This window comes from Bartonella sp. ML70XJBT (genome assembly GCF_028618425.1).
In the GTDB taxonomy this organism is placed as follows: Bacteria; Pseudomonadota; Alphaproteobacteria; order Rhizobiales; family Rhizobiaceae; genus Bartonella.
This window is the reverse complement of the sequence record NZ_JAQISX010000007.1, coordinates 1-57,671: the sequence shown is the minus strand read 5'-3', so window position 1 is coordinate 57,671 and position 57,671 is coordinate 1. Positions and strand designations below refer to the sequence as shown.

Below are 57,671 nucleotides of genomic sequence, written 5' to 3'. Positions count from 1 at the left end.
CACACAAACCTATACCCATGTTGATACAGATCATTTGTTGAAAATTTACCAAAAAGCCCATCCTCGTTCTTAAATCCTCGTTCTTAAAAAAGTCTCATCAAAAAAATTAAAATGTTTCAACCTCAAGTGCCAAGGCATGGACACAAGTTGCTAACTCTTCTTGTAAAACTTTATAAATCGCTCGATGGATTTCTACGCGCGTCATCTTGGAAAAAGAAGAAGATAAAATTTTCACGCGAAAATGTGTTTCTCCTTTACCATCAAAAGCATGTTCATTATGAGGATGTCCATCATGAAGATGACTCTCATTAATCACTTCAAGTTTCTGCGGATGAAAAGCATCCTGAAGCTTTCTCTTGATTATTGTTTCTATAGACATTTTTCATTCCTTAACAAAATGAAAGTGTAAGAATACACCTTTTCCATAATTAAATAAGTGTGAAAACAAATTTTTTAAAAGTCAATTCTTGTAAAATTAATCAATTTTGCATAAACCAATAATATGGCAATAACATCTAAATTATTCGATTCAATTCGCATAAGCTCAAATAAAAAACAAAAGTCTGAGCCAGAAGCGCAACAGTGTCAGTGGGAAGGGTGTGAAAAGACAGGAACCCATAAAGCACCGGCAGGTCGAAATCACGAAGGACAATATCTACATTTTTGTATTGAGCACGTGCGTGCTTATAATAAAAATTTTAATTACTTCTCGGGTCTTAGCAATCAAGATATCGCAAAATTCCAAAAGGACGCTCTTACAGGGCATCGACCAACATGGCCTACAGATCTTAGCAATGGTACATCGAAAAAAACTGCTGCCAATTATGCAAAGATTCGCTCTGGAACAGCAGCCTATCAAAATCGTATGCGTGATCCCTTCTCGCTTTTTACGGGACGGCATTCAAGCAATAATTTCTCACGAAAATTAAAGCCCTTAGAAGCAAAAGCTTTTGATACATTGGGACTAAAAGCAAACGCTTCAGCAGAAGATATCAAAATGAAATATAAAGAGTTGGTAAAAAAACACCATCCTGATTCCAATGGTGGTAATCGTGCTTCTGAAGAGCGCTTTCGCGATGTTTTGCATGCTTATAATTTGCTCAAAAAATCTGGTTTATGCTAAAAAATATACACTGATATGAACCCATTCTCATTGAGATCATCACTCTTTACATAAAACATTCTTGTCTTCACAAAACATGATAGAATAGATAAAGACGATCTTCTTTCATCTCATCTTCCTTCATCTCTAAGGCTCTCGTTAGAGCATTGCATAAATGCTCTAACTCTTGTATCGTTTTCTCATGAAATAAATAGCGTTCTTTCCTAGCCATAAACATCATGACAAATCTTAACCTTGAAAATACACCCGATATTACACTTTGCGCTCGTGACTTATTTCATATTGAAACAGATATGAATGTTCCTGCTTTTAGTACAAAAAATTCACATGTTCCTGATATTGATCCCGATTATCTTTTTGATCCGCAAACAACTTTAGCGATTCTTGCAGGTTTTACTTTTAACCGTCGTGTCATGGTTTCCGGCTATCATGGTACAGGCAAATCAACGCATATTGAACAAGTTGCTGCTCGTCTTAATTGGCCTTGTCTTCGCATTAATCTGGACAGTCATGTAAGTCGTATCGATCTTGTAGGAAAAGACGCTATTGTTTTAAAAGATGGCTTACAAGTCACTGAATTTAAAGAAGGCATTTTACCATGGGCTTATCAAAATAATATTGCTCTTGTTTTCGACGAATATGATGCGGGACGTCCTGATGTTATGTTTGTTATCCAACGTATTCTTGAAACCTCTGGCAAACTCAGCTTACTTGATCAAAGCCGCGTTATCTCTCCTCACCCAGCATTTCGTCTTTTTGCAACGGCCAATACTATTGGGCTTGGTGATACAACAGGGCTTTATCATGGTACCCAACAAATCAATCAAGCCCAAATGGATCGCTGGTCTATTATTACGATACTTAATTATTTACCCCATGATAAAGAGGTTGATATTGTTTGTTCAAAGGTCAAATCTTTTCAAACGGCTGAGGGGAAAAAGACAATTTCACAAATGGTTCACGTTGCTGATATGGTCCGCCAAGCTTTTATCAATGGGGATCTTTCAACAGTCATGAGCCCGCGGACTGTCATTACTTGGGCAGAAAATACCACAATTTTTCAAGATATTGGCTTTGCCTTCCGATTAACCTTTCTCAATAAATGTGATGAACTCGAACGTGCCAGTGTCGCAGAATTTTATCAACGCGCCTTTGGACAAGAACTTCCCGAATCACTCATGCAAGGTGTCTTGTCTTAAAGGAATATGTCAATTATGGCGATCACCCCTGACGACAACAGCAAAAATCAAATAAACAATCCTCCCCTCAATAGGCTTGATAGTGGAACGTTTAAGAAAGCTCTTTCTACTTGTATGCGTGCCATTGCAGGTACATCCCACCTCGAAGTTTCCTTTAGTCATAACCGTCCATCTTTAAGCGAAAATTGTGCACGTTTACCAGAATTACCACAACGCGCTACAGATAAAGATATCACCATTACCCGCGGCTTAGGTGATTCTATGGCTCTGCGCAAAGCATGGCATAATAACCGCATTCACATGCAGTTTTCTCCACGAGAATCAGAAGCACAAGCTATCTTTGATGCCCTTGAACAAACACGTGTTGAAGCAATCGGTACTTTAGCCATGGAGGGGCTTGCAAAAAACCTTGATGTCATGCTCGCCGATAAATACAAAAGAGCTCATTATGAAAAGATTAATAACCAAAGTGAAGCCCCTATCCAAGAAGCGATTGCCCTTTTATTGCGCGAAAAAATAACAAAGCGTACAGCCCCAAAAGAAGCAGGTCCTGTCTTAGAATTATGGCGCCAAGAACTTGAACAAAAAGCTGCAGCAGAGCTCAATGAACTCACACATCATATTTACAATCAACAAGCTTTTGCACAGATCGTTCGCCAAATGCTTGCTACCCTCCAAATAACAGTGCAACAAGATGAAACTTCAAACAGCGAAAATGATAAAAAATTAAAAAACGAATGTGAACCTCAAGATCAAACAGAAGAAGAAAATAAAAACAAAAAACACGCTCAAAGTGAAGAACAAACCAGCACAGAACAAGAAAGTGATGTACAAGACGAAGGAAAAACACAAGCGACACAAACAAACGACATTGATCAAACTGACGGTGAGCAAAAAAATAGCTCTTGGCAAGAAAAGCCAGACAAATTCAAACGTCTTTTTTCCGATTCAGAGCAAATGGAAAAACTTGGCAATTATAAAATCTTCACCCGTCAATTTGATGAAATTTTGGAAGCAGCCGATTTTTGTTCTGAAAACGAGTTAGATCACTTACGCCGTTGTCTTGATAAGCAAATTAATCATCTTCAAAACATTGTTGGACGTTTAGCCAACCGCCTCCAGCGACGCCTTATGGCACAACAAAATCGCAACTGGAACTTTGACCTTGAAGAAGGATATCTCGATACAGCAAGGCTTCCACGCCTGATTATTGATCCCATGCAGCCCCTTTCTTTTAAAATGGAAAGCAACACCCAATTTCGAGATACGGTTGTTTCACTCCTCATTGATAATTCTGGTTCAATGCGCGGGCGCCCCATTAGCGTTGCCGCAAGTTGTGCTGATATTTTAGCACAAACGCTTGAGCGTTGTGATGTCAAAGTTGAAATTTTAGGTTTTACCACCAAAACTTGGAAAGGGGGGAAATCACGCGAAAAATGGCTCGAGCAAGATAAACCTCATCATCCTGGGCGTCTGAATGATTTGTGTCATATCATCTATAAAAGTGCTGACACCCCATGGCGTCGCGCACGCCGCAATCTAGGTTTGATGATGCAAGAAGGTTTACTCAAAGAAAATATCGACGGGGAAGCTTTAATTTGGGCACATCAACGCCTTTTATCACGCCGTGAACAACGCCGCATTCTCATAGTCATTTCTGATGGTGCCCCTGTTGACGACTCAACACTATCGGTCAACGCCAGCAACTACCTAGAAAAACATTTACGCGCAGTGATTCAAGAAATCCAAACCCATTCCCCTATCGAACTCATTGCCATTGGCATTGGTCATGATGTCACCCGTTATTACCAACGTGCTGTAACAATTATGAATGCCGAAGAGCTTGCAGGGGCCATAACAAAACAACTAGAAGCACTTTTTAGTGATAAAACACCTCAAACTTTATAAGAAATAAACCCGCCTAACTCAGCAACAGTTACATTTAAAAAAAACATTTCTATCATTAAACCATCGGAATTTGATGGCTAACAACCTGAGAAGATAATCCTACAAATTGAATATCAAACTTTAAGGACGCTTCTACTTTACTAGATGCATTATGAATTCTAAAAGAAATACTCCATCCATCTTCAAAAATTATAATAAGTTTGTTTTTACTTTCTGGTTTTATTGAAACTGATAAAATTTTGCTTGGAATTTTCCATTTACGACCATATCCTAGAGTACCATTCAAATTAAAAGACTGAATAATCACCCGTTTTTGTTTAGATCTTGTATCTATCATAATCTTATAAAAATCATAAGAACCTATAACATACTGAAACAATAGCTTAACAAATTTATCTTGATAATCTAAACAAAGCCTTTGAAGTTCTTTAGAGAAAGATTCTAAAATTGGTAGATAAATTCTACTTTCTTTATCACCTATGTCTCTAAAAAACATTTTCTTATCTCTAAGCTCTATTAAATAATCAAAAATAGGCCTAATTTCATTAAAGTAAACGCTGCTACAAGGATAACCTGTCCATTCTTTACCAAAATCTATTTTACTTGAAAGGCGAGGATGTTTGATAGCGCTATGATTATGTTTTGCAGAAATACCAATAGGATTTTCAGGAACTTTTAAAATAATATCACGGACATCTCCTTTGATCCCAACAGAATCTTCTTGAAGAACAATAGTTTTCGTATTTCTAATATTTTTATCATGTAACTGTAAGAAAACAGCTGCTTCAATAGAAGCAAGATTTAAAAGTCTTTTGTCAGTGTCATTAAATAAATTATAAAAAGATTCCGCTACTTGAAAGGATGAATTAAATTCTATAGGAGCCTTTGTTGCTTTTTTAAACCCCATGGCCAAAGCATATTCAAAGGCTTTTCCATTTTCTACCTGATTCATGTGATTTCCTAAAGATCCTTACTCAAAATTACAAGTTCATTTGACTTTTTATTGTTTCCCATGCCGTAAGTCCATTCAGGATTAAGTATTTTATGTCCTTTATAAAGTTCTCTAACTTCCACACAATCATTATAAGATAAAACCCATCCCTGACGCTTTCTTAAAAGTTCAGCAAGAGCTTGATGATCAAAAGAATTATGTTTATCGCCTTTTTGACCGTAAAGTTTTTGATTAATAAGATATGGAGGATCACAATAAAGAAAATCATTAAAGTGTTTAGGAATACTTTCTGTAAAATCTCTGTGTTCCACTGTAAAATTTTCAATCTTAAAATCTTTAAGCCGTTCAATAGAACGATAATTGAATCGAGGATGTCCTGGAGACATACCGCCAGAAAGTGTTGTTCCAGAAAAAGAAGAACGATTAAGAGCAAAAAAAACGGCAGCAATCTCTAATTGATTTCTGATACTGCCAAAAGTTTTTTGGAGATTATAAAACATTGCAGGAGTCATATCTTCGTATTCTCTCACTTTCTCTGCAAGGGCTGAAGCATCTTTCAAAAGCATCTGCCAAAAAATAACAAGCGGCTTAAAAGCATCATAAGCATAAACCTTTGTTCCTATTTTTGCTAAGGTTAATTCAATTGAACCGCCTCCTACAAAAGGAGAACATAAAGTTTTTTGTTTCCTTATGTAGTTATTAATAATCATAGGAACAGCACGACTCTTCCCTCCAGGATAACGAAGAGGTGATCTTACAATAGGTCGCTCAATAGGCTTTTTTTGTTTTTTCAAAGAAGTTAATATAAAATTATCAAATATAGCCTCTCTTTGATTTATTATTTTGTTCATACTATCAGCTCCAAGTATCACATTTTCTAACTCACAATATATCTGAAATAAACACTCGAAGCATTATGCCAAATTTTACAGAGAGCGCATTACAACGACCTGTAAATCACTAGCATATCTGCGCAAACATTTGCTACTAAAAATAATGATAAATACCAGTATAGCCACACTTTAAAACTGCCAAAATTTGTTTCATTGGTATTTAGTTTTCTATTTATACACTACTCAAGTGTGTATCAATTTGCTTTTATCTCTATAAGAATTAGGCTTCTTATCTCTGAAATAACATCTGTGCCTATTTATATCCCTAAAAAGAATGGATTGCTCTTTAATAGCTTCAAATATGGTTGAATATAGATATGCCCCCCTGTTGCAATCCGAAAATATTTTTTACAAATGAGACACATACAAATATATTTATGAAGTAAATCATAATCGGGCTCAAAAGGCTCTCCACCAGAAAGAATAATAAAATCAGATTTTATGTCATTTATTATATATAAAGATTCAGGCAACGCGTCATCTCTCACCACACATTCGGACAATGATTGCAGACCGCACTGCAATTTTCATTACAAATTACAATATTATCGCTCATGAAATTTCCTATTCAAGTTCATATAATCCAATAGTAATTGTTTCATGAAAATATTTTGGTATAGAGAAAGATCAGAAATTTTTTTAGCTACAAACGCTTTTATCATTGGTAAAGCTTCATCCTTTGATAGAGACAGCAAATGAGAAATATAGTCTATCCGTTCTTCTAAATTGAGAGATAATCTTGGACTGGTGAAAAATGTTAAGATATCCAATTCCGGACTGGCTTCTTGACATAAATCCCAATCCACTACCATAAAAGAGTTATCAGAAGTAACAATGATATTATCAGGATGTAAATCTCCATGTGATAAGGTTATATTCCTGCTTAATCGATCTTGAAAGATCTTATTGATTTGATCAATAATCACCTTTTGATGTAGAAAATCCATTCGGCTCAATACAGTACCCCGGATAAACTCCCATTCGACGACTTCATCGCAAAGTGTTATCAAATTTGGTGCAGGATAGAGACTTTGTCGAAAAGAGCCATTCTTAATGTTTTCATTAATGCATGATGCTTCCGGATAAATTTGCCCATAGCAAAACTCTTGATGTTTGCGTTTCAAGAAATGTTGTTTTGACGATTGTGCATTTTCAGGCTGTAACCAAATGATTTCTTGTTTTCTGAGAAAAATAATTAAAGCAGACACCCCAAAAATCACAGCCATAACCACTGCCAACCACAAATTAGCTTGCCAGAATGTTGAAAAAACATGACCGTATAAAAAACTGAATGCAAAGGATACAATAGCTGTAATAATGGCTGTAAATGATAAAACAGTCGCGATAGCTTTGGGATCAATCAGTGAATTTATAAGAAGAGACGACAGATAAGATCGATAAGCAGACTTAAAAACACATAGCAGTAAAAATCCTAATATAAGAGCCGCAATGATTTGAAATGACATGAGAAAAAAAGCAATGGTTACCATACAACCAATCATTAAGACGGGAAAAATAGGATTTTGAAACTTTGAAAAATATTTCTGAAACAATATATTGGAACTTGCTGAAAAAAAATTCCCAATGATAAAAATAATCGAAACCAAAATAGCAGGTTGAAATGGCAAAAAATCAGAAAATGCGATAGAAACAGTTCGATTATTAACCAAAATAGCAAAAGCTGAAACTGCACTTAAAAAAATAAGAGTGAAGCGATAAGGATTTTTGACTTCTTTACGGCTGGCGCACATAACTGTGAAAATATTCGGATGAGCGTTGATATGAAAACTATCTAATCCTTTCGTCAGTTTTGAAAACATAAAAATAGCAAAAATTAATGAAAGGACTTGAAAAATCACAGGCAATGCAGGATGCACATAATAAAGTATTCCCCCTAAAAAAATAAGTACCGTTGTCACACTATAGGTAACAGCAGCCACTTCGGACTTAACGGAAAACAGTGTGCGATGCTTTGGTACTACAGAAAAGAGTAAACTATCTTCCGCACCTGAAAAACAAGCGGCTGCTAATGTGATACACAACAAATAAGTGGCGTAAGAAAAATATGCATAATTCATAAAAAGAGCTAAAAAACCGCAAAGAAAGAAAAACAGCCCAGTATAAATAATGCGTTTACTTCCATAAACATCTGATAATAAACCCAAGGGGACTTCTAAGATCAAAGGAAGCAATAAAAAATAACTACCGATTAAAACAATATCCGCTTGCGACAAATGCAATTTTTCTGACAAAAAAAGTGGTAAAACAGCAACCACTAGAGCAGTAGACTTGCTAACACTATAAATCTTAAATTGCTTAACCTTATCCACAAAATACCTTCCCACGACATCCGCTACATGCGCCAGATTCTTTCAAAGATTTTAAAACGCTTTGAGCAGACCAATCTATTGCCTCATAATTTTGTAGATTCCCAAAAGCTTCTGAATAAAAGCAATTTTTTAAATCTCCATTATAGTCCAATACCAAGGATAAAAATGGAAATAAACACATTAACGGCGACGAAACGTACGTAGAATTTTCGCCTAAGTAATAATTAATACAATTTACAAAATTTTGTGACGTCCATGCGATTTTCCTTTCTTGGAACTTTTTATCTATATAAATCTGGAGGGGGGATTCTTTCCTTGATAGTTCATCTCTCAAATGAAAAAGTGAAGCGTTTGGCGGAAGAGTTTTGTTTCTTAAAGCCTTAGATCGATCTTTTGTATTATTTTTTCTAGAAAAACTAAATGACAACGTATCGAGCGGGCTGAATCCGATATAATCGACATCTTTGCTTATACAAAAATCGATAAAATTAATAATATTTTCTAGAATCTCTTTGGTAACTGTCGCTCTTATTCCTATACTTTGCAGAGGTTGAAGATTCTTTTAACTATTTCAATGTTTTTCCACACGCGATCAAATTTATTCGCCCCCCGTATATCATAATATCCTTGGACACTAATCGAATCCATAAAAATAACAATTTCTTTTATGTCATACTGTGAAATTCATAAATTTTTATGCAATAAGATGCCATTGGTATTTAATTCAAACAGGCAGATCTAGTTCATTCAACCTTAATAAAATATCTTCAAGCTCCAGATGCATTAAAGGTTCTCCCCCAGAAAGCATCACTGAGGCAGCTCCTTTTTCTTTCAACATTCTAAATAAGGATATTAAACTTTCTGGAGTATGGCAATTTTTTCCTTAATCTTCCAGCAATCGCACATCGTAGAAGAGCTATTGCAATTCTGGATAATATGTATAATAGGTGTTACAGGTGCCCATAATTTTTTAAGATCAAAAATCGAATCTGACGCACTAATCAAGTTTTCCTTCTTTAAAAGACGCCATTATAGAATATAATGTACATTGTCTTTCCTTTAGAAAAACAAGAGAACAAAGATTATTATTTGTTACAAGCAAAAGAGGAGTCGTCTTTTGCATGACTTTGATAAAGAGGGAGTTTCACAATGTTAAGAATTGTTCCATAAGGAATCAACATCAATAGGCTCATAATAATTTTTACGGAGAAATCGCCAAAAGCAAGCGAAAGCCAAACGGGCATGCCTATCCCACCCAAAACAGTACTCTCTACTAGTGAACTATCAGCATAGCCTGTCATCTTATCAAGAAGAGCAAAAGAGCTCGAAAAAGCAAGAGAAAAAAACAACAATGTATCCAACGCCGAACCAACCAACGCCGCTGCTAAAGGTGCTTTCCACCATGTTTTTCGTCGCAAAGGCGTAAAAACAACGATATCAAGGAGTTGCCCAAATAAAAATGCTAAACTAGAAGCAAGTGCAAGCCGTGGTGTTGCCAATATCCAAGAAACAAAAACACCAGCAAAAAAACCAGCATAAACTACACGCCGCGCAGCAGATGGACCGTAAAAACGATTGGTCAAATCATTGATGAGAAAAGCAAATGGATAGGTAAAAGCCCCATAAGTCAAAAGTTCATTTAAATCAAACCAATAGACGGGATATTGAACCAAAATATTAGAAGCAGTGACCGCAAGGCACATTGCTAAAATAGAAAAAACAACATATCTTCTCTTTTGCTTTTCTAATAAAAGACCGCTTGAAAACATTTTTTTAACCTGGGGTATGGAACCAATAAAATAATAGAGCGATCAACGAGAGAAAAGCCCCAAAAGCGAATTTCTGGAACAAAGATCGGTGATTAAAAAGTCAATCCACCAAAGATAACGATACGAACAATCACGCTGCCTGTTCAGCCTTTTGCTCACTTTCTTGCTCAGCCTTTTTCTTAACGATTTGGCGCTTTAACAAACGCGCACGTTGTGACAACTCTTTATCGTCTGCCTTGACCAAAAAACCATCAAGACCACCACGATGCTCAACAGAACGCAACGCACTCGCTGAAATACGCAAGCGATAACTTTGCTGCAACACTTCTGAAATTAATGTCACATTGCAAAGATTTGGCAAAAAACGACGCCGAGTCTTATTATTCGCATGGCTAACATTATTACCATACAGAACCGTTTTCCCTGTCAATTCACATGCACGAGACATAAACTTCACCCTTAAACTCTTAAGAAACTTTCAAATCCCTATACCCAAAGAACACAATGAATGCAAAACACGCACAATGCGACCTTGAACGGGCACCATTGGGAAGTTTCTTTCTAATAGGGGGTCGACAACAAAAGGTCAAGTCTTTTATAAATCTTTTATAAAACCTTTTTCATCTCTTGGCTGACTCATCCTTCATCTTTTTCCAAAATCAAGGCGTGCAAATTCCGCTAAAAAGCGTACAAAATGCTTTTTTAAAAAGCATACCGTGTTAGAATAAAAATCTATTGTCCTGAAAGGAAGCATACATCATGAGCAAAAAAGCCCCCTCCATGACAAAGCTTCAAGGAAATTCTTGCTGTTTTTCTTTTATTTTGTTTGGAACTTTATGCGTTTGTTTTTTTCTTCTCTTTAGTGCATTAGGCATATGGCAAGTACAACGGTTAAACTGGAAAAAAAATCTTATCACGAGTGCCAATCAGCGCGTTCACTTAGCCCCCATAAAAGCCCCTAGGAAAGATCAATGGGCAGAGGTTACTTTTGAAAAAGATGAATATCGACCGGTTGTGATCACAGGAAGTTTTTTAAAAAATAAAAATATTTTGGTCACGGCTGCTGCTCAAAACACCACGGGTTACTGGGTTTTGACTCCTTTAAAAACCGCAGACAACACACTGATCTTTATCAACCGTGGCTTTATCCCCATGGACGAACGTAACAATTTTCAACACCCAGAGCCATTGCATACACATGTCTCATCTCAACAAAATTCGACCACAAACACAGAACAAACGACAATTATCGGTTTATTACGCATGAGTGAAAAAAATGGATTTTTTCCACGCAAAAATAATCCTGACAAGAATATATGGTATACGCGTGATCTTCCCGCTATGGCACAAAAACTTGGGTTATCCACTGTTGCCCCTTATTTTATTGATGCCAGAAAAACATCTCCACAAGCAAACCTTCCCGTTGCTGGTCTTACGATGATCCATTTTCGCAACAATCATCTTGTTTACGCAATCACGTGGTTTATTTTAGCTGCTGGTATGTTAAGCGCTTTTCTCTTTTTGCTACGGCAAAAAGATTAAAAAATAGCAAGTAAAATATCCATTCCCAATATAGTTTTCATTAAACTGTCTGGCCTTTTCATAATAAAGAAGATCTTAACATTGTTATATTGAACGTTTACACAACACAAAATTTGTTTTTTAAGAATTAATTATTTGATTTATAACGGTAATCTTATCATTTTCTAACTTTGAAAAAAACCTCAAATATCTGTAAAACGCTCTTTTTCTTCAAATCTTCTGATCAAAACCAGCAAAATCATTCTCGTACTTCCTCCACAAGCAGAGAGAACCGTACAGAAAAAGTTATTGAAAATAAGAAGCTCAATACTTCCTTCCTCTCAAATATCAAATATTGTTAAAGCAAGCGTTATTAAAGTATAAAGAGAATGAGCGTCCCAACCTAGCACCTTTAATTATAGATCATGGGCCTAAAGGATTTTTATACTATTCACGAAGGATTTACACGACACTCTTCACAAGACAACCATAAAATGAAAGGTAATTCATTGAAAAATGATTACTTTAAAATAAACGCGCGTTTCGACTATTACAATTTCATATTTTTGCTGATTATTTCCCATCTCTCAAAAATAAATCAAACGGGCATGTGGAACATTCTTGCCTTTATCTCACAGACAAAAGCAAATACAATAGAAAATATACAAATGCGTTTTGTATTTCAAGCCTGCTATGAAGATGTAAAGATTGAGTTAAATGAGACTTTTTATCCTTATCATAACACCTCCCATGACGGTATTTTACAGTATAAGAAAAAAGAGGAATCATCGTATATTTTAAAAAGGCAGTTTATCCTTTCAGTGTATTTTGCTAAAGGCTTGTGCTATAAATGTATAAACTTTTTTTCTAGAATTTTAACTTTTTCATTGTTTAAGGCTTCTGTTATGGGTGTCGTTGCCAAAAATTTTCCTATACCTGATCTTCATCAGGTTCGTCGTGTTCTTCTTTCTGTGTCTGATAAAACGGGTGTGGTTGCCTTTGCAAAAGCCCTTCATACGACTTACAATATTGAATTGATTTCAACAGGAGGAACAGCCAAAACTCTCATAGCTGCTGGTTTACCTGTAAAAGATGTTGCTGAAGTTACTGGATTTCCTGAAATAATGGATGGGCGTGTAAAAACACTCCATCCTTTGATTCATGGTGCTTTGTTAGGGGTAAGAGAAGATCCTAGCCATAGGGAAGCTATGGAAAAGAACAACATTCATGGTATTGATCTCTTGGTGGTAAATCTTTATCCTTTCGAAGAGACACTCCAATCGGGGGCTGATTCACAAACAATTCTTGAAAATATTGATATCGGTGGACCGGCCATGATTCGCGCTGCGGCAAAAAATTATGCTTATACCGGTGTTGTAACAGCGATAAATGATTATGATTCGATTCTAGAAGAATTAAAACAGCATAACGGATGTTTAAGCTTATCCATGCGCCATCAGTTAGCAATGCGTGCATATGCGCACACCGCTGCTTATGACACGGCAATAGCAGCATGGTTTGCACGGGATTTAAAAATTGAAACACCATCATGGCAGAGTTTTTCTGGTCATCTTGAAAGTGTTATGCGCTATGGAGAAAATCCACATCAACAGGCAGCATTTTATCGCAATAATGAAAAGCGTTTTGGCGTTGCAACAGCAAAACTTTTACAAGGTAAAGCACTCTCTTATAACAATCTGAATGACACAGATGCAGCCTTTGAGCTTGTGGCAGAATTTGATCCGCAAAAAACCGCTGCTGTTGCTCTTATTAAGCATGCCAATCCTTGTGGTGTTGCGGAAGGAAAAAATTTGAAAGAAGCTTATTTAAAAGCTCTTATGTGTGATAATGTATCTGCATTTGGTGGAATTGTTGCTTTAAATCAAACTCTTGATGAGGAATGTGCAGAAGAGATTGTTAAAGTTTTCACGGAAGTGATTATTGCGCCTGATGCAACAATGGCGGCACGTGAAATTATTTCCAAGAAAAAAAATCTTCGTTTGCTCATTACAGGTGGCGTTCCTAATCCCCGTTGTGGAGGACTGCTTGCAAAAACACTTGCAGGAGGCATTTTAGTGCAATCACGTGATAATGTGGTGGTTGATGATCTTAAATTGCAAGTGGTGACAAAACGAGCACCAACTCAAGATGAAATGCGTGATCTTCAATTTGCTTTTCGTGTAGCAAAACACGTTAAATCAAATGCTATTGTATATGCAAAAAATAGTGCAACAGTTGGTATTGGCGCTGGACAAATGAGCCGCATCGATTCAGCAAAAATTGCTGCAAGTAAAGCCGCAGAAAGTGCAAGGAGAGCAGGCTTAACAGAAACTCTCACAAAAGGGTCAGTGGTTGCATCCGATGCATTTTTTCCTTTTGCAGATGGTTTATTAGCAGCAGCTAAAGCAGGTGCAACAGCAGTCATTCAACCAGGAGGCTCCATGCGAGATGAAGAAGTTATCACTGCTGCGGATGCAGAGGGTTTAGCGATGGTTTTTACAGGAATACGACATTTCCGTCATTAATATAACTGAGATGATCTCCTCTTCATATAAGAAAAACGTTATATAAAACAGACATTTCAAGAAATTTTTCATAGATCATATATCGACTGATAACTGTTAAAATAGGAGAAGTTATTCAATTCAATCGAGAGAATTTACGCGTAATAAAGAAGTTATCACTACAGAAAATACATATAATTTAGCCATTGTTTTAGGAGTAAGATATCACCGTTATTAATACATTTCCCTTTTACATGAAACCCGTATTAAAAAGGTTCTGTTCCTGTATGTAGATGCATACCTGTTATGACATTATAGCACAAACTATTTTTAGCAATATGCTCTATCTTAAGCAGAAGAGTATAACAAAGTTTGAGTACAGGATATGAATATTATACGTTCTTATAGTAATTGGCGCCGTTATCGCCGAACCGTTAATGCGTTGAGCCGTCTTTCAACATATGAACTTAATGATCTTGGTATTTGTCGAGGTGATATTGATTCCGTTGCGCGGCGCTATTCGCGTAAATCTTTCTAAGAGTTTTTTCTAAGAGTTGTTTGAAGAATGTTTGAGAGAGTACTTTACGATACAGAAACAAACGTTTTGAAGCTTGTTGTTATGACTTCGTTTTTGGTGTAATAATACTTTCGTATAAGAACACAAAGTAGAAGTTTTTTGCTCCAGTGCCTTACTGTAATGTTGTTTCTGAAACTCTCAATGTTTCTATGACGTACGGCTTTTCATTTACCAAAAATGTTCATTACATTGCGTGTTTGATGAAAGACTTTACTGGAGGGGTATCTTATTCCAAATCTATTTATATTGGATCAACTAGAGCCCTGTCTCTTGTACATGACAAGCAAGGAGAATCTGCGTAGAGTGAAATTGTAAAAAAGACACTAAAAATACTTATAATGAACCGTCTCAAACGCCAAGGAAAGTGTCGCAACATTAAAAGCGGGCCTAGGGTGTGATGGTGTTAGCGTATTACTCTATAAGCAGCCATAATGTGATCAAAATAAAGAATATTAGGTAGTATCCTCCAGAATTTTTTGACGATAAAAAACCATTTACTTTCTCTTAAGACCTTTAAAAGAATGAAGATTCTTAAAACGAGGACCGATCTGTCAATAATGATCTGTCAACACCCCCATTTCCACTAGAGAATCCCCCTCTTAGCACGACCACATGAGATTCTATAGGCAAATTTTTCTTCAAAATATTCATCCCACACTTACAAAAAAATACTTCCGTGTAAAAGTTTACACAGTCCTTAAATAGGATATACCCCCCAATAAACGATGATGTTTTAGGACATGAAAATAAAACGTTATAGACGATAAGAACAATGTTTTGATTTTTTATCAAACGGCTTTACGAATAAAACGCCAGCGAACCTTTTCCTGAAATGCAGGGCGAAAATATAAAACGATCTGCTGTGTCCGTTGTGGACCTGCTAATTCCGCAAAATCAACTGAATCTTCAAGACAAATATCCGCATCAGGGGAAATAAAATACCATACTTGCTCGCCCCTCACGTGCCCATTCTTTACCGCTAAACACACACGCTCACCATCGTAGTTAACATCAACTTGTGGATGAAGATGAAACCGAACAGCAACATGATCTTGTTCACTTTGTGCTCTTTTATGTCTCTTTCCCTCTTTATTGGGCATAAAAAAACGATCAAAACCTTCGATCATATCTCCATTTGTCGCCAAAATAAGACCGCGCTCATGAATAAGATTAAAGGGTCGTATATAACCATTATGGCTCGCAATAAAACCTGTTTTTTCTGAATCCTCTATACGGCGTACTTGAACTTCCTTGGGTCCATCAAACAAAAGAGAAGCGCTATTTTTCTTTTTTTTGTAAAAAACGCCCACCGAACAATCATTAAGCGTCGCTGTTGAATGCGCTGCGGTAACACGTCCTAAATGTCGATAATCTTTCCGTCCATCAGGGTTAACACCGGTATTGATAATAAAACGGTGTCCTTGTGAAGACATTTCAAAAGACAAACATCCCGAACAAGCCTGCTGTGCTACAAAGCGTGGTGGAAATTTTCCCGTATCGGCAATAATTGTTGTTTGATTGGCTTTTAAGCGCTGAAACCCTGAATAACGCGCATAACTAAAAGGATGGCCTCCTGTTTCATCAAGCTCCAAAAGTGTCGATAACCGTTCCGATACGAGAGGACCAACCCCATTAAAATGCGCCAGTGTTTGATCCTCATGGATAAAGAATCGCAAAGCTGGTAACATACGCTCAACAGAATCAATCAAAATACGGGGAGCTGTTTCATTGCTCCGCATAAAAAGGTAACGTAAAGATAATAAATCTGATAATAAATTAAGCAAAATGATAGGGCTACGGGAAATATGCCCACCATCAATCAAAATCTGAAGCGAAAGCTCTTCTATAAGCGTGTTTTGTACCTTTTTTTTCACGGCTGCAGAAACAGGCAAAGCAAGAGATGCGAACGTCAAAGCTGTTGCTGCTTGTAACCGTTGATCATTGTGCTCCATACTGCAAATTATTACGCGCAAATAACGAAATTGCAAACCAAGTGCACGTAAAAAGCGTTTTTCAAACCGCTCGCTTGCCCCTTCTAACAACATTTTTGAGTGACAAATCCACGAGATCAAACGCCGCGCTACAACAGGACCACTCCAAGCAAGCCCTTTTACCTTTTTGCCAGCGTGGTCTAGCCAATCTTCTAAAAGAGAACGTGCATGCGCTGCAGCTAAATCACTTTCTGCTGCTTCCATATGGCGCAACCAATGAAAATCATGTAGAGCCGCTTCCCATTCCAGTGTTGGCGAAACCAATGAAAAGGGTGAAACAGCACCAGAATGAACAGTATGACCCGCAAAAGCAAAACGACCGTGATAAAATTCATGCGCCATCATCGGATCAGCCACATGCAAATCAATGGGATGGGCTAAAATTTTATGAGGACGAAACCCTGAAAACCGCCAACGAAACAATGGACCAACCCATAAACGCCGCACAACATGCTGTAACGCATCAATACAGGCTGCTATTTTTACCTGAGGAGCTCTTACCGCAACCGCCAAAATTCTATCTCCATCTATGCTGAATCAGATACAATTTCAACTATTTTTGTAAATGAAGCGTTAATTAAGCAATTTTTCGTAAGCGCGCAGCAAAAAAACCATCCATTCCTAAAAATGCAGTTTTCTCAGCATCAAAATTTTTATGACAAAAATCCGCCGGCGTCGTGCGCAACATCCCCTCACCAAGCAAATGTGTAAGCTCCCCCATTTCTTCTGGATCAATAGGGTCTAAAACAATATCATTGCGTATTGATAAAATTTTCTCAATAAGATCTTCGCCTTCTTCTCGAGCCAATGAACAATTGGAAAAAACAATCCGTCCCCCCTCCTTTACCAAGGCAATGGCGGCGATAAGCAAATCATATTGCAACGCCGCTAACTTGACGACATCATCCCTCGATTTCGTCCATAAAATATCAGGATGACGACGGATCGTTCCTGTAGAAGAACAAGGAGCATCAAGAAGAACCGCATCAAAAAGCTGTGTGGGATGGAAATTTCTCACATCTCCTTGCCAAATGTGAACGGAAAAATTGAGCCGTTCCATATTTTCTTTTAAACGCTTGACGCGGTTAGCAGAAAGCTCAATGGCGGTCACCTCTGCCCCCTGCAAAGCCAATTGTGCTGTTTTCCCCCCAGGGCTCGCACAAAGGTCAGCAACATCTTTACCCCGAAGCTCTCCTAGTAAACAAGCAGGCAACGCTGCGGCAAAGTCTTGAACCCACCACGCCCCCTCACGATAACCTGGTAAATCAGAAACAGAACACGCCAAACGATTCAATCGAACAGAACCATTGGGCAACACCACACCGCCAAGCCTCTCAGCCCATCCAACACAATCAGACTTTACTGTCAAATCAAGCGGAGGTTCCACACTTTGAATTTCTATAATTTGACGCGCCTTTTTTATTCCATAAGCTGATACTAAAAGCTGTCCAAACCACGCCGGAACACCTTCAATGGTAGGAATTTGTGGGCGTAAAAGCACCGCCTCACGCGCAACATTGCGCAAAAGAGCATTTACCACCCCTGAAAAACGGCGCATACGAGGATCAAATTTTGCTACACGCACAGCTAAATCAATAGCCGCATGATCAGGAATATCAAGATAAAGAATTTGCGCCACACTGATATGCAGAAGATGTTGAAGTGAAAGTGCTTGTGAAGGTAAAGGGCGCTCTAAAAAGCATGAGAGAGACTCCGCAATCGACCCTCGATGACGCAATGACGTTGTCAAAATAGCCCGACACAATAAACGATCTCTTTGTGAAAGTTTTAAATATTGTGGGTGTCCGTGTTCATTATCCGTCAAACCAGAAAGAGGCGTATTCTTATCAACAACCGCCCCTAAAAGACGTACACACACCTGTCGAACAGCCAATCCTGGAACATCTTTTTCAGACACATACCCCACTTTTTTGTGTTTCAAAATAACACCTTTATATCACTACTTCTTCAAGAGATCCGCCTAAAAATCTCCTCAAAAACTCTATGAACGAGAACTTTTTGAATTTTCATAACGAAGCCAAGAAGGACGTTTTGTAACCCGCTGAAAAGTGTCATCTTCTTTCTTACCTGATGCATGAGCCTGACCACTGCGAAAATCTTCATAATTCATCCAGTTGCTTTTTTCATTTATAGCATCTTCTCTATTCCATCCGCCACTTTCAGCAAGAGCCCCTTTCATCTCTTCTGCTTGCCGATAAAGAGCAGCAATACGATTTGCCGTTGCTGGATGTGTTGAAAAAAGACTATCCGCTCCCTCACCGCTCAAAGGATTGATAATAAATAGATGCGCGGTTGCTGGATTATGCTCTGCTTCTTCATTGTAAACCCCATGCCCCCCATCAGCAATTTTACGCAATGCCGAAGCCAACCATAAAGGATTACCACATATTTCAGCACCTCTCCGATCCGCAGCATATTCACGCGTACGGCTAATAGCCATTTGTACGAGCATTGCAGCAAAAGGTGCTATGATGAGTGCAATCAATCCTCCAATTACCCCCGCACCATGAGAATTTTCCGAAGAGCTACGCTGTCCTCCCATAAAGAAAGCAAAATTACCAAGCATTGAAATTGCCCCAGCAATCGTTGCTGTTAGAGTCATGGTTAAGGTATCACGATGCTCAATATGTGCAAGCTCATGCGCCATAACGCCAGCAATTTCTTCTGTACTTAATCGCTCTAACAAGCCGCGGCTCGCAGCCACAGCAGCATTTTGAGGATTACGTCCTGTTGCAAAAGCATTCGGCTGTGCACTATCAAGCACATACACCTTTGGTTGAGGAAGAGAAGCTTTTTTAGCTAAATCGCTCACGATTTTATAATAAACGGGTGCAGAGTGCTGATCAACCTCACGCGCCCCGTACATACGTAAAACGATTTTATCTGAATTCCAATAAGAAAAAAAGTTTAAACCACTCGCCATTAAAAGAGCAATGATCATGCCACTGCCCCCTCCAACAAGATAACCAACCCCCATAAAGAGAGCCGTTAAAAAAGCCAAAAGCATGGCTGTACGCATTATGTTCATTACTCAAAAAACTCCATGATAAAAGTCTACCAATACTATATGATGGTGTTTTCTTTCTGCTTCTTCAATGGAATAGGTGTAAAATGAATAAAAAAGATGAAAAAACAAGCCTAAAAAATTTAACTGTCATTCAACAGCAATCTCTTCCTCCCGCAGCGCAACGCGCCCTTAAAGAAGCTGAAGAACGGCGAAAAGACGAAGCAAAAAAAGAACAACCGTTGGAAAACGGTGGACGCGGCGGCAAAGACCCTTCACGTTATGGAGACTGGGAAATTAAAGGCCGCGCCATCGACTTTTAAAGCCATCGACTTTTAAAATTAAACTTTTAAAAAAACCAACACCGTTTTAAATAAACATCCTTTTAAAGAAGATCCGTTTTTGATTGGCAAAAACGGATAATATTTATTCTTCTAGAAGTTTTTTTAAAAGGCGTTAATTAAGCAATCACGCTTCTTATTCTGACGCAGATTCTGCTTCAGCAGCAGCAGCTGCTGCTGCTTCCTCTGCTGCCTGCTTTGCTGCTGCTATACGTTCTTGTGCTTTTTTACCCGGTTCACCTTTATGTGGGTTATTGCGGGTTGGACGCTTTTTTAAGCCAGCCGCATCTAAGAATCGTAAAACGCGATCTGTTGGTTGAGCCCCTTGCCCAAGCCAATATTGGATACGTTCTTCATTAAGTTTCACCCTCGGTCCATCTTTAGGCAACATTGGATCCCATGCACCAACACGTTCAAGAAATCGCCCATCACGCGGACTACGAACATCCGCAACAACGATATGATAATAAGGACGTTTCTTTGAACCTCCACGGGACAAACGAATTTTCAATGCCATATTTTTCTCCTATTGTCAGCTCTGGCTTTCGTTTAAATTGACTTTTTTTGTTTTTTGCTCTTCAGCAATAACTTCATGATGACGCACAACCTCTTTAATAATAAACTTTAAAAATCTTTCAGCAAAATCAGGATCAAGATGACTTTCCATAGCCAATTGCCGCAAACGCACGATCTGATGTTGCTCACGCAGAGGATCTACTGTAGGCAAGTCATAACGGGCTTTTAAGCGTCCAACAGCCCTTGTACAACGAAAACGCTCTGCTAAAATATGAATCAAAGTTGCATCAAAATTATCAATAGATGCTCGTAAATGTGCCAATTCGTTTAATACTGTTTCCTGCATCATATTCCTTTCCCTCTTTGCATCTTATTTTTTCTTAAAATGCTGAGGAAGTTTTCCCCTATCGGCAATGCCATTGGAAAGACCAGGAAATGTAGGATCACGTCCGGGAAGTCCGGGCAAGACCTTCCCTTCATGCCCATTTTCAATCTGTTTTTGAAGCGTTGAAAGTTGCTTCAGATCCAATCCCGATAAATCAGGCACAGCTGAAGAATCTGCACCTCCCATCCCTCCAAAACCCATTTTGGACCCAAGTCCTCCTAACATTTTTCCCATCAAACCACTTTTTCCTTTACCACCCATGGCTTTCATCATATCAGCCATTTGGCGATACATCTTCAAAAGTTTATTAATATCAGCCGCCGTTGTCCCTGATCCCTTAGCAATTCGTTGTTTGCGGCTATGTTTTAAAAGCTCTGGATTCGCACGCTCTTGCGGTGTCATGGATGAAATAATAGCCAATTGCCGATTAAACAAACGGTCATCAAGGCCCGCCGCCGCAATCTGCTCTTTTACCTTGCCCAATCCTGGCAACATGCCCATAATACCGCCCATTCCACCGAGTTTTTTCATTTTCTGCAACTGTTCTGCAAGATCATTCAGATCAAATTTTCCGGCCTGCATTTTTTTTGCAAAAGCAGCAGCTTTCTCATGATCCATTGTTTCAGCAGCTTTTTCAACCAAAGAAACAATATCCCCCATTCCGAGAATACGATCAGCAATACGACTGGGATGAAACTCTTCCAAAGCCTCTATTTTTTCACCAGTTCCAATTGCTTTAATTGGTTTGCCTGTCACAGCACGCATGGAAAGAGCTGCCCCCCCACGCCCATCACTATCCATTCGTGTTAAAATAATCCCTGTAATCCCTACACGCTCATCAAAAGAGCGCGCAAGATGAACAGCATCTTGCCCCGTCAAACTATCAGCCACCAACATAATCTCGTGAGGAAGAGAACATGTTTTAATTTCAGCTAATTCAAGCATCAGAGCTTCATCGATATGATTACGTCCTGCAGTATCAAGAAGGAGTACATCATAACCACCCAATTTAGCAGCTTGCACAGCACGTGATGCAATATCAACGGGCAATTGTCCTGCAATAATAGGCAAAGTTGCAAGTTTTGCTTGTTCTCCCAATTGGCGCAATTGCTCCTGCGCAGCGGGACGACGTGTATCTAATGACGCCATGAGAACTTTTTTATTGTGCTTATCAGTGAAACGTTTTGCAAGCTTTGCTGTTGTGGTTGTTTTTCCGGAACCTTGCAAACCAATCATCATAATAACAACGGGCGCTGGTGCATTCAAATCACTCAGAACACTTTCACTTCCAAGAATACGAACCAGTTCATCATGAACAATTTTAACCACCATTTGGCCTGGTTTAATTGATTTAACAATCTCAGCCCCAACGGCTTTTTCTCGCACCCTATCGGTAAAAGAACGAACAACATCAAGAGCAACATCAGCTTCCAATAAAGCGCGCCGAATTTCACGCAGCGCCTCTGCAACATCCTGATCCGACAAAGCGCCACGCCCCGTCAAATGAGACAGGATAGAACCAAGTCGTTCTTGCAAGGATTCAAACATTATTTACCTCATCGTTGCTTAACAAAATCATTGCCTAACAAAGTTGCCTAACAAACAAACCAAAAGAGCATCCGAGAACGCATCGCGCCGTCGAATGTTGACCTCTGAGATCTATTTATACCCTTAAACTGGGGTCTCAGTCGGTGGCTCCAAGTTAATTTTGTCACTGAAAGCTTGCTCCTTCAAACAATAAAACCCCAGCTTTGTCAAGTTTTATCATAAAATGCCTTTTTACACGAAGAAATAAAAACAGCAAATATTACACTTCAAAACTTTCAACTTCAACACACATAAAGCAGCCTGTTTCCTGTTCCATATTCCATAATTTCCCGCTAGAGATATCAAACCAAACCCCATGCAATGTTAAAATACCTTGATCTTTTCGGAACTTTATCCACGGAAACGTCTCTAAATTTCTCAACGAATGTCGAATAGAAAGCTGCTCTAAAGCCATTTGTTTTTCTGGCCAAGATAGTGACTTATTATTCAAAACAATTTCTGCGGCTGGCGCTAAAAGACTAATCCATTGACCAATAAAATCATTGGACGATAAAGATTTACACGTCTCCTTAAGAGCTGTAAGAACGCCTCCACAATGGGCATGCCCAAAAACAACAATATGTTTCACCTCAAGCAATTGTACAGCATATTCAAGAGCCGCTGATGTTGCATGATATTGATTATCAGGAGAAAAAGGAGGAACCACATTTGCCACGTTGCGCAGGGTAAAAATTTCCCCTGGTTTAGCATCAAAAATCATTTCTGGGACAGCACGCGAATCACAACAAGCAATAACCAAAACTTCAGGTTTCTGTCCCTCAATCGCCAATTGCTGATAATGTGCTGTTTTATATAAAAAATGATTATTTATAAAGTTTTGGTAACCATTTAAAAGTCTTTCTGGTAAACGGGTCATACTCTCTTTACTTCTAATTCTTTCTTTACTTTCATTTCGTATATTTAGAAAAACAAACTATTAACACACAAAAATACTAAAAAGTCCCTTTTGTTGATGCAAAATATTTCTTTAAAATGCAAATTATTACTAAAAAAGAGCAAAAACAAAGTTATTCTTTTCAAATAAAGAGCTATTTTCTTTAGGGAGAAAGTGTTACAGTATAAAGAATTATAATGGTCTTCTTTTAATGTGAAGACAAGGAAAGACCTCTAAGAAAAAAGGGAGAGTAAATGTGTTACAACAAAAAACAATAGAAACAAAAAACACACCAGACAAAATAGAAAAAATTCTTTTTACTCAAACTGATAAAGAAGATATTGCTTATTACGAAAATAAAGAACTTCAAAAAGCCGCAGCCATCGCCGTAAAAGCTTTTAATCTCCATCAAGCAGGAAAAAATACCATCTGTTTTGAACAAAATTTGACTCGCAATAACAAACCTATAACCGTTATCACTCTTGTCAATGATAATAAACCCTTTCTTCTCGATTCTATTTTAAATCTCGTCAATCAACACAAAAACCATATTTATTTAATTGCACACCCTATTCTTGATACTGCTTCTGGAAGACGCATCAGTCTGATGCAAATTCATATCGAGCCTTTAAACAAACAGCAGATACAAAAACTTGAAAATGAACTCACCTTAGTTCTTAAGCAAGTTAATGCTGCTGTAAAAGACTGGAAACCTATGCTTAAAGAAGTTGAAAAGCATATTCATGCCTATCAAACAAGCCTTCCCTCACGTTACAAACAAGAAGGCGAAAGGGCTATTGAATTTCTTCACTGGCTCACAGATGATAATTTCATCTTCCTTGGCATGCGCACTTACAACTTCGTCAAAGATCAGAAACCTATAAAATCTTTCACAGCAAGTAACGTTGAACTTGGTATACTCGCGGATTCTTCCATTGATATTGTTGACGATGAAAGTATGAAAGAACCACCCCAGGAAGTCTTATCCTTTATGGAAAGTGACAACCTGTTTATTGTGACAAAAGCGAACAGCCGCTCCAAAATTCACCGTTCTGTTTGGCTCGATTATATTAGCCTTAAAATCTTTGATAAAGAAGACCAGCTCTGTGGAGAATTACGCATTGTAGGGCTTTTTACCTCTTCAGCTTATACGCGCTCTATTTTGCAAATTCCTTTCTTAAAAGAAAAAGCCCAAACCATCATTCAACGCCTTGGACATAATCACGCTGATTATTCAGGAAAAGCCCTTATCAGTGTTTTAGAAACCTATCCAAGAGATGAAATGTTTCGTGTTGATGTTGATACACTAACGGAAAATGCCAAACTTATCCTACAACTCGACGAACGTCCACGTTTGCGGGTGCTCGTCCACACTGATTCTTTTGGACGCTTTATTTCTATTCTTGTCTATGTACCACGTGACCATTACAGCAGCAGCCTCCGTGAAAAAGTTGGCGAACATTTTGTTGAACTTTACAAAGGCGACTTTTTTGAATCCTATCCGCTATTTTTGGAAAGCACTCTCATCCGTGTCTATTACATTATTCATCGCAAAGTAAACGAAACTGTTCCACTTCACGAGCGCGCCACACTTGAACAACATGTCCGTTCAATCGCACGAAGTTGGGAAGATAGCATTCAGGCCATCGCTCTTACCCACAAAACAACAGAACCACAAACCCGCCTAGCCAGTAAATTTCCCAACAGCTATCGTGATTTATTCTCAACGGAAGATGCCATTAAAGATGCCGGACATATTCTCAGTCTTCATGATGATAACCCCCTTTTCGTGACCTTTTATCACGCTCAAAACAAAGAAAAACAGAATATTTCTCTTCGTCTTTTTCACCGCCATGAAGCACTTGCTCTTTCCAAACGTGTTCCACTGCTTGAAAATATGGGGTTTCGTGTTATTGCTGAACAAACCCTTGAATTACCAGATGGCAACGGGCAATCTGTATATCTTCATGATATGCAACTAGAGAGTACTTTCCAAATTTGTCTGGATTTTGAAAAAGACGGTCAAAAGCTTGCTGAAACTTTTGAAGCTATTTGGGCACAAAATGCTGATAATGACGCCTTTAATGCGCTCACCCAAACAGCTGAGCTTGATTGGCATGAAATTGTTATTCTGCGCCATTACGGGCGCTATCTCCAACAAGCTGGAATTCCTTACTCGCAAGACCGCGTCGCCCAAACTTTAAATGCTTATCCTGACATTACCAAAGAGCTTTATGCTTTATTTCATTTAAAATTTCATCAAAGCCATACAAAAAAAGAACGGGAAAAAAACCAACAGATTATTCAAAAGCGCATTGAAGAAAAATTACGGAAAGTAACTGGTTTAGATGATGATCTTATCTTGCGCCGGTATTGTAACCTTATCGATGCGAGTTTACGAACAAATGCCTTTACACCTCTTAGCGATGGCAATCCAAGGCGTATTTTAGCCACCAAATTAAATCCGCGCCAAATTGAAGGTTTACCTGAACCACGCCCTTATCGAGAAATTTTTGTTTATGGACCAGAAGTTGAAGGAGTCCATTTGCGTTTTGGACCTATCGCTCGTGGCGGAATTCGGTGGTCTGACCGCGCACTCGATTATCGCACTGAAGTGCTTAGCTTAGTCAAAGCCCAACAAGTTAAAAATGCAGTTATTGTTCCTGCAGGAGCAAAAGGTGGATTCTATCCCCATCGCCTTCCTCAAACAAATGATCGTGCTGTCATCATAGAAGCAGCACGACGAGCTTATACGGACTTTATAACGGCTTTACTCTCCATCACAGACAATCTGGTTAACGGCAAAATAAGTGCGCCCCACAATGTCATCTGTCATGATGACCCTGACCCCTATTTTGTTGTCGCAGCCGACAAAGGAACAGCGACCTTTTCTGACACAGCCAACGCCATCAGCCAAGCAAACCATTTTTGGCTCGATGATGCTTTTGCCTCTGGTGGCTCAGCAGGTTATGATCACAAAGAAATTGGAATTACAGCAAAAGGTGCATGGGAAGCCGTTAAAAGACATTTCCGAGAATCATTTAATCAGGATATTCAAACAACGCCTTTCACCTGTGTCGGTGTTGGCGACATGTCTGGTGATGTCTTTGGCAATGGAATGCTCCTTTCCAAACAAACAAAATTGGTTGCCGCTTTTGATCACCGTGATATCTTTATTGATCCAGATCCGAATATAGAGGAAAGCTATGCAGAGCGTGCACGTCTTTTCAAATTACCTCGCTCAAGCTGGCAGGATTACGACCAAAGCAAGTTATCAAAGGGCGGTGGTATTTTCTCACGAAAAGAAAAAACCATTACGCTCTCCCCTGAAGCAGCAGAGGCCATTGGTTTCGAAAAACAAGCAGGAACTCCCTTTGAAATTATCTCTGCTCTTCTCAAAGCCCCTGTTGATCTTTTATGGTTTGGTGGCATTGGTACTTACATCCGCGCCACAACAGAAAGTGATGCCCAAGTAGGTGATCGTGCAAATGATGCAATACGCATTACCGGAGAACAAGTACGGGCAAAAATTATTGGCGAAGGGGCTAATCTTGGTGTTACGCAGCGTGGACGGATTGAATATATATCAAATGGTGGTCGCTGTAATACGGATGCGATTGACAATTCTGCCGGTGTGAATTGTTCTGATATTGAGGTGAATCTCAAAATTGTTCTTGCATCAGCACTTCGTGCTAAAACACTCACCCGCGAAGAACGCAATAAACTCTTGAAAAAAATGACTCCTCAAGTCGAACAACTCGTCTTACGCAACAATTATCTACAACCCCTTGCTCTTTCTTTAGCAGAAAGCCAAAGCACTGCTGATTTACCCTATCAAATACGCTTTATGCATGATTTGGAACAAAAAAAGCTCTTAGATCGCAGAGTTGAAATGCTTCCTGATGAGCAAATTTTACGGCAAAGAATAACCCAAGGCAAAGGTCTTATCCGTCCAGAACTCGCCATTATTTTTGCCTATGCTAAATTAACGCTCAAAGAAGAAATTGCTCATAGCCCCATTGTTGATGATCGCTATTTCAACGCAGCTTTGCTGAATTATTTTCCAACCCAAATTCAAGAAAATTTTGAAAAGGAAATCATTAACCACCAATTGCGTCGTAATATTATTGCAACGCTGATTGCCAACGATATTGTCAATCGTGGAGGTCCTACTTTTGTTAAGCAACTCCACGATGCAACAGAACAAAAGACTGAAAATATTATTCGCGTTTTCATTGCCATCCGTGATGGTTTTGAAATTCCTCACCTGTCTGATCAAATTGATAAGCTTGATAATAAAATACCCGGTCTTGTCCAAAACAAACTCTACGCAGCAATGACCCCAATGCTCTTTGAAACAACAAATTGGGGGTTACACAACATGGATCTCTCACGTCCATTAGAAGAAATTGTAAAAACAATAAAACAAGCCCGTAATGTTATTGAAAAAGAGCTTATGCATTCTCACGATAATGATATTAAGCAAAAGATTGAAGAAAAAGCACGACACTACGGTGAAGAAGGAGCTCCAAAAACATTAGCAAAACAATTAGCTCTCTTGGAAGCCGCTCCAATCATCTGTGACATTTCTTTAATTGCAAAACAAAATAACAGCGATCTTATTAAAACCGCAGGGATCTATTTCTCACTTGCGCAAATCATTCGTATAAACCGAATTAACGAAGCAAGTCGTATCATTCCTGTAGTAGATTATTATGACAGTATGGCTTTAAGCCAAGCCAAAGAAAGTATTTCCGAAAGCTTACGGCAAATCGTCATTAAAATTCTTAAAAATTATGGAAAAAAAGAAAATCCTTTTACCACTTGGAAAAAAACAGAAGAAGATCATATTCACGATGTCACAAACCGTATTGGTGCCCTTATTGAAAATGATCTCAATATTTCTCGTTTTACTTTTGCAGCAGGGTTGATTTCTCAACTGCAAAATACTGGCTTTCAAACTTAAAATGAATATAAAACGATCCAGTTTAAAACTTCCTTTCCATCCCACCAGAGCAAACCAGTAAAGATGGAGCGGAAGTATTCGTTTTGAGATACAGCACCCAAAATAAAAATCCTGCTCCTTATCATAACAGAATTACTTGTAACAATTTCAAAACGGCAACATAAATAGACTTAAACACTTAATTTCTCAACGTAAAAACATCAACTTTCAGATTTAAAAGCAAGGCAAAACGACTAAGATTTTATCCCTGTTCTATCAATCCATGACCAATATCAATGTAGTTTGACAGTAAATTTTATACCAGGTAAAATTAGATAAGAATACGTAATAACTTATTGTTTTTTTACTATTTTTTACCATTAAATAGGCGTTTCGAAAATATGATAAAAATAGCAAAAGGGTGATGGGCTTTGAAAGCTCTTTCAAGCCCCTTGGAGAACCCCTAAAAAATCATTTAAAAATAAAATGAATTAGTACAAAATTAAGTCAAAATACATAAAGTTTGCTGGCAAGCTATAAGCTATAATCAGCAAGGAGAAACGGAAGCACTCTACCGCATTTTTAAACAAAGCATCCCCTAAAATAACGCTTAAAGATTATTAAGCTTGCGCAAGCAATAAACGCTACCGAATGTCAAAAATCCCTACGGATTGAACCAAAAACAAATTCAAATTCTGCTATTAAATACCCTTCATCATAAAAATATAATGCCTTGATTTACAATCATAACTTTATCATTTTACCTATTCTATTAAAAGAGAAGTGCAGTATCCCAAGTTTCTCTCATTTCAAATCTGTTTATATTAAAAAAATCAAAATCCTCTCCCTCTTGTATGTTGAGCATGGGGGCAAACCATATAGATTACTGATAAAGAAAGGTCTAAAATGCCTCTTATGAACCGTCTCAATGACTCAAGAACTTGTCACAACACACACGAGCTGACAAATAGTAATCGTATGATGATGCTGGCTTATGACACCATAAGTTATAAAGATGCTAGTGCTTAATGCACCTTATCGTTATACCATTTACGGGGTATTTATAAAATAAGAAGCACTAGAAATATCTTTTTTAACAAATGTAGGAATATGTGATCAAATATATTTTACGTAGAAAACATAATTCCATTAAAGAACAGAAAAATAAGAGAGCACGCGTTATCCATTATTTAAAAGACATGGCTGTAAATAGTTTTGGAAAGCGTATAATCAAATTAAAAAATAACCGTAAAAATGAATGTCGATTTTCACCTTCATGATTTCATCTTCTTCTCCAACTAGACTTTTTACTTATTTCAGAGATTACCCAAAAAGATATACGCAATATGCTTTTTCCCTCATAAAAAAAGTCCACTAATACGCGCCCTACCACCTATGTAAAAAAACAATTCACCTTATTTTAAAAGTCTACTTTTTCCTAAGAGAGTGCATACTTTTTCTGCTGCTTGCAAACTGACATTCAATCCTAATGCAGCAGCATGTTTTAAACAAATATTAGAAGATTCAGAGCTTTACGAGCTTTATCAACTTTTATATGCTAAATTGGAGCAGAGAGAGATGCATATCTCTATTTGCGTAATCTCTAAAACAAGGAAACAAGCTAATTTAGGGAAAACATGAAGTTTTAAAATAAATCTGTTCCCATCCTTATCATCATTTTTTAATTCAGCTTTACGGATTTCAAAAATATCTAGAGCAATATTTTTTTAAATAATAGAATTTTTTGATTGCCTCACGCTTTTGTTTATCACATTCTTTAAGAGAATCACGACTTTCACGTAAAACAAAGCGCCCCAAACAAAGGTCCACTGCATAGCAGATTTATAAGCTTGTTTTAAAGAGACATCTTTCAAAGCACGCCCAAGTCCATTTTGCACCAGCGCTCATGAATAATATAATGGTAAATCCACTGAATACAATCATCTTTTATACTTATGAAGAAGTAAGTAAGGCAGCACCATCACACACTTCTCCAGCCCCTAATGTGTGCAATACCTTTAAACTATTGAGACGGTTTATAAGAAGTATTTTAGCCATTTTTTGATCAGTAACCTATATGATTTTCCCATTTGTGATGTGCAAAGGAATGATTTTATTTGATTCAATATAGATAGGATTGAAATGGGAGAGTCTTACGACATTCAAGATGTAAAACATGTGAACACTTTTTATAAAACAATACCTCGCCATACAGATATTCTTACTAATTTCTTCTCAAACCTAAAGTGGAGCAAGACGACCAAGCTTTAAAAATCCTAAGCTTACCCAGCCATGGCTAATCGTTAAGGGAAGAATGGGAGAGCCATCTGCATTTTTAGGGAGTGTACTCAAAATAAAAAGTAACGCTTGAAAATTATCCGCTTCTTCAGGAAACAAATGTTGCAAAACTTCAAGAAACTTCACATGCTGTATACAAACAAGTTCAAATGTTGCTGACAAATATCCTTCATCATCAAAAGAAAAAGGTCCACTAATATGTACCCCACCACCTGTATGAAAAGTCAATTTACCATGCTTTAAAATACCACTTTTCCCATACAGACGCTGTTTCCAATTTTTTCCTTCATTTTCAGACAAAAGGGAGGCATCATTTAAAATCCATTCCAAATTGCCATCAATTTTCGGAATTTCAACAGAAGAGGATATAAAAATTGGAGAAACATCAAAACCATCAAAAGTCGTATTTCCTGAAAAATGATTCTTTTCACGTTTAAGATCAAGACGCAAAAATTCTGTCGTTATTTTTTGAGAGACATCTTTTGGCTCCAATGGCTGTGAAACCCCATCAGGAGTATCTTGCAACAAAGCTGGATCTTCAACATTTTGTTGTGTCACCTTTTTGTCTGTCGCTTTTAATCCCAATGCTTCTTGAAGTTTTTTATCCTCAAGAGAAGAGAATTCAAGCCCTTTAGCAATCAACTTCAATGTCTGACGTTTTTTCGAATAAGGCTCCGTTTCAATCACCAACTTATTCCAATGGGATACTATGGAAGTTTTCTCAGAGAAAATAATTGATGCAGGAGAATCAACATTAAACTCGACCAAATGAGGGGCATAAATTGGTGTACCAGCCGTCAAACGCCCCGTCGATAAAGAAACCCCGTATAAAGGCCAAGAAAATTGAAATTTGTCACAAACAACACCGATACGCAAAGGATAACCATTCTTGCGCACATTCTCACACACCGCGGTCATATTACCGGAAGATGCTTTTGCAGATATATCAGAAACATAATTTTCTATTTTATGTGAAAAAAAAACCAGAAAGCGCTATAAATGAGGATCAGAGCAAGACAAAACAGTCCACATAATAAATAGCGCAAAGAGAAACTTTTTCGTGATGATGGCATTTGAGAGGATGTAGACAACTTTAAAACTTTCTTTATCTTTTGATTTTCACCCCACCCTAAAAAGGATAAAGTTTCTTAAACATTCAACAAGTTTACAAACAACCCAACTTCTTAATCTAGCCAGCTTATATCTGCTGATCATGTTATGGAGGTCATAATTCACCGTCCTAAAGCACAGCACTCCATACACTCAAGAAGCAAAAAATTCTTAAGAAAACCCTTTGCACCTTTTAACAAAAAATACCTTATATGTAAAGCTTTACATGCGCTGTCTATCTTTAGCCTTAAACAACATTACTTTACAGTACAATAAGAATGACAATAGCAAAGTATTGATTTACAATGATAACTCATTGTTTTTCATATTGAATTGAGAGTCCCGAATATCGTAAGATTCTCTTATTTCAAACCTATTCCAGGTTGAATTAATCAGAAATCATTTTCTTACACGCCAAAAGCGGAGCTGACATAGAGGTACAACCGTGTAAGAAAGAACAAAAATGCCTTTTCATGAATTGTCGAGAAAGACCAAGGGTTGTCGTAATATTAGGGGCTGGAAAAGTTTGTGATGGCGCTACCTTACTCCTTCACAAGTATAAAAATGGTTGTGCTCTATAGATTTTATATTATTCCATGGAGGCTTTATCATTATACTATTCATGGTCGACGCCATAAAATGTTCTCGGGTGCGCTTTGAGAGATGTTTCTTTAAAACAAGCCTTTAACTCTGCAACCAAATGACGCTCTATTTTACATGAAGGTCATGAGCCCACTAAAAACCACCTCCTCACACAAGTGCTGGAGATGTACAAAAGATCTGCCGTAATGCACCTTCAAACCATTGGCTTAAAGCTCGATCATAAATCAAACGCCCTTTTAAATGTGCACAAGCAGGTTGGGCACCTTTTTCAGTCAATTTATGCGCTGAACGTGCAACCAAACGCCGCATCATAGCGCGCGTAAATTCAGCATGAAATTGTAAACCCCATGCATTATTCCCATAACGGAAAGCTTGTGTAGGATATGTATGCCCTGTTGCCAAAAGCATCGCCTCTTTTGGTAAATCATAAATACCTTCATCATGAAAATGATAGACCATTTTTGGCCAATTCATCAATTCCTTTCCTTGTGGGGTCACTTCGAGTGGATACCAGCCCGCTTCAACTGTCCCATCACTTCTTGTACCAACGCGTGCCCCTAAATTTCGCGCTAACATTTGTGCTCCAAGACAAATACCCAAAAAAGGCTTATTTTCCTTTAGCGATAACGAAATCCAATCAATTTCCTCACCAATATAGGCCTCACAGTCATTCACACTCATCGGTCCCCCTAAAATAACAACACCGGCATAATACTCTAATGTATCAGGGAGTTTTTGTCCAAAAATAGGACGATAAACATCAAGAACAAAACCATTTTTTTGTAAAATTTTTCCTAAACGACCAGTATAGGGAGACCACCGATGAATAACGACTGCAATCCTTGGTTTGCTATTTTTTTGCTTTTTATCAAGACATCTCTTATTTAAAAACATTTTTTAACCAACCACCTCTCTAAACAAGCAAAACTTCATTTTTTAAGCATACAAGCATAAGAGAATAATTTTATTGGACAAAATTAACGATAAATTTTTTCTTCTACATTCATTGTTTCTTCTGAGAAAACATTCCAATTACCCCTATTGACGCAATTTAAAATAAACGAAGTTTTTTCCTCGATAAAGACGTACTTTCTTCTTCTGTTTTAACCCCTGGATCATCAACATTTAAATGAATTTGGCTGAATGTTTTTGCATCTTGTTCTTTTATATCTTTTTTTTCCACCTGCATATTATGCAAAAAAGAATCGTCTATAGATGTTGATTCTTCAAGCTTCTTATCCTCAATCCCTTCAGTTTTTTTCTCAACATCCTTTTTATCTTGCTTTTTTGGCACAATATTGACCGCCTCTAATGTAAGAGAAGGTACACGGAGAGGTGCGGGAGGTGCTTTCCATTCAAAACACCCCAAACGTCCACTGATTGGAGAAACAGCTGACCAAGAAGAAAAAATGGATCCCTCACACATCCATACTGGATCACGTTCAGCACGAAGAGCTAAGGAAAGCCATTGACGCACAGCACCTTGATTGTTTCCCTGTGCTTCTTCAATATCTGCCAATAATAAATAAACACTTTCCCGTGGATGATACTGCAATGCTTTTTGTGCCTGCTCTCTTGCTAATATCGTTTCACCAGCATCTAAAGCAGCTTTGGCAATAAGGAAAGCCGACTCAAATGTATCTTTATTATAAGAAGCAAGTGTTTTAGCCCTTTTCAATCGCCCAATGGCTCCTTCTTCTCTTTCAAGATAAAGCGTCCCCAAATCAGGATGAGGATCCTTTTGCCAAGCCGCTATAATCATTTTATCCGCTTTACGCGTTTCATTTAATTTATAGAGAATATCAGCAGCTATAATCGTTATTGGAACAAAATCAGGCGCTAATTTATGAGCTTTCAAAATAGCTTCACGTGCTTGTACTGGATGTGTATCAAATAGATGAAGAGCTTTCCCACTTAACAGTAAAACCTGTATATGCTGTCGCTCTGGAGTCGCGCGCGCAGAACGCGGGAGAATTTTTTGTGCTCTTTCAAAAACAGTAAGTGCCCGATCCCATTTACCCTCAGCACCCAACCGATCAAGCACCGCCTGATGTGCCCATACAAGCGCTGGCGATAAAGTCAGCGCCTCTTCTGCATATTGTTGTGCTGCTTCATAAGCTTTACTCTTCATCGCCTCACGAAACAAACCGTAAAGTCCAACCAGTTTTGTTGGATCTTCCTTTCTCATCTCCTCAAAAAGACCGATAGCCCGAACAGAGTTATTTTGTAAAGACAAGGTTTGCGCTTTTAAGAGTTTTACCAAAGGCTCTTGTTTGCCTGCAAGATATTTAGCAACCTGTGTTTCCATTTTTTGCGCAACCATACCATCACCAGCAAAAGTTGCAAGAATTCCCTTTGAGAGAGCTTCATAACCGCGCTTTCGATGGCGTTTATAAAAATAATTGGAAAGAGCACTTGGTATGGAAAAAAAGAAAGAGAATAACCACCACAAAAGCACCAGCATTACAAAAAGCAAAGTCAGCACACTTAACACTGTAAGCAATGAAGCAGAAAATCTGAAATTCAAAAATGTGAGGACAAAAATACCATTGTGATTAGCAACCCACCCAAAAGCTAATCCAAGGACACAAACAACAAAAGTATAAATAAAAACACGTATCATCTGGAGCCTATTTACATCTTTGTTGCCTTTAAAGACCCTTGTTGCACAGACAACAGTAATTGCTGCAGCAACTGTTGAACAGCAATATGTCTCTCAAGCTGCTGAACAAAGTCCTTTGAAACATCTTTTGCATTTTGAGGTAATAATTGCCATTCGCTCAAAGCCTTTTCATAATCACCCGCTTGAATAGCAACTTCCATACGTGCTGTAATAGCCCCTAGCGTCATCCCTTCAACATTTCCAATTGGTCGCGAAACAACAAGCCCTTTTACCCACGCTAAAATTCGGTCAAAAAAACCAGCATCTGACGTAACCATATTTTGCGTACCAACAATTGCATCAGCAACACGTGCAAAATCAACAGAGAGTTGTGCTGAACTTGGAAGACCTATAGTAGCTGTCTTTTGCAACACATCAAGTCCATCAATCGAAGGTGATAATTGCTCTAACAGCTTTAATTCATTATTATAAGATCCACCCCGCTCTACAGCATTTTTTAACGAGCTGATTGCTGTAAAAAGTGCTGTATTTATTTCTTTTTTCTCATTATTTTTAACAAAAATTTCTTTCTGTAATGCCTCCAACTGTTTTTTTAATAAAGCAAGATCATGTGCATTGTTCTGCCCGACAGACAAAGTCGTTTCTATTTCTTTTGACTCTCCAACAAAAGTTTGTACAGCCTCTTCAAGAGCTTTTACTTTTTCCTCTAAAGTCGCAAAAGCTCTTCTGCTTTCCTTTTGCAAGAGTTCATCGTTTCTGATTGTTTGAAATTGTTGTGATGAAAAAGAAGAAAACGCTGTTTTTAACGCATCGATCTCCTGAAATACCTGCTCCAGTTGTTCTTTTGTTTCTTCACTTGTGTCTTTGGCAGCTTCAGCAATCTGTAAAACTTTTCCCCCTCTAACAGAATTTTCCTCAGAAGAAAACGCTGTTTTTAACGCATCAATCTCTTGAAGTACCTGCTCCAATTGTTCTCTTGTTTCTTCACTTTGGCCTTTTGTAGCTTCAACAATCTGTAAAACTTTTTTTCCTTCAGCAGAATTGTTCACAAAAGGAGAAGAAAACAAACCCGACCATTGAAGCCCCACAAAAATTCCCAAAGCAATGAATCCCCCTAAAATCCCTGAAAGAGGCAACAAAAACCAACCTGTACGAGAAATACTTTGATCCTGATTTTGCATATTCTGTTTTTCTTGGACATGAGATTCTACAGAATTTTGTATTTTTTCTTCTGAATCATGGGAAACAGCTTCATGTTCAATAACTGGCTTCCTACGACGCGTACCAGCATAATGTGATTTAACTTTCTGTTTTGAAGAATCGACCATTTTTGTCACTTTTTGTGCACACTTTTTTCTAATGATAAAATAATAAAATGAAAAAAGTTTTAAAAATGAAGCTTTTCTCAAATATTTTTGTTCTCTTTACACACTTCTCATAAAGTTTATAACTTTATAAAAATTTTCTAAATCGCATTTTTCTCAATAATATTTACAATGATAAACTTTAATAGACAAGTTTTTAAAAACATATATTCATTTTATACTCAAAAATACAGCTTCAGTTTTTAATCAACAATGCCATAAAATTCAAAAAAGTGCCAAATAAAATCATTCTCTCATAGAAAAATCAATTCTTAAGAAGAGATAAGTAAGGGATGGAGGAAAAATAACTCTCAATGTAAGCCAAAAAATGTTGCTAAAAGATAAGTATGATTATTTGTATACGAAACATATTAAAATTTTTAAAGAGAGCAAAAGCATATAGCAGAAGTTGCCAAATATATAGTGAGGGTTGAGAGCATTTCTATTGTGTGCTTTTGTATTGGGATATTTTCAGAATAGTTTTTTTGTATTTTGTTATAAGAGTGCTGATAGGGAAAAACTCTATACGCTACCACCCAAATTGCATGTAAGCGTTTTTTCATCTTGTTGTTGTTTTAATGCAAAGGAAGGCTGAAGATAGTAAAATTATTTTTGAAAAAAATCCATATCAAATTAGAGGTTTAAACGATAACCATTTTGATCAGTCATGAGAATTTGTGCATTGGAGGGATCATTTTCGATTTTCTGTCGTAAACGATAGATATGGGTTTCTAAAGTATGTGTGATAACATTTTCATTATAACCCCAAACTTGTTCTAACAATGTTTCACGGCTGACAATTTTATCGTTAGCATAATAGAGACATTTGATAATCGCTGCTTCTTTTTCTGTGAGGTAAATTTTATTGTTGCATTGATCAAGAAGAAGTTTTTGTCTTAGTTTAAAAGTATAGGGGCCAATATGAAAGGTTGCGTCTTCATTTTGTTCATATTGACGCAACTGGGCTCGAATTCGCGCTAATAACACCGCAAAGCGAAAGGGTTTTGCCACATAATCATTGGCACCTGTTTCAAGATCTAAGATACTATCGCAGTCTGTATCATCATTCGTTATCATAATAATGGGAGCACGAAATCCTTGGATACGTAATTGTTTAATGGCTTTTCGACCTTCAAGATCAGGAAGTTCAAGTTCCAAAATGGTGAGATCAATATTTTCTGCTTGGATTATTTTCATTCCTGCTTCAGCTGTTTTTGCTTGGAAAATTTCAAACTCTTGATGCATTTGCAATTGTTCTACCAAAATGGGGCGTAGATCATCATCTTCAACGATTAAAAGAATATGGTGGTTCATATTTTTCCTTATAGGCATGTTGATGCACTTATTGATAAAAAGCATTTTCATGAAAAATGAGATTTCATGCAAGAAAAATTAAAAGAGGAAAGTTAAAAAAGAAAATCTTGAAAAAATAAACTTCTTTTATGATTTCTATGGTTGCTTGCTAAAAAGAAGATATATTTTTCGTGTGTAGAATATTTATACATTGATTGGAAGCGTTGTTTTATACTTTAGGGTGTGTTTTCTCCATGGAAGACCATCATCGTTACGTTCATAGAGCAACAAGCCGGTGCTATTATATTTGAGTTTACTTCCAATATTGCTTATCCTTGGTATTTGAGATTCTTCATAAGAGGTATGTTTTTATCTACGCAGTCTTTTCTGTTTTTAACATATAAAAGACATGATTTTGATTGATTCAACATAGAGTAGGTTTGGAATAAGAAAATCTTACGGTATGAGGAGCTCTCATCCACATGTAAAACAATGAACACCCTTTATAAAGCAATATGGTGCGTTTTTAAATGTGAAGAGAGCTATACAACATTTTAGTAAAGGTGCACTGTTTAGGAGTATTTCACGATCGTTTTTGTTGTTTTTTTGATTCACATTTGTTTTTTCGGCGCATTTTTATGCGAAGTAGTTGGTTTAGTGCTCGTGGTGTTATCCACTATAATTGTTGAGTATTCTGAAAAGATGCATCATGAAGAAAGTGTTTGTCAATTTGGGGAGAGCCTATCTTGAGAAAGGATGCATAATAAAAAAAATTATTGTTTTAAGATAAAAGCATTTCCTTCTTAAGATTGCCCATCAAACACACTTCTTTCCATTCATCTTCTGTAACGGGTTGTACTGATAAGCGGCTGGCATTGACCAGCACCATATTTGCTAATTTTGGATTGGCTTTAATTTGTTTTAGTGAAACAGGTATTGGCATATCACAAAGTGCGCGGATATCCACACATTCCCAGCGTGGATCAGAGGTTGTAGAATCAGGGTGTGCTTCAGCACATATTTCTACAATGCCTACAATTTCTAAACCTTTATTTGAGTGATAAAAAAAACCTTTATCACCATATTTCATGGCACGCATATGATTACGGGCTTGATAATTGCGGACACCATCCCATTGTTCACCATCAACACCTTTTTTCTTCTGCATCTCCCATGACCATTTATGAGGTTCAGATTTAAAAAGCCAATAAGCCATGCATTCACCTTTTTCATAGATTGTTATGTATTTTTATAAGCATTTTGGTAACATCATCAATGACGATTTTTAAAATGGCGTAAAGAATGAGCATTATCTGTTTTTTGTTTCGAAGTAACGTGTCATAGAGAAATACGCTTCATTGATAATAAAATATAAAGGTACTTTGCTCTTTGTTTATCTTTTAGCAGAATAATATAGTGATGTATCAAAGAATAGACTGAAAATTGCTCAGCAATGGAGAGGCTAATCATCTTTTCAGCTATGGTTTGAAACGCGCTCACTATGAGAGCATAGTGTTAGAAAAAATTGGGTAAGAAAACTGATTTTGAAAAATTATAACAATAGCAATGAAACAAATGGAGGGTTCAAAGGTGAAGATGTCAAAGGATGCTTCATATTATGCTTTGGTAGTGTATGGTGTATCTTATTATGTCGTAAAATACTTTCGTTTAAGGTGTGGTGATATAAGGTAGTTTTCTTTGAAATATCAAATGCTTTTAAAATATGTGGTGAATATTTAAGTTTGTGTATCAAGCTTTGGGTTAAGTGAATCGTGTGAAATGAGAGACAGATGGAATCATCGGCGGGTGAGAAATTGATTCAATAACTATCTGGATTGTTTACAGACCGGATTGAGTGAAAAGCTTTGTTCTTTAAAAAGGTGCGGGAAAGCAATTTTCTTATGCTTTTGTTCCACGGCGTCCTGTCCCGATTAAGGGGGAGGCTTTTTCATCTAAGGGCCAACGTGAGCGAGGGGCGATATCGAGTGAGCTTGTTTCTCCACGTGCGAGCTTTTGCGCACCGGCAAAAGCAATCATTGCTGCATTATCCGTACACAAGGAAAGAGGAGGTGCGATAAATTCGAAACCATGTTGATGAGCAAGTTTTTGCAATGTCAAGCGAAGTTCTTTGTTTGCGGCAACCCCGCCCGCAACAACTAGAGCAGGAGGATACTTTTCTTGTTCATGAGAGAGAGGATATTGGTTAGTAAAGTGTTGTAGAGCCAACTGAACGCGATCACGCACCGTATCAGTTACAGCGGCTTGAAAACTTGCTGCAATGTCAGCAACATCATTTTCTGTAAGAGGAGCTATAGCTGTTGCGGCTTGTCGAACAGCCGTTTTAAGGCCTGAAAAAGAAAAATCTAACCGTTTTTCACCTTTTAAAGGTCGTGGAAGAGGGATGCGATTTTTATCGCCCAATAAAGCTGCTTTTTCAAGTGCTGGTCCACCAGGATAAGGAAGACCTAAAAGTTTTGCGGTTTTATCAAAAGCCTCTCCTAATGCATCATCAATGGTGGTTCCCAAACGCTGATAGTTTCCTACTCCATGAACAAGGACTGTTTGTGTATGTCCCCCTGAAACTAAAAGTAATAAATAAGGAAACTTGACATTGTGCGTTAATACAGCTGTTAAAGCATGTCCCTCTAAGTGATTTACGGCAATAAATGGTTTTCCAGTGGCAAGAGAGAGTGCTTTTGCGCTCATAACACCTACCAATAATCCCCCTATCAAACCAGGTCCACTGGTGGCTGCAATGCCATCAATATCTTTTAGTCTTGTGTTTGCTTCTGTGAGGGCTTGCAGAATTAAATGATCAAGAATTTCAACATGGGCACGAGCGGCAATTTCAGGAACAACACCGCCGTAAGGTGCATGATGATCAATTTGACTCCAAACAATATTGGAAAGAATTCGGCTGTTTGATTTATTGTTGTATTCAATGACAGCCGCTGCCGTTTCATCACAACTTGTTTCTATTCCCAACAGACGCATTTTAAACAAAACCTTATTTGAACCTTCTTTCCTGCGTGCGTATCATGAACAGAAAAAGATGCAAAGCATTTCTCTTAAGAGACAGGATAATGAATTATAAAATGCTAAATGTTTATCCTAACGATAAAGAAAACCATTAAACACCACTCTCTTTACACTTAATAAAAGAGCAAGCCAGCACCACCATCACACCCTTGGACCTACTCTAAAATATTGTAACAGCCCTACAGTCCTTGAGGCAAGTCCATATGAAGCATGTCCTTTCTTGTCTAATTTTGATCTACATGACCCACCCGCTTGTGATGTACAAGCAAATGATTTTATTTGATTCAATATGAAAGAAATTTGAAATGAAAAAAGCCTCATATATTTGCAGTTCTTATATCAATGACAAAATGATTAATGATCTTTATAAATTAAAATATTTCTTGTCTGTGGGGATAAAGCAGGAATAAAAACACGTCGTGACTGACGACGTTGTACAAGTAATCCTTGATAGATACGTTTTTGCGCCTGACAGATTAAAAGTCCACCAAAATAAGGAAAAAGATAGCGTGAAAATGGCTCATAAAAAAATGAGAACAATCGCGAAACATAACCTGTAGAAGGCATATAATGGATAATTTCTTGTATTGGCCCAGAGACAAAATTTGTCTTTTCAAACAAACGAATAATCTGTTGTCGAGTATAAGGTTCGCCGTAACCAAAAGGCGTGGTCGTATTACGTGCCCAAAAGCCAGAGCGATTAGGAACAATGACAATCAAATGACCATTGGGGGCTAAAACACGCCATATTTCATTCAACGTTTCAAATGAATTCTCTGTATATTCCAAGGCATGGACCAATAAAATACAATCAACCGATGCATCAGAAAGCGGCAAATCTTCTTCAAAAACAAGCGCTGTAGCAACTTTCTCAACACAAGGCCAAGACGAAGCACCTTGTCTTGCTGGCATAAAAGCAAAACATTGTTGAGTACGTTCACGCAATGCAGAAAGATAAGGAGGTGCATAACCCAACCCCATAACCCGTTTATCCGAAAGATCGGGCCACCATAAATTCAATTGGTCACACAGCGTCTTTTGCACACGCAATCCAAGTGCAGAAGCATAAAAATCTTTCAGTGTAATGATATCCAACTTAACATACCATGTAGAAATAAATTTCAAAATATTACAGCTTTTATCTACTCAACCTATATGGACTTTTACGCTTTCTCCGCAATAGCGAACATTTTAATATTTCACATTTTAAACTTAAATCACCCTAAAAAACGTACAATAGGTGATTATTGTACTACAAGCGCTTTAATTAAGAAAAAAGCCAACAATTTGTTAATTAAAATGCAGCAATCTTTCAAGATAGTTTTTTTCTACTTCTGGAATATGTTCCTTGCCAAGGCGTTTTCGAATTTCATCCAAAATTTGCCGCGTACGCATTTGATCACTTTCTTGTGGAAATGCCTCACCTTCTTGTCCTTTATCTGTTTTTGAAGAAAGTGGACGTCCTAACGGATCTTTGGGACCAGAATCAGCGTTTTGAGCATTTCCTGTTTCTTTGAGTTTTTCACGCATTTTTTTCAAAACACTTTGGGCACCTTGTCGCAAAGATTCCAAAGCATCAGACTGATTTTGTATAGATGCCTGATGATTTTCATGATCAAGAGCATCTTCTGCAGAATTCATTTTTTCTTCTGCTTTTTTCAATGCACCACCTGTTTCAAATCCCTGTTCTGACAATTCTTTTTCTAATGTTGATAATTCAGACTGCAATTCAGCCTGACGTTTTTTTAAAGATTTTTTTTGTTTTTCCAGTACATTTTCCCCGCGTTTTTGTTTCATCTCTAACTGATGTGTTTCATTGAGAATTTCTTGCTGACGACGCATTAAATCACCAAGTTTGTCCATCTTTTCTTTCATTTGCGCAGATTGACTTTTTTCTCCCTCATTTTTATTGCCTTTTTGCACATGCAAATGGTCAAGCGTCTGTTCAATTTCCGCCAAGAGCTGTTCCGCTGCTAAAGAAGAACCCATTTTAGCCATTTCTTCAATGAGATTCAATTTTTCTTGTAATGTATCTTCAGAAAGATTAGGGTGTTTTGAACTTTTAGAATTTTTAGAAACTTGACTATCTGGCTCTTTTTCAGCCAAAGCTTGAATATACGCATCCATAGCTTGACGTAAATCTGCCATGAGCCGTTCAATTTCTGCCGGTGGAGCACCATATCGCAGTGCATCGCGTAGAGCAGCTTGTGCTTGTTTTAAATTTTTTTGCGCAGATTCAAGCTGATTGCCTTCAAGGCCTAAAGCAATCTGCCATAAATAATCCACCACACCACGCAAATCCTCTTCTGTTTGTGCCAAAGAAAGCCTTGTCCACGCACTCTGTAAAACAAGAAAATGTGTTACATTTTGAAGCCCCTTTTCTGGACGCACCAGCAAAGCAGAAAGCATATCCAATACACGTTCTCTCGCAGCAACATCAAGAGCAAGTAAACGACGCAATTCACTAACCGCACGCGCAACAGGATTTGAAAAAACACGCTGCGGTAATATCATAACAAAAGTTTTACTACGCCCTTTCTGCCCCGCACCATCTTCTCCCACCAAAGTAATTTTGACTTGCGAACCCGCCCATGGATGCGCTGAGACATCATGCACTGTCCGCATTTTGCCTTTTCCACCCCGTGGGAGAAGAAGCTTTATTTCTGGTGCTTGATAAAGAGAAGAAGCATTTTTATGCTGAAAAAGAGGCTCTATTTCAACAAAAGCCCTTGTCACACCATAATCATCATCCAACACATACTGCAACTCTAACGACCCCGTTAAAATCCGCCCTGGTTTTTCCAGCCAATCAATTGTTGGTTTCTTATCTTTCATCACCTGCAAATGCCACTGCTGTTTTTTACGACGTGATGAGATAAACAAATCCATTGAATGCTCTAAATGGGTTTCAAAATGAACAATTGGATCATTGAAAGCTGTTTGTTCCGTTTTTTCTGAAAACAAAACTTTCTGCCCATCTTCTACATTTTTTGCTTTAACTGTAACACCAGCCCCATTGACAACACGCACAACCACATCACTTCCTTCAGGAATTTCCAGTTGTGTCTTCTCATCTTTTGTCAAATAAATTGGCGCCACGCCGGTATAAGCAGGTGGTGTTACCCATGCATCAATCCGCATGAATTTTTCATCAATCACAGGACGAAAATCAAAAGCATCAGCCAAACGTCCACCACGTGAACCAAAAGAAAAGCTAAAGGCACACACAAAAAGGAGGACACACAAAGCCCTCAAAGCCAAAGGATCATAAGCTGCACTATTAAGAGAAATAAATCCAGTTTTTAAATGGTATAATTGTTTTGCCATTCGGCGTTGATGCTCACGCCAAATAACAGCACTAAAATCTTCTTCAATTTCAGAACATATGTGATCTGTCTGAATATTCAAAGGCTTGTGTTTAAGATTATTAACACGTTCAAGACGGTGATCCACTTCCCGCATTGTAGGAAACCGAAAACCAATAAGAAAAAATAAACTCGCCCCAGTAAAAACAAGTAAAACCCCAAGTAAGAGCCAATGGGACCAATAGCCTAAAACGCCAAAAAGCCCTAACCAGCTAAACGAACAAAAGAGACTGAGAACAAGGAAAAATGGCAACAACCGTATCCATATCCGTTCAAATGAAAGAATCCCCCACATCAAAATGCGCACACACAAAAGCTTTATTTCAAAGCTCCTGATGTTTTTATTTTTCATAAACAAGCATTTTTCCCCTTTTACCGTGATGTATTAAAATCATAAAATCCATATAAGACAATTTCCAGAAAATAAATTGTTTCATCAAAGTTTAGTAAAAATAAGACCAAAAACATTTAAGAATTTTCGATCCAGCTAGGAATATGATCACATTTCATCAATTGCGCATAATCAAGACGTGGACGAATAACCGCATAACGCGTATCTTGAACGAGAACTTCAGGGATCAAAAGTCGACTATTATAAGTACTTGCCATCACAGCGCCGTAAGCCCCAACCTGCGTAATTGCCAAAAGATCACCGGATGTCAAAATCGGCAAACGGCGATCTAATGCTAAATAATCACCAGTCTCACAAACGGAACCCACAATATCTGCACGAATAAGAGGAGCGTCTTTTACTGCTTGTTTCACAAGGACGACATTCTGCCAAGCATCATAAAGCGTTGGACGCATCAGGTCATTCATCGCCGCATCCACAATAACAAAATTTCGCCCTTGTCCCTTTTTTAAATAGAGAACAGAGGTTACCAACACACCAGCTTGACCCACAATGCTGCGCCCCGGCTCCACAACAATATTAATCCCTAAAGGAGCAATATGCTTCTTTACCAGCGCAGCATAATCAAAAGGAGAGGGTACGCTATGTTGTTCACAACCATAGGCAATACCAAGCCCACCACCAATATCTATATGCGTTATTGCATAACCATCGCTCCACAATTGACGCACACAATCTGCAATAAGAAGGAATGCCTCCTCAAACGGCTTTAAATCACAAATTTGACTGCCAATATGCATATCGATACCGCAAACATGCAATCCAGGTAAAGAGACAGCCTTTTTGTAAGCCTCTCTCGCCAATATCAATGGAATACCAAACTTATTTTCAGATTTCCCTGTTGTAATTTTCTTATGAGTCTTTGCATCAACATCTGGATTAATGCGCAATGAAACACGCGCTGTCTTTGACAAAGCAACAGCACGTTGTGACAACTGTTCAAGTTCTGGTTCTGATTCAACATTAAAACAATAAATATTCTGAGAAAGAGCAAAATCTATCTCTCTCACGGTTTTGCCAACACCAGAATAAACAATACGATGTGCCGGAATACCAACAGCAAGGGCGCGCCGTAATTCACCTTCTGAAACCACATCAGCGCCCGCCTCATTTGCTGCTAAAAGCCGTAAAATTGCTTGATTAGAATTGGCTTTAACCGCATAAGCAATCAGACTGGGCATCCCTTGAAATGCCTTTTGATAGTCCTTAAAACGTGTAACCAATGCATTAGCCGAATAACAATAAAAAGGAGTTTCTACCTCCTGCGCAAGAGCCGCAAGCGAACACCCTTCAGCATGAAGCATGCCTTGATGGTAGGGGAAAAAATTCATATTTTCCTCCTACTTTATAAAACGATCAAGAATAAACGGTTGATCATCTTCACTTTTAACAGCAGATGTTCCCTGCACAGACTTTCCCAAACTTGCAGGAGGTTCCTCCAATGATCCTTTACGCCCACACCCAACAACACCAACGCCCCCCAAAAGGACAATCATAAACCCCTTTATTATAATTTTCATCTGCCCTCTTTCCTTATCTTCATCTCTTTTTTTTACCTTTAAAATACAATCACTCAAGCGCTCACAAGGCGTTTTTTCCAATAGGCAATTTGCCGAAGGATCTCTAAAGGCGCTGTTCCTCCAAAGCTTTTGCGACTTTCAACAGATTTTTCAACAGTCAAAACATCAAAAAGTGTCACATTGATATCAGGACATATTGTTTGAAGCTCATCCAATGATAAATCCTGAAGACGGCACTGTTTTTTTTCTGCCAATGCCACAGCTTGCCCTGTCATGTGATGTGCTTCACGAAAAGGAATTCCTAATTCGCGAACAAGCCAATCAGCAAAATCTGTCGCTGTTGCATATCCCAAATCTGCGGCTTGTTTCATGGCTTCTTTATTCACGTTCAAATCAGCAATCATTCCTGTCATTGCCGCCAGTGATAATTCTAAACTCAAAGCCCCATCAAACACATATTGTTTATCTTCTTGCATATCCTTTGAATAAGCAAGCGGTAACCCTTTCATCACCGTTAACAGTCCCATAAGCGCACCATTTAATCGACCTGCTTTTGCCCGTACTAATTCGGCCGCATCAGGATTTCTCTTTTGTGGCATAATAGACGAACCCGTTGAAAAAGCATCTGACAAACGAATAAAACAAAATTGTTGACTTGACCAAAGAATGATTTCTTCTGCTAAACGCGAAAGATGCATGGCACAAAGAGCACCAGCGCTTAAAAATTCCAAGGCAAAGTCACGATCAGAAACACTATCTATTGAATTGCGTGTAGGTTCTCGAAAACCTAGTGCTTGTGCTGTCATAAAGCGATCAATCGGAAAACTTGTTCCTGCCAAAGCCGCAGCCCCCAAAGGTGATTCATTCATTCGTTCAATAGCATCACGCATCCGCGATAAATCGCGACCAAACATTTCAACATAAGCCATCATATAATGACCCAATGTAACGGGCTGTGCCGATTGTAAATGTGTAAATCCAGGCATAAAGGTATTGACATGTTTTTCTGCAAGAGCAAGTAACTGTTTTATCAACTCCTTTAAAGCTTGTGCTATTTTCTGTAATGCCTCACGAACCCACAACCGAAAATCAACAGCCACTTGATCATTGCGTGAACGCGCCGTATGCAAACGCCCAGCAACAGGACCAATCAACGCACTCAGCCGCGCTTCAATATTCATATGAATATCTTCAAGCTTTCGTGAAAAAACAAATGTCCCTTCTTCAATTTCTTGAAGAATAATTTTTAAACCATGAGAAATTTTTTCATAATCAGACTGTAAAATAATCTTTGTTTGCGCTAACATCTCAGCATGAGAGAGCGAACCTTGAATATCTTGCCGATAGAGTTTTTGATCAACATCAATTAAGGTGTTAATTTCTTCCATAACTGTAGCAGGTCCTGCGATAAACCGTCCTCCCCACATTGGATTCTTTAACTTCTCATCTGTCATATTCTAAAAACACCCATAAAAAGGACAAAATCATGATTCTTCAAAATTTTAATAGTCCAAAAAAGAAAAACAAAAAGAGGCAAATTTTCATAGCATCCTTTTTTGTTGCCATTATCTTAGTTGGTATCAGTTTATACGCAATAAAAAATCATCATGACAAGACAGTCTCCTCTTTTGCCAACGCCATTTCAAAAGAAAAGACAGAAAAAATTCAAGACAAAAAAATGATAATAGTCCAAAAAGCCGCAACAGGTTTTTTTGCTCACATGCGATTTATGGATACACCCTTAGATATGAATACCCTCTCTTTTAAGGATATTCAAGGAAAAGACCACACAATCGCTGAATTTAACGGAAAACCGATACTCATCAATCTATGGGCTATCTGGTGCGTTCCCTGTCGCACAGAAATGCCTGAACTTGCAGCATTAAAACGCGAACTGGGTGGAGAAAACTTTGATGTTATAGCGATTAATATCGATAAAGCCGCTTCTGTGGAAAAAATTCAGCAATTTTTGCAAGACATTCATGCAGATAATTTAGTCTACTATCGCGATGAAACCATGAATATCTTCAACGACATGAGAAAACAAGGACTTGCTTTAGGGCTCCCCATCACATTTCTCATTGATGAAAAGGGGTATCTTATCGCTTCCTATAATGGAGCAGCGCCATGGGCCAATAATGAAGCCAAAACACTCATAAAAGCTGTCATGAAAGAAGCACAATAATCTAATAACCACATCTTTTTAAACGTTGGATTTGACAATCCAACGCTGACAAAAAAGCAGAACGATCTTTTCTACAAAAAGGACGTGGTCCTCCTGTGATATGTCCCTGACCTCGCAAATCTTCCATCAAATTGCGTACGACTAGAGCTTGACCGATTGAATTGTTATCAAAAATACGCCCCGTTGGCGAAAGACAAAGCCCACCAGACCGTACAACCCGTGCTGCTAAAAGGATATCACTAGTAATAACGATACTCGCCTCATGTACGTGTTCTACAATCCAATCATCAGCCCTATCAAGCCCATCAGAAACAACGATTCTTTCAATGAGTTCTTCCTGGGGAAGAGAAAGAAAACGGTTTGCGACAATAAATGTTTTAAGCTGATAACGATTCATAACACGATAAATTTCAGCTTTTACCGGACAGGCATCCGCATCAACCAATAAAGTAATAGCTGGTCTTATTCCTTGCGCCATCTTTTGGCTTTCATATGATCTACAGTTTTTTCATTCACCGAGGCGATTGCCAACAATTGCGATAAAACATTATTGCAGCGTTTATTTCACCCCCGAAAATAAAAATTGCGCTTAATATGTAAAGAAAAATAATGGCAACCATAATAGATGCTAACCCCGCATAGGTTGAAATATAATCAAACATCGTTAAATAGTGCGCAAAAGCAAGAGAAGCCATAAACCATACAAACATTGTCACCACGATTCCCGGTAAAATATCTATAAACTTCCGCTCTCCTGCTGGAAGCCATTTATGAACAATCAAAAGACTGATAAACAAAATAACGACAGCAATTGTATAACGCCATAAACGAATAATCCCAATATATTCAGTCATAAAAAAAGAATGATTTTGCATAATTTTGATCAGCAAAGGCGCTAAAATCAATAAAAAACTCATCACAACAAGACCAAAAGCTCCAAGGATGACAAAAAACAAACTTTGAAAACGACAAAATAACAAACTCCGTCGATCAGTCACACGGTACGCTTTATTCAAAGCTGTACGCAAAGCCTCTATTCCATTAGAAGCAAAATAAGCCGCTCCAATGACAGAAAGCGTCAACACACCTCCTTGATGAAGGGTTAAAACATTGACAATTTCCTGAGATAAAGGCTCAGCAATGACATCAGGCAATAGCTGTACGAGCGCTTTAATTTTTTGCGGTGTATAGGTAAAAGCCCCGAGAAAACGAGCAAAAGATGTTCCAAAAATAAAAAAAGGAAAAAATGCTAAAAGGCCTGACAGCGCAACATGGCTTGCAAAAGCACTTCCACTATCACGCCAATAATGACTTATTGCGTCACCAAAAATACGATAGCCATACCAAAAGATACTTCTTAACAAATCTCAATACTTTCTGGTAACATCCTTTTTTTAGTTATCTCATGCTGTATAAAAGCATCAAGACTTAAAAAAACATTTTTTAGTATAAAGGGCAATAATCCATGTGGTCAAGCCTCACCCTATTCAAAAACTGAAAAGCCAACGAATTTTACCAAACAAATTATCTCCTATTTAGAGCTTTTTATTTTATATTGAAAACTGCTCTCTATTAAAGAACACAAAAAAATAAAATCTGAAACAAAGATATTTCCATGAGTGCTTCTTTCCTTTTTAACGCTTAAATTAAAAGAGAATAGGCGGAAATGAGTTTTTATATTTACGCCTTTATATATTGTTCTCAAATAAAGTTTTTCCCTGCTTTAAAAGACCAATCAAGCAGATAGAATATTCTCACTCCAAACAAGCACATAAAAGCTAAAAAACGAGTACACTAAATCATATGAATATTTTTCTCAAACATGTTGCTTTATGAGATTTGAATATTCATTTACAATTGCCAGAAAAAATATACTGACCATCGATTGAAGAATGCGCCTCTGTTTTCATAAAACATTTTTTACGAGACAGCACCCATAATACAATCTAGCTTTGCATTGATTTACAGACATTCATACAAATACCCTGTCCCTAAAAAATCCCTCATCAATCTCTTGGTTATATTCGTAAAAATCAAATTTATAGGGCTATAATTCTTAGCTCGATAATGTGAATAATAACACCATAAAAGCATTTTATAAGTCTTTACCCTCAGCAATACAAAAAATTATTGAACAAAGCTTTTATCTTTCAAAAAATGACTTCTTTCCTTTTACAGACATGACTAATAAGAATTACATGTCCATTGATATGAAATAAATTGAATTTGAAGTCTATCTCTTTTCTCTCTCATTTACGCGAATTGGCTAACCAAAACAACAAGCCCCCCTCTGGGAGGGCAAAAACCATTTTGGAGCACAGGGTTGGAGATAAAGGTAAGCAATGCCACTTATCATACACAAACGACTGAAAACAATACCATATCTTCATTACAACAAACAATTTAAAAGAACAGATATCTAAAGGCGTGATAAGAATAAGCAAAACAACAGCACAAAATTCAAAAATCTCTTATTTTACATTCCCTCTTTAGAAACGCTATGACGCCCAAAATCAGGGGCATCAATTTCCTGACCCGCAGCAATGATATTACGGCGCACAGCACGCGTACGCGTAAAAAAATTAAACAGTGTTTCACCATCACCTATACGAATTGCCTGTTCTAAAAAAGCAAGTCCTTCACTAAAACGACCCAACATTTCTAAAATAGCCTCTTTATTATGTAAACAAATATCGCGCCACATGACAGGATCGGAAGATGCCAAACGCGTAAAATCACGAAAACCGGAAGCAGAATAAGCAATCACTTCTGAATTGGTTACTTTTTCTAAATCACTCGCTGTCCCAACAGTATTATAAGCGATCAAATGTGGCAAATGTGAAACAATTGCTAAAACGAGATCATGATGCCTAGGCTCCATCTTTTCAACACGCGCCCCACAAGCTTCCCAAAACGCTGTCAACCGTGCGACTGCCGCTGCATCACTCTCCGCAAAAGGCGTTAAAATACACCAGCGATTCATAAATAAATCAGCAAAACCAGCATCTGGTCCCGAATATTCCGTTCCAGCAATGGGATGTCCCGGAATAAAATGAACCGTTTTTGGCAATAAAGGCGCCATTTCTGTAATAACCAATTCTTTTGTAGAACCAACATCACTCACAATCGCTCCTGACTTTAAATGATTGTGAATGTTTTTTGCCACCTCTGCGCTCGCTCCAACAGGAACAGAAATAATAACGAGATCAGCGCCTTCAACAGCCTTTGCATTATCCGTTGTATAAAAATCTCCAAGTTCTAATTCACGCGCTCTTTCCAGTGTTTCTTGTCGACGCGTTGCAATAGAAATCTGAGCTGAAAGATTTTTCTTTTTAATCACTCTTGCTAAAGAAGATCCAATCAAACCGATTCCAATGAGTGCTATTTTTTCAAATTGAATATGGAACATCTTTCACCTTTAAAGATTTTTTTCAATGGCAACAAAGATAGTTGTAAAAAAATCACGACTTTTTTGTTTGTTTATTCAAGAGTTATGCTCAAAATATTAAAAAACTACAACGAGAGAATAACGCTGTTTACCCATCATCACCTACGCAAACGAACAACAGATCATTTTATCTAGAAAATGCAAAAAATATGTAACGAAAAATTTAAAACCAAACTTCTAAATTCTTATTTCATTGCTTAATAAAATTCAACACTTTGATTTATAAAGATAATTATATTATTTTATATTATATATTGAAAGAGACCTCTTAAATACCGCAGAATTATTTCATTTTAAGCCTTCTTATGTTAAGTTTAATCAAAATCACGTCTTTTGCACCTCACAAGATGGATAGTATATGTATAAAAATACTTAAAAGAAGAAATAAAAAGCCTCACACTCTCTAATTTCAAGAACTAACGCAACAGTAGAAGTTAGCAAAGTACGCAATGAGTTCCGGTACACTTTTATTAAACGTAAAGACGATAGTGCCTACTAATGGCATTTACGAGAAGCTTTACCATTATCCTATTTATGAGCACCGTTGTGAAGTAGATATGACACGCATTGAAAAATGTTTTTAAGAAAGCGCATAAATTCGTAAGATAAATACATTCTGTCATATTTTTTTGTATGAAGAACGCGACATCTTCAAACCCTCTAATATCCACCCCATATTCTCATAAAAAATACCGAATATGCAAGATTTATCTGCCCTCTTATACCACTCACCACCCGTATGATTCACTTCACTAAAGGTTCTATGAACAATAAATATGAGAACGCATTTGATAAATCACCGTAAAAAGCGATTTTCCTTCAACCTCTACCTAATAACACAAGAGCTGTAATTGCTGAAAATGCCCTTGTGCTATACGCAAAATAAAAAATTATCATATTTTTAAATATGTTAAGCTGCCATTTGGCGTCGTGCAATAATTGTGAGTCCTAACAAAGCTTGACGAATAATGGCTTCACCCAAAAGCGGATTTTTACGGCTTTCTAAAACAGCCCTCTGAATTTTTTCCATTGCGTAAGAAATCTGTTCTAATTTCCAATATTTTAAAGCTTGTTCAACAATTTTTTTCCGTTGAAAAAAAATGGGAGGACGCGCTTGAGCAATCACCGTAAAAGGCGATTTTTCTTCAACCTCTACCTGATAACGCAAGAGCTGTAATTGCTGAAAATGCCTCTGTGCTGTACTTAAAATAAAAAAAAGCGCTCCCTGCAATGCTGCATATCGATTAAAATGTGCTTCAAAGCCTGATATATCGCCCAACAAAAGGGCATCAATGACTTCATCTTGAGAAAGAGCACTTACATCGCTTACAACAGCTTTCACATCTTCAAGGGTAATATGAACATTTGAAGCATAAAGACAAAGCTTTTCTAATTCACCTCGTGATACAAGACGATCTACCCCTAAACTTTCATGCAACCATCTACGTGCATCTAAAGAAAGAGTCTTCTTAAACTGTCCTAAAACCTCATCAATCAAACCGTCAAGAGAACGCATATCATCAGCAAAACAGGGCAAAGCCATTGCATTTTCTGCCGTTTCAATAGTATTGCGCAATCCTGTTCCTTTTTTTAAATCGCCTGCCTCAATAAGTATAAAACTCTGCTCTGGTGGTTTTTCAATTAAAAGTTTCAAGGCGGCAAGAAAACCTTTTTGGTTAGCAGCATTAGAGATCCATATCAAACGGTCTCCCCCAAAAAGCGAGAAAGTACGCGCTTCATTTTCCAAACGTGCGGGATCTTTATCAATTTCAGCAGCATCCAAACGGATTGTCGAAAATGGATCTTCTATTGCGACCTTTGTAAGCCTAGCAAAACGTTTGGCACGTTCACAAATAAGACCACGATCTAGCCCATAAATGAGAACAATAGGAAAAGAACGTGAGAAACGCGTTAGAAATTGATCAACCTCATGTGCTTTTTTCTGAGCCACATTATTAATCCATTAACAGTTCATCATTATCAAGAACGTCCCCGCGAACTTTCTGAAACATATGAATTAAATCATTAACATTCAATCCCTTACGTTCTTCATGACAGACATCCAAAATCACTTTTCCACCATGCAACATCAGAGTACGATCGCCATAATCAAGAGCTTGACGCATAGAATGGGTTACCATAATAGTCGTTAATTTTTTCTCTTCAACGATTTTTTCAGTCAACCGCATCACAAAATCAGCCATTCCAGGATCAAGTGCTGAGGTATGTTCATCAAGTAATAAAACATCTGCATGAGCTAATGTTGCCATCACAAGACAAACAGCTTGGCGTTGTCCACCGGATAAACTGTCCATAGGATTTTGAATATATGCTTCAAGACCAATGCCTAATTGAGCAATTTTCTCTCGAAAAAATTGTCTTTTTTCATGGTTTAAAGCTGAACGCAAACCACGACGATTTCCGCGAAGAGCGGCAAGAGCTAAATTTTCTTCAATTGTTAAAGAACCACAACTTCCCTTTAAAGAATCTTGAAAAACACAGGCAACCTTCCCAGCGCGTTCGCTAACTGATTGCCTAGAAACATTTTGTCCATTGATAACCACTTTTCCTGTCGAGGGAAGTGTTGCTCCCGCCAAAACACTGAGCAACGTTGATTTACCTGCACCATTTGAACCAATAACCGTAACAAAGCTACCCTGATCAATTTTGAGGTTAATATCAATTAAAGCCTGTTTTTCCAAAGGCGTTTGCGGTTTAAATGTGACCCCAACATGAAAAAGCTCAATCACGTTTACGCCTCCTCCAATAGCGTGGTACAATAAGAGTTAACACAACCAACAGTGACGTAATCAACTGAAGATCTGTCGACGTATCAATACCAATTCCATTAGCCTCAAATGCAAATTGCACGGCCACACGATAAAGAACTGACCCCACAATACAGCTGATTATAATCCAAAAAATATTGCGCGTACGAAAGAGCGTTTCCCCAATAATCACAGCAGCCAACCCAAAAACAATTGTACCAATTCCACCGGTAATATCTGTTGCAATTGCAGTTTGAATATAAAGAGAACCACCAAGCGCAACACAAGCATTAGAGAGCCCCATACCAAAATAAATCAATGCTGAAGTATGAACCCCTTGCGCCGTCGCCATCTGTGGATTAGCTCCCATTGCACGCATAGCAAGACCTATTTCACTTTCCAAAAAGCGCCAGATCAAGAATGCCACCACCAGCAATACAGCACCAACGAAAAGAGGACGCACAAAGATATCAGGTAACCCAAACAAATTATAAAAGGGTGTTAAAGCCGTATCAGAAAGCGCCAAATTAATATTAGAGCCTCCCATAATCCCCATAATACGGAGATTCACTGTATAAAGTGCTGACATTGTCAAAATAGAAGCCAAAAGATTCAAAATGCCAAAACGCAAATTCAACAGAGCTGTTAGCAAACCTGCTACCATACCCGCACAAAAAGCACATGCCATAGCTGTCCATGCATTAAAACCTAAAAGAATCAAGACGCCACAGACACAGGACCCAAGAAGAAACGAGCCATCAACTGTCAAATCCGGAAAATCCAAAACACGAAATGAGAGATAAACTCCTATAGCCACAAACGCATAAATAAGACCTAATTCCACAGCGCCAGAAAAGGCAAATATATTCATGTAAAGCAATCCCCAAGAAAACTAAACAGTTTTTATTGTATTAACACCCTATCAACAAAAGTTATTGAATCACTTTTGTTGCACGGTCAATAACGGCCTGCGGAATAACAATCCCCGCCTTTTCTGCTGCTTTCAGATCAATTCGAATGTCATTATTAGCTGCCTGCACAACATCAATATCACCAGGCTTTTCACCCTTTAGAATACGCACAACCAACTTCCCAGCATCAACCCCAACATCATAGAAATTCACACCTTGCGTCATAAAAGGACCACGTCCTATCGTATTCGCATCAACAGTAAATACAGGCATATTGGCTTCCTGGGTGACCTTTATGGCTCCCTCTAAAACAGACAGAATCGTATTATCAGCAGGAACAAAAATAACATCAACCTTCCCGATTAAAGCGCGTGTTGCTGCTTGAACATCTGAAGGCTTTGGGGCCGATGAAGGAATGATTTCAATTCCAGTTTTTTTTGCGACATCCTTTAACGTCTTAAGGGTTGAAACAGAATTTGCTTCAGAAGCATTATAAAGATAACCAATTTTTTTCAAATCTGGTTTTACTTCCTGCAAAAGTTTAACACTTTCAGCAACATCGATACGATCAGAACTCCCCGTCATATTGCCGCCAGGCTTAGTCAGCGAAGAAACGATTTTAGCTCCGATAGGATCAGAAATCGCCGCAAAGACGATAGGTATTGTTTTTGTTGCTGCAAGCATTGTTTGTGCTGAAGGCGTGGTAATCGCTACAATAACATCGGGTTTATCACCAACAAATTTACGTGCAATTTGTGTTGCTGTTGAAATGTTTCCCTGTGCTGATAAAAAGGTCAGTTGAAAATTTTCACCTTGCTTATAACCATTTTCTGCAAGAACATCTTCCACACCTTTACGAACAGCATCCGCCGCAGGATGGATCATAATTTGTGTTAAAGCAACTTTAACGTGTTTAACTTGGTCATCCGCTTTTACAGCACTGTTCATCATAAAAACAGCTGCAACGACAATCCCTAATATACTTATTCTCTTCAACATTATATTCCACCCCTCTCCATGCAAAAATTAAAAAGGGGGTAATTTATTACTAAAAAATCTTCTAAAATCAATCTTTATTTTATTACATAGACAAAATAAATCAAACTGAGATGATATTTTTTTGTTGCAATTCATAGAAGCCTAAGCCATACAAGCAAAGTATGTATCGAATCAGTGAGCGGGTGTAGCTCAGGGGTAGAGCACAACCTTGCCAAGGTTGGGGTCGTGGGTTCGAATCCCATCGCCCGCTCCATTAAGTTTTGATTATTGAATTTTGATTTATTCGTTGTAGCTTGTCAGCGGGTTTTGTATATTTTGACACCAGGTTTTGTACCAATTTATTTTCTTTTAAAGGGTTTTTAAGGTGTTTTCAAAGGGTCTTCAAAGACCTTTCAAAGATCATTTAGAGCCTCTTTAATGAATTTCTTTCTCTTCTCCTAAAAATTATGATTTTTAATGATCAGTTCTTTTGCCAGAATCGTATTACAATCGCATTATTTGAGAAGCAGCATGCATAAAAAGGTATCTCTTCTTTTAACATAAAGTGAGTGACAGCTTTTCAGTTTTCTGAGGCATTATTAAAACAAAAGAAGCTTTGAGGAATTCGGTCAACTTGACCGAATTACACTTCGATATGCAATTGCGCAATTTTTGTACCATTACTTGTTTGAGGAATTGGGTAAACATTACCCTATTGCTGAACTCATGCAATTGGATCAACTTGATCCTATTCTTTAAGGAATAGGGACAAGTTGTCCCCATTGCTCTCCCACCCAAAGTGCAAACATTGCACGTTGATCTCAGAAAGCATTACAACCGATCAAAGGAGCAGGTTGCATTTTTGATCTTCCATTTCCTTCACATAAAATTTCATTGTGATCTGAATATTTCAAAAATAGGATCAACTTGACCCAATTTTTCTTCATCATGCAATTGTGCAATGTTTGCACTATTGCTCCTTTTAGCAATTGGTGCAAGTTGCACCAATTGCTCTAAATGTTCATCATCACCGATCAAAGGGTCAAGTTGACCCTTTGATTTTATGTTTCTCGAAGGTTTATTTTTCCCCTGCTTCTTTTCCCTTGTCTGGTGCTTCGAGTGTGATTTCTGTGGTGTAACCACTTTGCTTTTCGTAGCGGTGGGTCACGGTAGCGGCTTTCCATGGTCCATTGATTTCGCCTCGAAACCCTTGAAGCAGCAGCGGTTGACCCGCCATGATTTCAGGGCGCCCCTCAAGGCTTAAAGAACCACTGCCCACAGCACGGCAAAGTC

General features: G+C 37.9%; 44 protein-coding genes, 1 tRNA gene and 1 pseudogene (1 of these 46 running past the window's edge). 11 read left to right on the top strand and 35 right to left on the bottom strand.

All coding sequences use genetic code 11. The features are described from left to right. Positions 1-73, top strand: partial view of a tyrosine recombinase XerC gene (locus tag PVV65_RS04495; RefSeq protein ID WP_273754044.1) — the 3' end only. It extends 896 nt beyond the left edge of the window; 73 of the gene's 969 nt are visible here — the last part of the coding sequence; its start codon lies off the left edge, out of view; the stop codon is at positions 71-73. A 33-nt stretch (positions 74-106) separates the two neighbouring features. On the opposite strand, the gene PVV65_RS04490 is transcribed toward PVV65_RS04495, so the two are convergent. Next, positions 107-379 (bottom strand): BolA family transcriptional regulator, encoded by a 273-nt coding sequence (locus tag PVV65_RS04490; RefSeq protein WP_273754043.1) that lies wholly within the window; start codon positions 377-379, stop codon positions 107-109. A 123-nt stretch (positions 380-502) separates the two neighbouring features. Here PVV65_RS04490 and PVV65_RS04485 point away from each other — a divergent pair, with 123 nt between their 5' ends. After that, a complete protein-coding gene (locus PVV65_RS04485) occupies positions 503-1,123 on the top strand; it encodes a J domain-containing protein (protein WP_273754042.1) in 621 nt (206 codons plus the stop codon). 67 nt (positions 1,124-1,190) lie between these two features. Here PVV65_RS04485 and PVV65_RS04480 read toward each other — a convergent pair whose 3' ends face one another. Then, on the bottom strand, positions 1,191-1,334 hold the full coding sequence (locus tag PVV65_RS04480; RefSeq protein WP_273789359.1) for a hypothetical protein: 144 nt from the start codon (positions 1,332-1,334) through the stop codon (positions 1,191-1,193). A gap of 7 nt (positions 1,335-1,341) precedes the next feature. Between PVV65_RS04480 and cobS the strand changes: the two genes are divergently transcribed. Together cobS and cobT are read left to right on the top strand one after the other, a co-directional pair. Continuing rightward, positions 1,342-2,322, top strand: coding sequence for a cobaltochelatase subunit CobS (gene cobS, locus PVV65_RS04475; RefSeq protein ID WP_273754041.1), 981 nt, complete (start codon positions 1,342-1,344; stop codon positions 2,320-2,322). A 15-nt stretch (positions 2,323-2,337) separates the two neighbouring features. Continuing rightward, complete coding sequence (gene cobT, locus PVV65_RS04470) at positions 2,338-4,230, top strand: cobaltochelatase subunit CobT (RefSeq protein WP_273789358.1); 1,893 nt, start codon at positions 2,338-2,340, stop codon at positions 4,228-4,230. 55 nt (positions 4,231-4,285) lie between these two features. Here the strand turns inward: cobT and PVV65_RS04465 are convergent, their stop codons facing one another. The 5 genes from PVV65_RS04465 to rpmB all read right to left on the bottom strand — a co-directional run bounded on the left by PVV65_RS04465 (position 4,286) and on the right by rpmB (position 10,622). After that, the gene (locus PVV65_RS04465) at positions 4,286-5,182 is read right to left on the bottom strand and encodes a HaeIII family restriction endonuclease (RefSeq protein ID WP_273789357.1); all 897 of its coding nucleotides are present in this window, start codon (positions 5,180-5,182) and stop codon (positions 4,286-4,288) included. Positions 5,183-5,190: 8 nt separating this feature from the next. Then, the gene (locus PVV65_RS04460; protein ID WP_273789356.1) at positions 5,191-6,033 is read right to left on the bottom strand and encodes a DNA adenine methylase; all 843 of its coding nucleotides are present in this window, start codon (positions 6,031-6,033) and stop codon (positions 5,191-5,193) included. Positions 6,034-6,620: 587 nt separating this feature from the next. Then, on the bottom strand, positions 6,621-8,405 hold the full coding sequence (locus PVV65_RS04455) for an MFS transporter (protein WP_273789355.1): 1,785 nt from the start codon (positions 8,403-8,405) through the stop codon (positions 6,621-6,623). A 1,085-nt stretch (positions 8,406-9,490) separates the two neighbouring features. Beyond that, the gene (locus PVV65_RS04450; protein WP_273789354.1) at positions 9,491-10,174 is read right to left on the bottom strand and encodes a VUT family protein; all 684 of its coding nucleotides are present in this window, start codon (positions 10,172-10,174) and stop codon (positions 9,491-9,493) included. A 130-nt stretch (positions 10,175-10,304) separates the two neighbouring features. Then, positions 10,305-10,622 (bottom strand): 50S ribosomal protein L28, encoded by a 318-nt coding sequence (rpmB, locus tag PVV65_RS04445; protein ID WP_120121428.1) that lies wholly within the window; start codon positions 10,620-10,622, stop codon positions 10,305-10,307. 311 nt (positions 10,623-10,933) lie between these two features. Between rpmB and PVV65_RS04440 the strand changes: the two genes are divergently transcribed. From PVV65_RS04440 to PVV65_RS04430, 3 genes are all read left to right on the top strand, one after another. Then, positions 10,934-11,716, top strand: coding sequence for an SURF1 family protein (locus tag PVV65_RS04440; protein ID WP_273789353.1), 783 nt, complete (start codon positions 10,934-10,936; stop codon positions 11,714-11,716). An 884-nt stretch (positions 11,717-12,600) separates the two neighbouring features. Further along, complete coding sequence (gene purH / locus PVV65_RS04435; protein ID WP_273789352.1) at positions 12,601-14,220, top strand: bifunctional phosphoribosylaminoimidazolecarboxamide formyltransferase/IMP cyclohydrolase; 1,620 nt, start codon at positions 12,601-12,603, stop codon at positions 14,218-14,220. A gap of 364 nt (positions 14,221-14,584) precedes the next feature. Continuing rightward, positions 14,585-14,737, top strand: coding sequence for a DUF1127 domain-containing protein (locus tag PVV65_RS04430; RefSeq protein WP_273789351.1), 153 nt, complete (start codon positions 14,585-14,587; stop codon positions 14,735-14,737). A gap of 827 nt (positions 14,738-15,564) precedes the next feature. Here the strand turns inward: PVV65_RS04430 and PVV65_RS04425 are convergent. From PVV65_RS04425 to htpX, 3 genes are all read right to left on the bottom strand, one after another. Next, a complete protein-coding gene (locus PVV65_RS04425) occupies positions 15,565-17,280 on the bottom strand; it encodes a heparinase II/III family protein (RefSeq protein ID WP_273789350.1) in 1,716 nt (571 codons plus the stop codon). Between the two features lie 64 nt (positions 17,281-17,344). Further along, positions 17,345-18,709 carry an RsmB/NOP family class I SAM-dependent RNA methyltransferase gene (locus PVV65_RS04420; protein WP_273789349.1) on the bottom strand — a complete coding sequence of 455 codons (1,365 nt, stop codon included), beginning with the start codon at positions 18,707-18,709 and terminating at the stop codon, positions 17,345-17,347. Between the two features lie 60 nt (positions 18,710-18,769). Beyond that, on the bottom strand, positions 18,770-19,816 hold the full coding sequence (gene htpX, locus PVV65_RS04415; RefSeq protein WP_273789348.1) for a zinc metalloprotease HtpX: 1,047 nt from the start codon (positions 19,814-19,816) through the stop codon (positions 18,770-18,772). Positions 19,817-19,899: 83 nt separating this feature from the next. Here htpX and PVV65_RS04410 point away from each other — a divergent pair, with 83 nt between their 5' ends. Further along, a complete protein-coding gene (locus PVV65_RS04410) occupies positions 19,900-20,115 on the top strand; it encodes a DUF1674 domain-containing protein (protein WP_273789347.1) in 216 nt (71 codons plus the stop codon). Between the two features lie 154 nt (positions 20,116-20,269). Here the strand turns inward: PVV65_RS04410 and rpsP are convergent, their stop codons facing one another. The 4 genes from rpsP to PVV65_RS04390 form a co-directional block, all read right to left on the bottom strand. Then, entirely contained in the window at positions 20,270-20,650 is a 381-nt protein-coding gene (gene rpsP / locus PVV65_RS04405) for a 30S ribosomal protein S16 (protein ID WP_273789346.1), read from the bottom strand. Between the two features lie 15 nt (positions 20,651-20,665). Then, positions 20,666-20,995 carry a chorismate mutase gene (locus PVV65_RS04400; protein ID WP_273789363.1) on the bottom strand — a complete coding sequence of 110 codons (330 nt, stop codon included), beginning with the start codon at positions 20,993-20,995 and terminating at the stop codon, positions 20,666-20,668. 24 nt (positions 20,996-21,019) lie between these two features. Beyond that, positions 21,020-22,582, bottom strand: coding sequence for a signal recognition particle protein (gene ffh / locus PVV65_RS04395; RefSeq protein WP_273789345.1), 1,563 nt, complete (start codon positions 22,580-22,582; stop codon positions 21,020-21,022). 259 nt (positions 22,583-22,841) lie between these two features. Then, on the bottom strand, positions 22,842-23,498 hold the full coding sequence (locus PVV65_RS04390) for a carbonic anhydrase (RefSeq protein ID WP_273754028.1): 657 nt from the start codon (positions 23,496-23,498) through the stop codon (positions 22,842-22,844). 274 nt (positions 23,499-23,772) lie between these two features. Between PVV65_RS04390 and PVV65_RS04385 the strand changes: the two genes are divergently transcribed. Then, positions 23,773-28,482, top strand: a complete 4,710-nt coding sequence (locus PVV65_RS04385; RefSeq protein ID WP_273789344.1) for an NAD-glutamate dehydrogenase — start codon at positions 23,773-23,775, stop codon at positions 28,480-28,482. Between the two features lie 2,220 nt (positions 28,483-30,702). On the opposite strand, the gene PVV65_RS04380 is transcribed toward PVV65_RS04385, so the two are convergent. From PVV65_RS04380 to argH, 12 genes are all read right to left on the bottom strand, one after another. After that, positions 30,703-31,677: a DUF2125 domain-containing protein gene (locus PVV65_RS04380; RefSeq protein ID WP_273789343.1), complete on the bottom strand. Its 975-nt coding sequence runs from the start codon at positions 31,675-31,677 to the stop codon at positions 30,703-30,705. Between the two features lie 942 nt (positions 31,678-32,619). Beyond that, entirely contained in the window at positions 32,620-33,366 is a 747-nt protein-coding gene (locus tag PVV65_RS04375; RefSeq protein WP_273754025.1) for a glutamine amidotransferase, read from the bottom strand. Positions 33,367-33,523: 157 nt separating this feature from the next. Then, entirely contained in the window at positions 33,524-35,095 is a 1,572-nt protein-coding gene (locus tag PVV65_RS04370; RefSeq protein ID WP_273789342.1) for a heme biosynthesis protein HemY, read from the bottom strand. A gap of 11 nt (positions 35,096-35,106) precedes the next feature. Continuing rightward, positions 35,107-36,423, bottom strand: a complete 1,317-nt coding sequence (locus PVV65_RS04365) for a COG4223 family protein (protein WP_273789341.1) — start codon at positions 36,421-36,423, stop codon at positions 35,107-35,109. Positions 36,424-37,092: 669 nt separating this feature from the next. Continuing rightward, positions 37,093-37,773 carry a response regulator transcription factor gene (locus PVV65_RS04360; protein WP_273754022.1) on the bottom strand — a complete coding sequence of 227 codons (681 nt, stop codon included), beginning with the start codon at positions 37,771-37,773 and terminating at the stop codon, positions 37,093-37,095. Positions 37,774-38,533: 760 nt separating this feature from the next. Then, complete coding sequence (locus PVV65_RS04355) at positions 38,534-38,968, bottom strand: EVE domain-containing protein (protein WP_273754021.1); 435 nt, start codon at positions 38,966-38,968, stop codon at positions 38,534-38,536. 683 nt (positions 38,969-39,651) lie between these two features. Then, entirely contained in the window at positions 39,652-40,746 is a 1,095-nt protein-coding gene (tsaD, locus tag PVV65_RS04350; RefSeq protein ID WP_273789340.1) for a tRNA (adenosine(37)-N6)-threonylcarbamoyltransferase complex transferase subunit TsaD, read from the bottom strand. A 399-nt stretch (positions 40,747-41,145) separates the two neighbouring features. Continuing rightward, the gene (locus PVV65_RS04345; RefSeq protein ID WP_273789339.1) at positions 41,146-41,916 is read right to left on the bottom strand and encodes a class I SAM-dependent methyltransferase; all 771 of its coding nucleotides are present in this window, start codon (positions 41,914-41,916) and stop codon (positions 41,146-41,148) included. 165 nt (positions 41,917-42,081) lie between these two features. Further along, positions 42,082-44,508, bottom strand: a complete 2,427-nt coding sequence (locus tag PVV65_RS04340) for a TIGR02302 family protein (RefSeq protein WP_273789338.1) — start codon at positions 44,506-44,508, stop codon at positions 42,082-42,084. A 116-nt stretch (positions 44,509-44,624) separates the two neighbouring features. Further along, entirely contained in the window at positions 44,625-45,899 is a 1,275-nt protein-coding gene (gene lysA / locus PVV65_RS04335; RefSeq protein ID WP_273789337.1) for a diaminopimelate decarboxylase, read from the bottom strand. Between the two features lie 9 nt (positions 45,900-45,908). After that, positions 45,909-46,088, bottom strand: a complete 180-nt coding sequence (locus tag PVV65_RS04330; protein ID WP_273789336.1) for an LPS translocon maturation chaperone LptM — start codon at positions 46,086-46,088, stop codon at positions 45,909-45,911. A 53-nt stretch (positions 46,089-46,141) separates the two neighbouring features. After that, the gene (argH, locus tag PVV65_RS04325; RefSeq protein WP_273789335.1) at positions 46,142-47,542 is read right to left on the bottom strand and encodes an argininosuccinate lyase; all 1,401 of its coding nucleotides are present in this window, start codon (positions 47,540-47,542) and stop codon (positions 46,142-46,144) included. Positions 47,543-47,574: 32 nt separating this feature from the next. Between argH and PVV65_RS04320 the strand changes: the two genes are divergently transcribed. Then, positions 47,575-48,273, top strand: coding sequence for a TlpA disulfide reductase family protein (locus PVV65_RS04320; RefSeq protein ID WP_273789334.1), 699 nt, complete (start codon positions 47,575-47,577; stop codon positions 48,271-48,273). A 1-nt stretch (position 48,274) separates the two neighbouring features. Here the strand turns inward: PVV65_RS04320 and PVV65_RS04315 are convergent, their stop codons facing one another. The 7 genes from PVV65_RS04315 to PVV65_RS04285 form a co-directional block, all read right to left on the bottom strand. Then, positions 48,275-48,751, bottom strand: coding sequence for a YaiI/YqxD family protein (locus PVV65_RS04315; protein WP_273789333.1), 477 nt, complete (start codon positions 48,749-48,751; stop codon positions 48,275-48,277). A gap of 34 nt (positions 48,752-48,785) precedes the next feature. Beyond that, complete coding sequence (locus PVV65_RS04310) at positions 48,786-49,637, bottom strand: YihY/virulence factor BrkB family protein (RefSeq protein WP_273754013.1); 852 nt, start codon at positions 49,635-49,637, stop codon at positions 48,786-48,788. A gap of 1,112 nt (positions 49,638-50,749) precedes the next feature. After that, complete coding sequence (locus PVV65_RS04305) at positions 50,750-51,682, bottom strand: prephenate/arogenate dehydrogenase family protein (protein WP_273789332.1); 933 nt, start codon at positions 51,680-51,682, stop codon at positions 50,750-50,752. Positions 51,683-52,631: 949 nt separating this feature from the next. Continuing rightward, positions 52,632-53,672 carry a DNA polymerase III subunit delta gene (gene holA, locus PVV65_RS04300; protein WP_273754011.1) on the bottom strand — a complete coding sequence of 347 codons (1,041 nt, stop codon included), beginning with the start codon at positions 53,670-53,672 and terminating at the stop codon, positions 52,632-52,634. 4 nt (positions 53,673-53,676) lie between these two features. Further along, on the bottom strand, positions 53,677-54,471 hold the full coding sequence (locus PVV65_RS04295) for an ABC transporter ATP-binding protein (RefSeq protein WP_273754009.1): 795 nt from the start codon (positions 54,469-54,471) through the stop codon (positions 53,677-53,679). Then, positions 54,464-55,360 (bottom strand): ABC transporter permease, encoded by an 897-nt coding sequence (locus PVV65_RS04290; RefSeq protein WP_273754008.1) that lies wholly within the window; start codon positions 55,358-55,360, stop codon positions 54,464-54,466. The genes PVV65_RS04295 and PVV65_RS04290 overlap by 8 nt, the downstream gene beginning before the upstream one ends. A 61-nt stretch (positions 55,361-55,421) precedes the next feature. Then, positions 55,422-56,399, bottom strand: a complete 978-nt coding sequence (locus tag PVV65_RS04285) for an ABC transporter substrate-binding protein (RefSeq protein ID WP_273754007.1) — start codon at positions 56,397-56,399, stop codon at positions 55,422-55,424. A 178-nt stretch (positions 56,400-56,577) separates the two neighbouring features. Between PVV65_RS04285 and PVV65_RS04280 the strand changes: the two genes are divergently transcribed. Then, a tRNA-Gly gene (locus tag PVV65_RS04280) sits at positions 56,578-56,652 on the top strand. A 617-nt stretch (positions 56,653-57,269) separates the two neighbouring features. On the opposite strand, the gene PVV65_RS04275 is transcribed toward PVV65_RS04280, so the two are convergent. Together PVV65_RS04275 and PVV65_RS04270 are read right to left on the bottom strand one after the other, a co-directional pair. After that, entirely contained in the window at positions 57,270-57,416 is a 147-nt protein-coding gene (locus PVV65_RS04275) for a hypothetical protein (RefSeq protein ID WP_273721122.1), read from the bottom strand. A gap of 40 nt (positions 57,417-57,456) precedes the next feature. Beyond that, positions 57,457-57,671: pseudogene (locus tag PVV65_RS04270) on the bottom strand (late control protein); the annotation flags it as partial.

What these genes read in the sequence shown, in the direction of transcription:
- htpX (WP_273789348.1), bottom strand. Translation starts at nt 19,816, where the DNA reads ATGAACATAATGCGTACAGCCATGCTTTTGGCTTTTTTAACGGCTCTC.
- lysA (WP_273789337.1), bottom strand. Translation starts at nt 45,899, where the DNA reads ATGAATTTTTTCCCCTACCATCAAGGCATGCTTCATGCTGAAGGGTGT.
- PVV65_RS04360 (WP_273754022.1), bottom strand. Translation starts at nt 37,773, where the DNA reads ATGAACCACCATATTCTTTTAATCGTTGAAGATGATGATCTACGCCCC.
- tsaD (WP_273789340.1), bottom strand. Translation starts at nt 40,746, where the DNA reads ATGCGTCTGTTGGGAATAGAAACAAGTTGTGATGAAACGGCAGCGGCT.
- PVV65_RS04465 (WP_273789357.1), bottom strand. Translation starts at nt 5,182, where the DNA reads ATGAATCAGGTAGAAAATGGAAAAGCCTTTGAATATGCTTTGGCCATG.
- PVV65_RS04410 (WP_273789347.1), top strand. Translation starts at nt 19,900, where the DNA reads ATGAATAAAAAAGATGAAAAAACAAGCCTAAAAAATTTAACTGTCATT.
- PVV65_RS04440 (WP_273789353.1), top strand. Translation starts at nt 10,934, where the DNA reads ATGAGCAAAAAAGCCCCCTCCATGACAAAGCTTCAAGGAAATTCTTGC.
- PVV65_RS04285 (WP_273754007.1), bottom strand. Translation starts at nt 56,399, where the DNA reads ATGTTGAAGAGAATAAGTATATTAGGGATTGTCGTTGCAGCTGTTTTT.
- cobS (WP_273754041.1), top strand. Translation starts at nt 1,342, where the DNA reads ATGACAAATCTTAACCTTGAAAATACACCCGATATTACACTTTGCGCT.
- PVV65_RS04365 (WP_273789341.1), bottom strand. Translation starts at nt 36,423, where the DNA reads ATGGTCGATTCTTCAAAACAGAAAGTTAAATCACATTATGCTGGTACG.
- PVV65_RS04430 (WP_273789351.1), top strand. Translation starts at nt 14,585, where the DNA reads ATGAATATTATACGTTCTTATAGTAATTGGCGCCGTTATCGCCGAACC.
- PVV65_RS04485 (WP_273754042.1), top strand. Translation starts at nt 503, where the DNA reads ATGGCAATAACATCTAAATTATTCGATTCAATTCGCATAAGCTCAAAT.
- PVV65_RS04330 (WP_273789336.1), bottom strand. Translation starts at nt 46,088, where the DNA reads ATGAAAATTATAATAAAGGGGTTTATGATTGTCCTTTTGGGGGGCGTT.
- PVV65_RS04305 (WP_273789332.1), bottom strand. Translation starts at nt 51,682, where the DNA reads ATGTTCCATATTCAATTTGAAAAAATAGCACTCATTGGAATCGGTTTG.
- PVV65_RS04460 (WP_273789356.1), bottom strand. Translation starts at nt 6,033, where the DNA reads ATGAACAAAATAATAAATCAAAGAGAGGCTATATTTGATAATTTTATA.
- PVV65_RS04400 (WP_273789363.1), bottom strand. Translation starts at nt 20,995, where the DNA reads ATGCAGGAAACAGTATTAAACGAATTGGCACATTTACGAGCATCTATT.
- PVV65_RS04450 (WP_273789354.1), bottom strand. Translation starts at nt 10,174, where the DNA reads ATGTTTTCAAGCGGTCTTTTATTAGAAAAGCAAAAGAGAAGATATGTT.
- PVV65_RS04375 (WP_273754025.1), bottom strand. Translation starts at nt 33,366, where the DNA reads ATGTTTTTAAATAAGAGATGTCTTGATAAAAAGCAAAAAAATAGCAAA.
- argH (WP_273789335.1), bottom strand. Translation starts at nt 47,542, where the DNA reads ATGACAGATGAGAAGTTAAAGAATCCAATGTGGGGAGGACGGTTTATC.
- rpmB (WP_120121428.1), bottom strand. Translation starts at nt 10,622, where the DNA reads ATGTCTCGTGCATGTGAATTGACAGGGAAAACGGTTCTGTATGGTAAT.
- PVV65_RS04380 (WP_273789343.1), bottom strand. Translation starts at nt 31,677, where the DNA reads ATGACCGCGGTGTGTGAGAATGTGCGCAAGAATGGTTATCCTTTGCGT.
- ffh (WP_273789345.1), bottom strand. Translation starts at nt 22,582, where the DNA reads ATGTTTGAATCCTTGCAAGAACGACTTGGTTCTATCCTGTCTCATTTG.
- cobT (WP_273789358.1), top strand. Translation starts at nt 2,338, where the DNA reads ATGGCGATCACCCCTGACGACAACAGCAAAAATCAAATAAACAATCCT.
- PVV65_RS04315 (WP_273789333.1), bottom strand. Translation starts at nt 48,751, where the DNA reads ATGGCGCAAGGAATAAGACCAGCTATTACTTTATTGGTTGATGCGGAT.
- PVV65_RS04355 (WP_273754021.1), bottom strand. Translation starts at nt 38,968, where the DNA reads ATGGCTTATTGGCTTTTTAAATCTGAACCTCATAAATGGTCATGGGAG.
- purH (WP_273789352.1), top strand. Translation starts at nt 12,601, where the DNA reads ATGGGTGTCGTTGCCAAAAATTTTCCTATACCTGATCTTCATCAGGTT.
- PVV65_RS04390 (WP_273754028.1), bottom strand. Translation starts at nt 23,498, where the DNA reads ATGACCCGTTTACCAGAAAGACTTTTAAATGGTTACCAAAACTTTATA.
- PVV65_RS04290 (WP_273754008.1), bottom strand. Translation starts at nt 55,360, where the DNA reads ATGAATATATTTGCCTTTTCTGGCGCTGTGGAATTAGGTCTTATTTAT.
- rpsP (WP_273789346.1), bottom strand. Translation starts at nt 20,650, where the DNA reads ATGGCATTGAAAATTCGTTTGTCCCGTGGAGGTTCAAAGAAACGTCCT.
- PVV65_RS04370 (WP_273789342.1), bottom strand. Translation starts at nt 35,095, where the DNA reads ATGATACGTGTTTTTATTTATACTTTTGTTGTTTGTGTCCTTGGATTA.
- PVV65_RS04490 (WP_273754043.1), bottom strand. Translation starts at nt 379, where the DNA reads ATGTCTATAGAAACAATAATCAAGAGAAAGCTTCAGGATGCTTTTCAT.
- PVV65_RS04320 (WP_273789334.1), top strand. Translation starts at nt 47,575, where the DNA reads ATGATTCTTCAAAATTTTAATAGTCCAAAAAAGAAAAACAAAAAGAGG.
- PVV65_RS04480 (WP_273789359.1), bottom strand. Translation starts at nt 1,334, where the DNA reads ATGGCTAGGAAAGAACGCTATTTATTTCATGAGAAAACGATACAAGAG.
- PVV65_RS04340 (WP_273789338.1), bottom strand. Translation starts at nt 44,508, where the DNA reads ATGAAAAATAAAAACATCAGGAGCTTTGAAATAAAGCTTTTGTGTGTG.